Source organism: Haliscomenobacter sp., from assembly GCF_041740695.1.
Lineage (GTDB): Bacteria > Bacteroidota > Bacteroidia > Chitinophagales > Saprospiraceae > Haliscomenobacter.
In genome coordinates this window covers 1-57,364 of record NZ_JBGSLK010000127.1, presented here as the reverse complement: position 1 = coordinate 57,364, position 57,364 = coordinate 1, and the positions used below count along the sequence as shown (strand labels likewise).

At 48.3% G+C, this 57,364-nt stretch carries 53 protein-coding genes (1 of these 53 cut by a window edge); 25 read left to right on the top strand and 28 right to left on the bottom strand.

Features of this window, described 5'->3' with window-relative positions:
- The 5 genes from ACEW9O_RS25770 to ACEW9O_RS25750 form a co-directional block, all read right to left on the bottom strand.
- Window positions 1-823: the 5' portion of an L-serine ammonia-lyase gene (locus ACEW9O_RS25770; RefSeq protein WP_373553105.1), read on the bottom strand. 608 nt of this gene lie to the left of the window's left edge; the window shows 823 of its 1,431 coding nt (coding positions 1-823); its start codon is at window positions 821-823; its stop codon lies beyond the left edge, outside the window.
- Between the two features lie 11 nt (window positions 824-834).
- Window positions 835-2,106 (bottom strand): hypothetical protein, encoded by a 1,272-nt coding sequence (locus tag ACEW9O_RS25765; protein ID WP_373553104.1) that lies wholly within the window; start codon window positions 2,104-2,106, stop codon window positions 835-837.
- Between the two features lie 200 nt (window positions 2,107-2,306).
- Window positions 2,307-2,714 (bottom strand): GxxExxY protein, encoded by a 408-nt coding sequence (locus ACEW9O_RS25760; protein WP_373553103.1) that lies wholly within the window; start codon window positions 2,712-2,714, stop codon window positions 2,307-2,309.
- A gap of 46 nt (window positions 2,715-2,760) precedes the next feature.
- Window positions 2,761-3,465 (bottom strand): ComF family protein, encoded by a 705-nt coding sequence (locus ACEW9O_RS25755; RefSeq protein WP_373553102.1) that lies wholly within the window; start codon window positions 3,463-3,465, stop codon window positions 2,761-2,763.
- A gap of 231 nt (window positions 3,466-3,696) precedes the next feature.
- Window positions 3,697-4,833, bottom strand: coding sequence for a S1C family serine protease (locus tag ACEW9O_RS25750; RefSeq protein ID WP_373553101.1), 1,137 nt, complete (start codon window positions 4,831-4,833; stop codon window positions 3,697-3,699).
- Between the two features lie 352 nt (window positions 4,834-5,185).
- On the opposite strand from ACEW9O_RS25750, the gene ACEW9O_RS25745 reads away from it, so the two are divergent.
- Both ACEW9O_RS25745 and ACEW9O_RS25740 read left to right on the top strand, forming a co-directional pair.
- Complete coding sequence (locus ACEW9O_RS25745; protein ID WP_373553100.1) at window positions 5,186-5,788, top strand: hypothetical protein; 603 nt, start codon at window positions 5,186-5,188, stop codon at window positions 5,786-5,788.
- A 132-nt stretch (window positions 5,789-5,920) separates the two neighbouring features.
- The gene (locus tag ACEW9O_RS25740) at window positions 5,921-6,529 is read left to right on the top strand and encodes a Uma2 family endonuclease (RefSeq protein WP_373553099.1); all 609 of its coding nucleotides are present in this window, start codon (window positions 5,921-5,923) and stop codon (window positions 6,527-6,529) included.
- An 18-nt stretch (window positions 6,530-6,547) separates the two neighbouring features.
- Here ACEW9O_RS25740 and ACEW9O_RS25735 read toward each other — a convergent pair whose 3' ends face one another.
- From ACEW9O_RS25735 to ACEW9O_RS25710, 6 genes are all read right to left on the bottom strand, one after another.
- On the bottom strand, window positions 6,548-8,275 hold the full coding sequence (locus ACEW9O_RS25735) for a M3 family oligoendopeptidase (RefSeq protein ID WP_373553098.1): 1,728 nt from the start codon (window positions 8,273-8,275) through the stop codon (window positions 6,548-6,550).
- 133 nt (window positions 8,276-8,408) lie between these two features.
- Window positions 8,409-8,897: a DUF5606 domain-containing protein gene (locus ACEW9O_RS25730; protein WP_373553097.1), complete on the bottom strand. Its 489-nt coding sequence runs from the start codon at window positions 8,895-8,897 to the stop codon at window positions 8,409-8,411.
- A 268-nt stretch (window positions 8,898-9,165) separates the two neighbouring features.
- Window positions 9,166-9,666 (bottom strand): cytochrome c, encoded by a 501-nt coding sequence (locus ACEW9O_RS25725; RefSeq protein WP_373553096.1) that lies wholly within the window; start codon window positions 9,664-9,666, stop codon window positions 9,166-9,168.
- Window positions 9,650-10,021 carry a hypothetical protein gene (locus ACEW9O_RS25720; RefSeq protein ID WP_373553095.1) on the bottom strand — a complete coding sequence of 124 codons (372 nt, stop codon included), beginning with the start codon at window positions 10,019-10,021 and terminating at the stop codon, window positions 9,650-9,652. Before ACEW9O_RS25720 ends, ACEW9O_RS25725 begins: the two co-directional genes overlap by 17 nt.
- On the bottom strand, window positions 10,018-10,584 hold the full coding sequence (locus ACEW9O_RS25715; protein ID WP_373553094.1) for an RNA polymerase sigma factor: 567 nt from the start codon (window positions 10,582-10,584) through the stop codon (window positions 10,018-10,020). Before ACEW9O_RS25715 ends, ACEW9O_RS25720 begins: the two co-directional genes overlap by 4 nt.
- Window positions 10,585-10,972: 388 nt before the next feature.
- Window positions 10,973-11,443 carry a RidA family protein gene (locus ACEW9O_RS25710; RefSeq protein ID WP_373553093.1) on the bottom strand — a complete coding sequence of 157 codons (471 nt, stop codon included), beginning with the start codon at window positions 11,441-11,443 and terminating at the stop codon, window positions 10,973-10,975.
- Window positions 11,444-11,627: 184 nt separating this feature from the next.
- Here ACEW9O_RS25710 and ACEW9O_RS25705 point away from each other — a divergent pair, with 184 nt between their 5' ends.
- Window positions 11,628-12,569, top strand: coding sequence for a DUF4382 domain-containing protein (locus tag ACEW9O_RS25705; RefSeq protein WP_373553092.1), 942 nt, complete (start codon window positions 11,628-11,630; stop codon window positions 12,567-12,569).
- A 180-nt stretch (window positions 12,570-12,749) separates the two neighbouring features.
- Here ACEW9O_RS25705 and ACEW9O_RS25700 read toward each other — a convergent pair whose 3' ends face one another.
- From ACEW9O_RS25700 to ACEW9O_RS25685, 4 genes are all read right to left on the bottom strand, one after another.
- Window positions 12,750-15,422 (bottom strand): GNAT family N-acetyltransferase, encoded by a 2,673-nt coding sequence (locus tag ACEW9O_RS25700; RefSeq protein WP_373553091.1) that lies wholly within the window; start codon window positions 15,420-15,422, stop codon window positions 12,750-12,752.
- Window positions 15,423-15,438: 16 nt separating this feature from the next.
- On the bottom strand, window positions 15,439-16,407 hold the full coding sequence (gene pfkA, locus ACEW9O_RS25695; protein ID WP_373553090.1) for a 6-phosphofructokinase: 969 nt from the start codon (window positions 16,405-16,407) through the stop codon (window positions 15,439-15,441).
- A gap of 105 nt (window positions 16,408-16,512) precedes the next feature.
- Complete coding sequence (locus ACEW9O_RS25690) at window positions 16,513-17,289, bottom strand: hypothetical protein (RefSeq protein WP_373553089.1); 777 nt, start codon at window positions 17,287-17,289, stop codon at window positions 16,513-16,515.
- 235 nt (window positions 17,290-17,524) lie between these two features.
- Window positions 17,525-18,793, bottom strand: a complete 1,269-nt coding sequence (locus tag ACEW9O_RS25685) for an adenylosuccinate synthase (protein WP_373553088.1) — start codon at window positions 18,791-18,793, stop codon at window positions 17,525-17,527.
- A gap of 209 nt (window positions 18,794-19,002) precedes the next feature.
- On the opposite strand from ACEW9O_RS25685, the gene ACEW9O_RS25680 reads away from it, so the two are divergent.
- From ACEW9O_RS25680 to ACEW9O_RS25660, 5 genes are all read left to right on the top strand, one after another.
- The gene (locus ACEW9O_RS25680; protein WP_373553087.1) at window positions 19,003-19,572 is read left to right on the top strand and encodes a Crp/Fnr family transcriptional regulator; all 570 of its coding nucleotides are present in this window, start codon (window positions 19,003-19,005) and stop codon (window positions 19,570-19,572) included.
- Between the two features lie 68 nt (window positions 19,573-19,640).
- Complete coding sequence (locus tag ACEW9O_RS25675; RefSeq protein WP_373553086.1) at window positions 19,641-20,270, top strand: hypothetical protein; 630 nt, start codon at window positions 19,641-19,643, stop codon at window positions 20,268-20,270.
- A gap of 352 nt (window positions 20,271-20,622) precedes the next feature.
- Window positions 20,623-21,162 (top strand): hypothetical protein, encoded by a 540-nt coding sequence (locus tag ACEW9O_RS25670; RefSeq protein WP_373553085.1) that lies wholly within the window; start codon window positions 20,623-20,625, stop codon window positions 21,160-21,162.
- Window positions 21,163-21,185: 23 nt separating this feature from the next.
- Complete coding sequence (locus ACEW9O_RS25665; RefSeq protein WP_373553084.1) at window positions 21,186-21,617, top strand: hypothetical protein; 432 nt, start codon at window positions 21,186-21,188, stop codon at window positions 21,615-21,617.
- A 19-nt stretch (window positions 21,618-21,636) separates the two neighbouring features.
- Entirely contained in the window at window positions 21,637-22,389 is a 753-nt protein-coding gene (locus ACEW9O_RS25660; protein WP_373553083.1) for a uracil-DNA glycosylase family protein, read from the top strand.
- A gap of 8 nt (window positions 22,390-22,397) precedes the next feature.
- Here the strand turns inward: ACEW9O_RS25660 and ACEW9O_RS25655 are convergent, their stop codons facing one another.
- The 3 genes from ACEW9O_RS25655 to ACEW9O_RS25645 all read right to left on the bottom strand — a co-directional run bounded on the left by ACEW9O_RS25655 (window position 22,398) and on the right by ACEW9O_RS25645 (window position 28,416).
- Window positions 22,398-23,813 (bottom strand): hypothetical protein, encoded by a 1,416-nt coding sequence (locus ACEW9O_RS25655; RefSeq protein ID WP_373553082.1) that lies wholly within the window; start codon window positions 23,811-23,813, stop codon window positions 22,398-22,400.
- Between the two features lie 420 nt (window positions 23,814-24,233).
- Window positions 24,234-26,261: a PKD domain-containing protein gene (locus tag ACEW9O_RS25650; RefSeq protein WP_373553081.1), complete on the bottom strand. Its 2,028-nt coding sequence runs from the start codon at window positions 26,259-26,261 to the stop codon at window positions 24,234-24,236.
- 391 nt (window positions 26,262-26,652) lie between these two features.
- Window positions 26,653-28,416 (bottom strand): hypothetical protein, encoded by a 1,764-nt coding sequence (locus tag ACEW9O_RS25645; RefSeq protein ID WP_373553080.1) that lies wholly within the window; start codon window positions 28,414-28,416, stop codon window positions 26,653-26,655.
- A gap of 53 nt (window positions 28,417-28,469) precedes the next feature.
- Between ACEW9O_RS25645 and ACEW9O_RS25640 the strand changes: the two genes are divergently transcribed.
- Window positions 28,470-29,834, top strand: a complete 1,365-nt coding sequence (locus tag ACEW9O_RS25640) for a peroxiredoxin family protein (protein WP_373553079.1) — start codon at window positions 28,470-28,472, stop codon at window positions 29,832-29,834.
- A gap of 81 nt (window positions 29,835-29,915) precedes the next feature.
- Here ACEW9O_RS25640 and ACEW9O_RS25635 read toward each other — a convergent pair whose 3' ends face one another.
- The 5 genes from ACEW9O_RS25635 to aspS all read right to left on the bottom strand — a co-directional run bounded on the left by ACEW9O_RS25635 (window position 29,916) and on the right by aspS (window position 35,977).
- A complete protein-coding gene (locus ACEW9O_RS25635) occupies window positions 29,916-31,046 on the bottom strand; it encodes an AAA family ATPase (RefSeq protein WP_373553078.1) in 1,131 nt (376 codons plus the stop codon).
- On the bottom strand, window positions 30,955-31,647 hold the full coding sequence (locus ACEW9O_RS25630; protein ID WP_373553077.1) for an RNA ligase family protein: 693 nt from the start codon (window positions 31,645-31,647) through the stop codon (window positions 30,955-30,957). Before ACEW9O_RS25630 ends, ACEW9O_RS25635 begins: the two co-directional genes overlap by 92 nt.
- 155 nt (window positions 31,648-31,802) lie before the next feature.
- The gene (locus ACEW9O_RS25625; protein ID WP_373553076.1) at window positions 31,803-32,942 is read right to left on the bottom strand and encodes a DUF2911 domain-containing protein; all 1,140 of its coding nucleotides are present in this window, start codon (window positions 32,940-32,942) and stop codon (window positions 31,803-31,805) included.
- Between the two features lie 244 nt (window positions 32,943-33,186).
- Window positions 33,187-34,017 (bottom strand): tetratricopeptide repeat protein, encoded by an 831-nt coding sequence (locus ACEW9O_RS25620; protein ID WP_373553075.1) that lies wholly within the window; start codon window positions 34,015-34,017, stop codon window positions 33,187-33,189.
- Window positions 34,018-34,213: 196 nt separating this feature from the next.
- Window positions 34,214-35,977: an aspartate--tRNA ligase gene (gene aspS / locus ACEW9O_RS25615; RefSeq protein ID WP_373553074.1), complete on the bottom strand. Its 1,764-nt coding sequence runs from the start codon at window positions 35,975-35,977 to the stop codon at window positions 34,214-34,216.
- A gap of 586 nt (window positions 35,978-36,563) precedes the next feature.
- Here aspS and hemA point away from each other — a divergent pair.
- Both hemA and ACEW9O_RS25605 read left to right on the top strand, forming a co-directional pair.
- A complete protein-coding gene (gene hemA, locus ACEW9O_RS25610; RefSeq protein WP_373553073.1) occupies window positions 36,564-37,796 on the top strand; it encodes a glutamyl-tRNA reductase in 1,233 nt (410 codons plus the stop codon).
- A 103-nt stretch (window positions 37,797-37,899) separates the two neighbouring features.
- The gene (locus tag ACEW9O_RS25605) at window positions 37,900-38,511 is read left to right on the top strand and encodes a DUF4294 domain-containing protein (RefSeq protein WP_373553072.1); all 612 of its coding nucleotides are present in this window, start codon (window positions 37,900-37,902) and stop codon (window positions 38,509-38,511) included.
- Window positions 38,512-38,565: 54 nt separating this feature from the next.
- Here ACEW9O_RS25605 and trmB read toward each other — a convergent pair whose 3' ends face one another.
- Complete coding sequence (gene trmB, locus ACEW9O_RS25600) at window positions 38,566-39,258, bottom strand: tRNA (guanosine(46)-N7)-methyltransferase TrmB (protein ID WP_373553071.1); 693 nt, start codon at window positions 39,256-39,258, stop codon at window positions 38,566-38,568.
- 46 nt (window positions 39,259-39,304) lie between these two features.
- On the opposite strand from trmB, the gene ACEW9O_RS25595 reads away from it, so the two are divergent.
- From ACEW9O_RS25595 to ACEW9O_RS25570, 6 genes are all read left to right on the top strand, one after another.
- Window positions 39,305-39,901, top strand: a complete 597-nt coding sequence (locus tag ACEW9O_RS25595) for a DUF1080 domain-containing protein (RefSeq protein ID WP_373553070.1) — start codon at window positions 39,305-39,307, stop codon at window positions 39,899-39,901.
- Between the two features lie 279 nt (window positions 39,902-40,180).
- Window positions 40,181-41,599 (top strand): hypothetical protein, encoded by a 1,419-nt coding sequence (locus ACEW9O_RS25590; protein WP_373553069.1) that lies wholly within the window; start codon window positions 40,181-40,183, stop codon window positions 41,597-41,599.
- An 86-nt stretch (window positions 41,600-41,685) separates the two neighbouring features.
- Window positions 41,686-42,147 carry a hypothetical protein gene (locus ACEW9O_RS25585; RefSeq protein WP_373553068.1) on the top strand — a complete coding sequence of 154 codons (462 nt, stop codon included), beginning with the start codon at window positions 41,686-41,688 and terminating at the stop codon, window positions 42,145-42,147.
- Between the two features lie 21 nt (window positions 42,148-42,168).
- Complete coding sequence (locus ACEW9O_RS25580) at window positions 42,169-42,699, top strand: hypothetical protein (protein WP_373553067.1); 531 nt, start codon at window positions 42,169-42,171, stop codon at window positions 42,697-42,699.
- Window positions 42,699-43,151 carry a D-aminoacyl-tRNA deacylase gene (gene dtd / locus ACEW9O_RS25575; protein ID WP_373553066.1) on the top strand — a complete coding sequence of 151 codons (453 nt, stop codon included), beginning with the start codon at window positions 42,699-42,701 and terminating at the stop codon, window positions 43,149-43,151. Before ACEW9O_RS25580 ends, dtd begins: the two co-directional genes overlap by 1 nt.
- Before the next feature lie 58 nt (window positions 43,152-43,209).
- On the top strand, window positions 43,210-43,548 hold the full coding sequence (locus ACEW9O_RS25570; protein WP_373553065.1) for a nucleotide pyrophosphohydrolase: 339 nt from the start codon (window positions 43,210-43,212) through the stop codon (window positions 43,546-43,548).
- 84 nt (window positions 43,549-43,632) lie between these two features.
- Here ACEW9O_RS25570 and ACEW9O_RS25565 read toward each other — a convergent pair whose 3' ends face one another.
- Complete coding sequence (locus tag ACEW9O_RS25565) at window positions 43,633-44,607, bottom strand: SIS domain-containing protein (protein ID WP_373553064.1); 975 nt, start codon at window positions 44,605-44,607, stop codon at window positions 43,633-43,635.
- Window positions 44,608-44,906: 299 nt separating this feature from the next.
- On the opposite strand from ACEW9O_RS25565, the gene recQ reads away from it, so the two are divergent.
- Together recQ and aroQ are read left to right on the top strand one after the other, a co-directional pair.
- On the top strand, window positions 44,907-47,105 hold the full coding sequence (recQ, locus tag ACEW9O_RS25560) for a DNA helicase RecQ (RefSeq protein WP_373553063.1): 2,199 nt from the start codon (window positions 44,907-44,909) through the stop codon (window positions 47,103-47,105).
- Window positions 47,106-47,226: 121 nt separating this feature from the next.
- The gene (aroQ, locus tag ACEW9O_RS25555) at window positions 47,227-47,649 is read left to right on the top strand and encodes a type II 3-dehydroquinate dehydratase (RefSeq protein ID WP_373553062.1); all 423 of its coding nucleotides are present in this window, start codon (window positions 47,227-47,229) and stop codon (window positions 47,647-47,649) included.
- On the opposite strand, the gene ACEW9O_RS25550 is transcribed toward aroQ, so the two are convergent.
- Together ACEW9O_RS25550 and rnpA are read right to left on the bottom strand one after the other, a co-directional pair.
- Window positions 47,650-48,165, bottom strand: coding sequence for a hypothetical protein (locus ACEW9O_RS25550; RefSeq protein WP_373553061.1), 516 nt, complete (start codon window positions 48,163-48,165; stop codon window positions 47,650-47,652).
- An 83-nt stretch (window positions 48,166-48,248) separates the two neighbouring features.
- Complete coding sequence (rnpA, locus tag ACEW9O_RS25545; protein ID WP_373553060.1) at window positions 48,249-48,671, bottom strand: ribonuclease P protein component; 423 nt, start codon at window positions 48,669-48,671, stop codon at window positions 48,249-48,251.
- Between the two features lie 136 nt (window positions 48,672-48,807).
- Here rnpA and radC point away from each other — a divergent pair, with 136 nt between their 5' ends.
- A complete protein-coding gene (gene radC, locus ACEW9O_RS25540; RefSeq protein WP_373553059.1) occupies window positions 48,808-49,512 on the top strand; it encodes a DNA repair protein RadC in 705 nt (234 codons plus the stop codon).
- A 149-nt stretch (window positions 49,513-49,661) separates the two neighbouring features.
- Entirely contained in the window at window positions 49,662-50,522 is an 861-nt protein-coding gene (locus tag ACEW9O_RS25535; RefSeq protein ID WP_373553058.1) for a nuclear transport factor 2 family protein, read from the top strand.
- Window positions 50,523-50,672: 150 nt separating this feature from the next.
- Here ACEW9O_RS25535 and carB read toward each other — a convergent pair whose 3' ends face one another.
- Window positions 50,673-53,492 (bottom strand): carbamoyl-phosphate synthase large subunit, encoded by a 2,820-nt coding sequence (carB, locus tag ACEW9O_RS25530; protein WP_373553057.1) that lies wholly within the window; start codon window positions 53,490-53,492, stop codon window positions 50,673-50,675.
- 156 nt (window positions 53,493-53,648) lie between these two features.
- Here carB and ACEW9O_RS25525 point away from each other — a divergent pair, with 156 nt between their 5' ends.
- From ACEW9O_RS25525 to ACEW9O_RS25510, 4 genes are all read left to right on the top strand, one after another.
- Window positions 53,649-54,398 (top strand): DUF4129 domain-containing protein, encoded by a 750-nt coding sequence (locus ACEW9O_RS25525; protein ID WP_373553056.1) that lies wholly within the window; start codon window positions 53,649-53,651, stop codon window positions 54,396-54,398.
- Window positions 54,395-55,678, top strand: a complete 1,284-nt coding sequence (locus ACEW9O_RS25520; RefSeq protein WP_373553055.1) for a DUF4350 domain-containing protein — start codon at window positions 54,395-54,397, stop codon at window positions 55,676-55,678. Before ACEW9O_RS25525 ends, ACEW9O_RS25520 begins: the two co-directional genes overlap by 4 nt.
- A complete protein-coding gene (locus tag ACEW9O_RS25515) occupies window positions 55,679-56,755 on the top strand; it encodes an AAA family ATPase (protein ID WP_373553054.1) in 1,077 nt (358 codons plus the stop codon).
- A gap of 272 nt (window positions 56,756-57,027) precedes the next feature.
- Window positions 57,028-57,264: a hypothetical protein gene (locus ACEW9O_RS25510; protein ID WP_373553053.1), complete on the top strand. Its 237-nt coding sequence runs from the start codon at window positions 57,028-57,030 to the stop codon at window positions 57,262-57,264.
- Window positions 57,265-57,364: the final 100 nt, after the last annotated feature.

Sequence of the window (57,364 nt, the reverse complement as noted above, 5' to 3'; positions counted from 1 at the left end):
CTGAAAAACCGATGCGGCTAAACTTGATGCATTGGGTCCATTCCTGAGCCGAGGTATATTCGCCGTCAGCGAGTAGCTTTTGGTTGATGTTGAAGGCGCGGCGGGCAACATCCAGGCCACCAGGCAACATGCCCTCGGTATGGCAACCACGGTAAATGGCGTCCAGCATGACCGACCAGATTTTCAGGAGTCGCTCGTCGATTTCGGCTTTACTCAGGAAGTTTTTTTCATTCTCATAAACGATGTCCGAAATCTTACACTTGCGCTGTTTGCACCACTGCGCGAGGTCGGCACCACTGGTGATGACGTAGGGGATGTCATTTTCCTCGCGCAGGGGTGTATTTTCTTCTCCTTCTTTGACCACAAAACCACCACCGATCGAATAATAAGTGCTTTGGTGGATGCTCTCGCCCTGGGCATTAAGCGCATTTAGTTGCATGCCATTGGCGTGATAGGGCAGCATCTGATAGCCGCGAAAGTGAATGGCCTGCTCGGGATCAAAAGAGATGAGATGGGTTCCATCCAAATGGAGTTGCTTGCGCTCTTGAATTTGTTCGGGGAGCGTTTTTACTTCCACGACGGGCACCGTCACGGGGTCCTTTCCACTGAGGCCCATCAGAATGGCGATATCGGTTCCGTGTCCCCTGCCCGTTAGGGCCAAAGAGCCGTAGAGCAAAACCTCTAATTGCTGGGTTTTTTCAAGCTGGGATTGCTCCTTTAATTCTTTCACGAAGCGCTCAGCGGCCCGCCAAGGGCCAAGGGTATGGGAACTAGAAGGCCCCACGCCAATTTTGAGCATGTCAAAAACACTGATGAATTCCATCCTAAATCGAATTATCTGTTGAGGCTGACTTTTAATTTTTCAATATAATCGTTCAAGGTAGCACTAAACATTGGAACCAGGGTAGTGGGGAGCCGGGTTTCTAAGGCGGCCATCAAGGCTTTGGCGTCATCGGTTTTTCCTACCTCAATCAATTGGAAAATGGCATTGGCGTAGCCGATGCGGTAAAAATTGAGTTGGTTCACGAGGTCGGGGCTATTGTTGATGGCGGTTTGCTGTTGGGGCAAACTGCTGATGGTATAATTGCGGAGGTAATCTGCGGCACTTTTTTGGTTTTTGGTATCGCAGGGTTGGAGTTTTTGCACCAATACCCCAAACTCGAGGTGATTGTCCAGGTACAACAAATCGTCTTTGGAAAAACCTACGGTAAAATAGACATCGTTGGCGAATTGGTTGCCGATAATGAATTGTAAGAGAACATATTCGCTGCGCAATAAAAAGTCGCCGTTGATCAATTCAGGGATATCCCACTCGAAGGTTTTGATGTTGCCACATTCGCCGTTAGTGATTTTAGCGGAAACAGGCCCCGTCTTCCAGCTCACCAAATTGGGAATGGCGTCAATGTTGATGCCTTCGCGCAACACTTCATTGCTTGCTCGTGCCGCCAGGTAGAGGCAGTACCAATCGGTATTGAGCAGGTTGACATCGACAATTTGGACGTCAGAGCGCAGGTTTTCCACTGTTTGCAGGTAAAACAAGGGGTAAGAAAAGTTGTCACCCGAGGAAAACAGGATGGCATCTTTGGTGCAGGAATTGAGCAGATTACGTCCGAGTTCCAGGCTTGGCTCCAGGTAAGCGCCTTTACTTTTGCCTTGCCGAAAAGCCCAGCGGGCCGAGTCGGGCAGGTTTTGGGCGAGGTAGCCCATGGCCAGGCTTCCCCACACGGAACCCAATTTTGAATAGGGATCCAGGGCCAGTTTTTCACCCTTGTAGCGGGGTGACAAACGGATGCATTGCTCCAGGTGCTGGCTGATTTCGGCTACACTTTTGCGGTTGCTAGTGGCTATCCAGGTTGCTGCAGTGGCGTTGACCCGATCCAGGGCATTGGCCAGGTAGTAGTGGATTTCGGGGTTATTGGGCTGGCTGAGCAGGGCTTGTTTGAGTTGCTGGGCGGTTTGTGCCATGTTTTGGGCGGCGTACTCTTTTTTAAATTCTGCTTTGGCGGAGGCGAGAAGGGTGGATGCGCTTTGGGCAAAAATGGCTGCGTTGGTGGCGAACCAGCACAGGACAGTCAAACTGATGTAGGAGAAAAATTTGGTTTTCATCGGGTTGAAAATTTGTGTAAATATGGTGGAATTTGGGGGGAAGTGGTAGTCTAAAGTAGAGGATTTTTTGGGCGGCTGCGCCGCTTGTTTTTTCACCACCTAAGAAACCTAAGACACCTAAGGGGCACTTAAGAGATAACGCTTTTTTCCCTTAGGTGAATCTTAAGTGCCTTGGGTTTCTTAGGTGGTGAAAAAATAAATCACCGAAGTTCCCGATAATACTCATTAACAAAGGATTTCTTTCCATTTTTCACAATGTTGATGCAATTGAAATTAATGAGAAGTCCTTTCGGCATTTCCAACAACTTCATGTAGGTCAACACCTGAGCATCGTGAACGGGTAATATTGCTTCAACGGACTTGAGCTCAATGATGATACAATTTTCTACAATAAAGTCAGGCCTTAACTCTGCATCAAGAGTCATTCCTCCGTAAGTGATGGGAATAGTTAGCTGGGATACATAGGTTACTTTCCGTAAATCTAGTTCATGAGCCAGGCATTTGTGATAAACACTTTCTAAAAGGCCTGGACCTAATGCCTTATGAACATTAATGAATGCTCCAGTCAAAGTATATTCTAAATCGCAGATGAATTGCTTCGTCAGCATTGGATTCGATTTTGCTAATTTTTAAAATTTGATTCAACTTCGATCGTTACTGCCCCGCTATCGCCAGCGTAGCCATGCTCAACTTCAAGCCCGGCACCTCCAAGAGCTGCAAAGCCGCCGCCTCCAAGGTCGCCCCGGTCGTCAGTACATCATCCACCAGCAAAACATGCTTCCCTTCCAGGTGCTCTGCTTTCCGCACCTGAAAAGCTGTACTCACATTGTCAAAACGCCCCATGCGCGACTTTTTGGTTTGGGTACTGGTGTAGGCTACCCTGCGGAGGTATTGCTCTCCATAGGTTATACCCATTCCTTGCGACAAACCCGCCGCAATACAAGCACTTTGATTGTAGCCCCGCTGCCGCTGGCGCCGGGGATGTAATGGAATTGGGATGATCAAGTCTACGGATTCAAATGAGGGGGCGGTACGCAATTTTTCCCCAAACATGATCCCCAATCGAATACCCACCTCTTGATTGCCGCCGTATTTCAGTTGGTGGATCAGCGTCTGTACCCGTCCACTTTTGACAAAATGCAGCATGGCGGCACCCGATCGTAAGGGCACCCTCCCCCAAAAACGTTCGGTAAAGGCATTGTCAATTTCCAGATGCTGGTCGGTGTAAGGCAATTCGCAATGGCATTGCAAACAGATCAGGCTTTCCCGAGGTAGGGCATTTTCTTCACAGGCAGGACAAAGGCGAGGGTAGAGCAGACCAATGAGGTCGTCGATCCATTCAAGAGCGGTACTAAACATGATGATGGCTTTCGCGGTGGAATAATGTGGTTTTCGCGAAAGGAGGTGTAAGAGTAGTTATTGATATGAAGGCAGGACAAAAATAGGATTTTTTATCAAAAAAACAAAAAACGTCTGCCCCGAAAACCGTGACAGACGCCTCAAAACAAAACGAAAAACCAACTTTAAACAAGTCTTTTGAAAAGATTAAACAGGATTCCAAGAGACTTGTTTAAATCGGTTTGTTAAACTTTATTGATTTTTCTGCTCGCGCAGCTTCACTGGCACTGTAATGGACTTGTTCTTGCGCAAGACCTTCAAATTTACGGTGTCACCCACTTTGGCGCGGCCCACCACTTCTTGTAGTTGAGGAATAGATTTTACCTCGCGGCCATCGATGCCCACGATCACGTCATTGATCTGTAGGCCAGCATACTGAGCCGAGCCCCCTTCTTCCAATCCTTCAATCACTACGCCTTGAGAGATGTCTACATTTAGTTCTTTGGCGAATTCACTATCCAATTCTTGAATACTTACACCGAGATAAGGGCGCTTGTAATCGCCAAAGCTGATGATGTCATCCACTACGCGGCGTACCAGATTCACCGGAATGGCGAAGCTATAGCCCTGGAAGGAGCCCGTGCGGGTAGCAATGGCGGTATTGATGCCAATCAGTTTGCCTTGAGCATCCACGAGTGCACCTCCACTGTTGCCAGGGTTCACGGCAGCGTCGGTTTGGATGAAGGACTCAATGGCTGCACCTTTGCCCAGTAGGTCGATGTTGCGGCCTTTGGCACTGATGATGCCTGCGGTAACGGTAGAGGTTAGCTCGAAGGGGTTACCTACGGCCAGAGCCCATTCGCCAATGCGTGCTTCATCGGAGTTGCCAACTTCGGTGGGGATCAGTCCAGTGGCGTCAATTTTGATGACGGCCAGATCGGTTCTTTTATCGGTACCCACCAGCGTCGCTTTGAATTTGCGGTTGTCGGAAAGGGTGACTTCCAATTCGCTGGCACCTTCCACCACGTGGTTGTTGGTGATGATGTAACCGTTTTCGGAATAAATGACCCCGGAACCGGAACCTTCCGCAGGTCCACCACCTCCCCGGCCGCCAAAGGGAAAGAAGAAGAATTCTTCCTGGTTGGAACGGGCGGTACGGGCAATTTTAGCGGTGATGTTCACCACCGAGGGTGTTGCTTTTTGAGCTGCCTGAACAAAATCGAAGGGCACTGCGCCCGACCAGGCGGGTGAACTGACGGGTCGGGTGTAAGATACGGCTTCGGTTGTAAGGGTTTCAGCATCGTTCTCGCGATTGAGAAAATGGCTGCCAGTCAGGGTGATCACTCCACCCAAGACTCCGGAGAATACTAAAGCAATCCACTGCTTCATGGCTGTTAATGTTTTTTTACAAAGAGTATGTCTGAATCAATTAGGTTGCAAAATGGACAAACGAGTTCCATCGTTCAAGTTACAGAGAAGTAACCACCGTGTAAAGGCAATGGTTAAGCTTTTTTTTTGGTTTAACCAGATTTTAACATCCTAAACCGCCAAAAAGGCGCTTATCTTTGATCGCGAAATTTTCATTTAGGGGCGATAAAAAAATAAGTGTTTCATTTTGCCAAAGGATTAGATAAGTAAACGGTTCATTTTAAGTTTCTTATCTAATCCTTTGGCTCAGAGAAAATGAAAACTTATTTTTGCCCCACTACTTAAGAATTTTTACCAAAAAAGCGCTAAAAAGTTGGTAGGCATTCACAATGGGATGGAAGGTAATAACCCGAACAAGATAGATTACCACGGGGAACTGAAACCGGAAAATGAGTTGGAACTTGCCTTGCTTGAAGATCCAGCATTTTTGGAGGGTTTGAATTGGGGCTTGCCTAGGTACGGGCATCCCGAGGGTGAGGTGTATCGCCACATCGCCGAAGTACTGGGCAATATTGATAAAATTAAATTGAACCCTGAGTCGCGGCGCATCCTGCGCGTCATCGCTTTTGCCCACGATACCTTTAAACACGCCGAACACAAAGGTAGCCCCCGCGACTGGACGCGGCACCACAGCGTACTCGCCGCCCAATTCCTGGAAAAATACACCGACAATAAAATCATCCTCGACATCACCGAACTCCACGACGAAGCCTACTACTCCTGGCGAATGGAACACCTGTACCACCAGTTCGACGAAGGCCAGGCGCGGCTGAAAAGCCTGCTCAACCGCATTGACGACAACATTCAATTGTACTACCTTTTCTTTAAGTGTGATACCCGTACGGGAGACAAAACCCAGGCTCCGGTGAAGTGGTTTGAGCAAACGATACGGAACATTCAGGTGGTGGAATTTTGAGGGGAGCTATCTTTTGATTTGGCAGAGGCACTGCCGTTGACTTTCACACGTAACCGCACTAAATTAGAATTTATCAAAACCCTTGTGCAACCCCAGCAAAACCCCTAACTTGTACACTACAAAACTGTAAACATGTCAACCCTTGCTACCGCGCCCATTACCAGTCTCTCCCAGCTTGATCCTCAAGGGCTTTACACTTATTCTGACTACCTCAGCTGGCAGTTTCAGGAGCGCGTAGAATTAATCCGTGGTCGCTTGTTTCCGATGAGCCCTGCCCCAAATACGCTTCATCAAAGGGTCTCGCGTGAATTGAGTTTGCGCATATTTACGTATTTTAACCAATCCACTTGCCAGGCATTTAGTGCTCCATTTGATGTTCGTTTGCCCGTCAGCCTCAAAAAAGGCCAATTGACTACTGTGGTTCAGCCCGACCTATGTGTGATCTGTGATCCAAATAAAATTGACGAGCAAGGCTGCAATGGTGCCCCAGATTTGATTGTTGAAATCTTGTCTCCTGGCAACACCAAGCGGGAAATGCGCGAAAAATACCAGGTGTATGAAGAATCTGGCGTGCGGGAATATTGGCTGGTTCATCCACTGGATCGCGAAGTCCGGGTCTACATCCTCAATCAAGATGGGAAATTTACTGGCTTGGCACCCGTCATTGAAGACGATTTGCTGCATTCAACAGTATTCCCTGAATTGGAGATTGATTTAGCCCTCGTTTTTGCTACAAAATAAAAATCGAAGGGACGCTTATTACCCCCGAAACAACTTCTCCATCTCCCCCCTCACAAAAGTCCCCAAATCCCGCACATACTCCTGCGAAAAATCAAAACGAATCCCCGCTTCAGCATAAATCTCCCGAATCGAGCGCGTATTGCCCAGGCGCATGGCGCGCGTAAAGGCCGCAACGGCCTGTTCCGGGTTTTCGCGGTACTGCCGCCACAGGGCGATGGCACCTAATTGTGCGAAGCCGTATTCGATGTAATAAAAGGGCACTTCAAACAAGTGGAGCTGTTTGTGCCAGAGGTTTTCGATGTATTGTTCGAGGCTGGAGTAATCCAATACTCCAGGGGTGAAAGCGTGGAAACTTTCGGTCCATTTGGCCCGGCGCTCTTCCTGGGTGTGATTGGGGTGGGTATACAACCAGTGCTGGAACTGATCGATGGTGGCGATCCAGGGCAAAACCTTGAGCACGTGCTCCAATTGGGTGATTTTGGCGCGGCGCAGGTCGGCTTCGTTAGGGAAAAAGAGGTGCCAGTGATCCATTGTGAGCAATTCCATGGTCATGGCGGCCAGTTCGGCTACTTCAAATGTAAATTTCCGATCAAATAATAAGGGATAATCGCGGGTGAGGAAAAAATGAATGGCGTGGCCACTTTCGTGCATGAAGGTGCGCAAGTCGCCTAGCGAGTTGGTCGCATTCATAAACACAAAGGGCATCCGCGTGGCCTGCAAGGGCATGTTGTACCCACCTGGGCGTTTGCCGGGGCGGGAAGCCAAGTCCAGGAAGCCATTTTGCTGAATCAAACGAATGATTTGGGCGTATTCCGGATTCACCTGCTCCAGGCACTGAATGCCCTTGTGCAGCAATTCGTTGGTATCCTTGAAGGGGTGCAAAGGCGCTTGCCCGGCCGTATCCGCATTCAAATCCCAGGGCCGCAAATGGGTGACCTTCAGGTTTTGTTTGCGGGTGAGGTACAGTTCATTCAAAATCGGCAAAACCTCGGCTTTCACCGCCTGGTGAAAATCGTGACAATCGGCGGGCGTGTAATCAAAACGACCCAATTCCTGAAAAGCGTAATCCCGGTAATTGTTCATCCCGGCGTTGCAGGCAATGGCATGGCGTTTTTGCAGCAACTCATCAAACAATTGGTCCAATTGGCTGGTGTCCTGCAGGATGCGCCGATTGATTTTGTGGTAAATGTTGCGGCGACGCTGGCGATTGGGTTCTTCCAAAATGGTATTGGCTTGCTGGAGGGTCATTTGTTTGCCATCCATACCAATCATCATTTGAGAAAAAATGCGGGCGTATTCCTTGGTTTTGAGTTGTACATCGGTGTTGAGGGCGACATTCTCTTCCTGAAACAGGTCCACCGAAGCCTGGATGTTGCGCAAATAAATCTCGTACCGCTGCGCATCCAACTGGTTCAAATAGGGCGACTCTACCAGTTTTTTGTTCAAGGCTTGATCAAGTGGATCTAATTTGGGTAAAATTTCCTGGATAACGTATTGGTAACGTTGGTTGGCTGCTTGATTTTGGTTGTCTGCCGAGAGTTGGATGTAAGCCCAACTAATGGTTTCTCCCAACTGAGCTTCAAGGTCACTGCGCTCAGTGATCCATGTACTCAAGTCCTGGACCGAATGGATCGGTCGCTGGAGCAATTTGGTGAATGTAGGTTCTACATCCTCCCAGGTTTGTGGAAGTGCCGGTACAGAATAGTCCGTACAGGCGCTGGTTTTGGTCGCCGGTAGATTACGCATAGTATAGGTCGCCTAAAAAAGTTGTACAGTTGAGCAGTTGAAGGGTTAAAAAGTATAACCGAGTATAAAAAGTTGAGTAGGCGACTCCAAAAAGTGCGTATCTCTTCAACTTTTCAACCCTTCAACTTTTCAACTATTCTTCAACTTTTTCCGCGTCTCCTTCCGTTTCCACCACTTCAGCTTCGTCTGCTGCAGTTTCTTCGGTTTCATCTTCTTCGGTTTCTTCATCTTCTTCCATCGTGGTAAAACCCAGTTCGTGCAAGTGCAAGAACCATTTGATGGCTTTTTTGATGTCGCCCGTGTTCACCCGATCGCGGTCATAATCGGGAAGGATCTGCGCGAAATAAGTATGTAGCTTATCGCCAGTTTCAGTCACAGCAGGCATGGGCACTGATTCCAGTTTGTCCAGCATGCTTTGGAAAACAATTTTCAATTCTGAAGTTTCACCATCATTCGTATAAATGCCAATGGATTCCAATGGTGTAAACTGATGTTGCCGTACAGATGCGAAACGTCTTTTACCGTTGGCCAGGTCTTCTACAATCAACCCGTTGTTGCGATTGGCAACCATCTTAAACAGCCCCGGTAAGCCGCTCACCGCTACTAAACCCTTAATTTTCATGTTGTACAATTTCTGTTTTTCAATTGAACGCGCAAATGTACAAACAATTATGATAACCCATATAGCTCACGCATTCATTCGTGAGATACCCGGGTGGGTTTTGCAAACCACGAATCCGTTCGTGGAGAATTGGCTAGAATAATAGTGAAATGTGTATGGAAAGCCTCTTTGTAATGCAAATGTAAAAAAAAAATTATAAACCAAAGCTTTTTTGGTGTGCGGTTGTTTTATTTGGGTGAACGGTCGATTTATTTTTTCAATAAAACAATCAACGTGCAGCGTATTGTTCTTCTACATAGGTTAAAATGGCGTCAATGTCTTCATCTTTGAGGCTACTGGAGGGAGTCATGATTACGGGTTTCCATTTGTTCCACAGCTCCTGAGCACGGGGGTGGCCCGCATCGATCAAAGCTTGCGAATTGCGAATCCACTGGTACAGGTCGGTACGTGGGTAAGCCGCCCAACGTTCTTGCACCCCTCCCAAGGCTGGCCCGGTCAGGTTCGATTGCATGTCGCGATTGTGGCAGGAGGCGCAGTTATTTTTGAACAGGTCTTTGCCTTTTTGCGCCGTCGGACTCAGGATGGGCAACGCAGTTTGTACCACTTGCATTCCATCATTTTTACTGCCAAACAACCTGGAATAGTTTTGCCAGAGCAGCAAAATCAATACAATCATTAGTAAAAAGCCAGCCCGGGTAAGTTTAGAAATGGCGGCCAGCATTTCGGCATTCAGGTTTTCCTGGCTTTCTTCCTCAATTTGCTTTTTCATGGTTCGGTTTGGTTTTAGTTTTGGGTAAATGAAATAGTTTTTTCAAAGAATCGATGCTATCTGTTGCTCCTTTGAGTTGTTGTTGCAAAGGGGTATTGAGTTTGGGCAAGGGCAAATCGATTGACTTGTTTTGAGGGGGGGACAAAATAAACAGCGCAACCACCACCAGCAAAACCGTTGCCGCCAGGTTCAACCAATGCAGATTGCTATTCAGCCGGCGGGCCAAAAAACGCAGTTTTTGTGGGGCCGTTTCCCGCTCGATTTTTGCCCATAAATTGGGCGGCGGCGCGGCTTGGTGCTCGGCCAGCTTTTTTTGCAACAACCCTTCAAAGGATTTGGGATCTCTTGGTTTCATCTGGCGTTCATTTTTTTGAGTTGTTCCAAACGGTTTTTCAGCGCAATCTTTGCGCGCAGGTATTGCGAGCGCGATGTGCCTTCACTGATGTCGAGCATCGTGGCAATTTCCGCATGGGAATACCCTTCGATGGCGTACAAATTGAGCACGGTGCGGTATCCCTGCGGCAGGTGATTGAGTACCGTAATCAGCTCAGAAGCGCTGAGCGCTCCGATGATGTCTTCGTCGGTGTACAGGTTTTCCGGGGGTTCTACGTAAGGCAGGAACTTGAGGCTTTTTTTGCGCAAGCGACTCAGCGCAGTATTGACCATAATTTTACACATCCAGGCTTCGAGGCTCCCTTCGCCGCGAAAGGCAGATAATTCCCGAAAAATTTTGATAAAACCTTCCTGGAGCATATCGTTGGCTTCGCCTTCATCGCGCCCATACCGCAGGCATACGGCGTACAAGCGGGGGCTGTAGCGTTCATAAAAACGAAACTGAGCACGGCTATCGCCTGTAATGCATGATTGCAGCAGGTCATCGGGTTCTAAGGCCATAAGGGTGTTGCTTGCTTTCGCCATGGTTCGGGTATAAAGTTAACCATATGGCGCAGGAAGTGGGGGGAAACGTTGCACGGGTGTGCATTTATTTGCACTAAATAGGTGCTTCTTTAATCAGGCTGAGGCGAGTTGATAATAAGGAAACTAAGCAATCTTACGCTCAACGACCAGCGGCAGAGCCGCCAAACGTCTGTAGATTTTGTCCGCAGTATTGAGTCAAAGGTGCAGCGCACCGCAACAAATTAGGCTTGTTGTTTCGGTGCGCTGTACCTTTAATTTTACGATACCCTGGTTTCTACAGACGTTTTGGCGGCGCTGCCGCTGGTCGTAGCCGAACATTGGTTGGTTATCAATTTGCCTCAATTTTAATAAAATTGGAAATGACGACACGGCTGCGTAGGATATCACCTCACTCAAGCTCAAAAATCCCCTCAACCTCCACCGCCACATTCCCCGGCAATGAGCCCATGCCCACGGCACTCCGCACGCCCTTGCCATACTCATCCCCCCACAAATCGACAAACAAAGTGCTACAGCCATTGATCACCACCGGGTGCATGGTGTACTCAGGGGTGCTGTTCACCATGCCCAGCAATTTGACCACTCGTTTGATGCGATCTAGATTGCCCAGGTGTTTTTTCAGAGAAGTCAACATGGCCAGGCCACATTGGCGGGCGGCAATTTGGCCTTCACTTTCGTCGAGGTCTTGCCCCAATTTTCCACTGATGAAGCTGCCATCGCTTTGTACGGACACGTGGCCGGACACATACACCAGTTTATCCACCGTGAGGCAACTGTGGTAAATGCCTTTTGAGCCAGGAAGGGTGGGTAAAACGAGTCCTAATTCGGCCAATTTTTTTTCGATATTGCTGTTTTCCATGTCGTTAGGAAATTTTTTTTGCTTTTTTTAAAAAAACGCAAGCAAGATACTAAACCTGGTAAAAATAAAGCACTTACAGATTAGATTTAATCCAAATTAGCACAGCCAAGGAATGTTAAGGGGCAATAGATGGAATTTTGAGGGCGTTTAAGGGGCTGTTTATTACCTCAAAAAACCAATAACCATGAACACAAAATTCACCGCATTGCTGTGCGCAGCAATGTTCGCAATTACTATGTTTTCTTGCGAAAAAAATGATCTCGATGATTCAAAAGGCACTGCCCGCATCGAAATAACCGATGCCCCCATCGACGATGCCAACGTCAAATCCACCTTCGTCACCATTGCGGATGTAAAATTGGATGGACAATCCGTAGAAGGTTTTTCCAAAGTTACCATCGACCTTTTGGCTTATCAAAAAGGCAACACTAAAGTACTCGGTATTGCGGAGCTTGATGCCAAAACCTACAGCAACATCACCCTGGTACTGGACTACGAAAAAGACCAAAATGGTGCCGCACCGGGTTGCTATGTACAAGAAGACAATGGCAGCAGGCACGCGCTGACCTCCACCACCAGCGAAATCACCCTCAACTACAACTACCTCATTCAGGCTGGTCAACAAACCGATCTGGTCGTAGATTTTGATCTGCGCAAGGCGATCAAAAGATCAGACAACGTTACCGATAAGTACGATTTTGTCACTGCTACTGAGTTGAATACCGCATTGCGTGTAGCTGCCAAATCCAAAGCAAGTGTGATCAAAGGAAAAGTCCAGGACGTCATTTCTTTGAGCGACAAAATCGTGGTGTATGCTTACAAAAAAGGGGAGTTCAACCGCAATGTGGAAATTGATGGCCAGGGCGCAAGCGACATCGAATTCAGCAAGGCTGTAGGCAGCGCCACTGTAGATGCCAGCGGCAATTATGAGCTGCATTTCCTGGAAGCAGGGGAATATGAACTGGTTGTTGCGGGCTACACCAAAAACAACAGCACCGGGCAAATGAGCTTGAAAGGCACCTTGACCGCCAATTCTACCAATAGCCTCAACCTTGGCTTGCTGAACCTTAGCCCCGGCGTCGCACTGACGGTGGATGTCTTGGTAACGGCCTTGTTGCCGCTGTAATAAAAACTGAGGTGGCCCTTTAGTGTCTTAGGTTTCTTAGGTGGTGGAAAAGAGAAAACCTGCGTAGCAGGGGATTATTTCACCACCTAAGAAACATAAGACACTAAAGGGCCACCTCAGTAATATGCAGCTTTGATTATATTAGTGGAGGCCTCTTTCAAAAGCAGGAGCGCTAAAAATTCACAGTTCCAATTCGACTTCATACACCTCCATATCACTCTTGTCAAAGGCAAATCCCCGTTTTTCAAACAACCTAATCATCGACTTATTTTGCGACAACACCGAGGCCACAATTTTTTCAATCTTCCGATCCCGCGCGATGTCCAAAATATAGTCAGTCATGATGTTCCCCAGCCCACGGCCCTGAAAATGATCCGCAATCAGGATAGAATACTCCGCCGTTTCGCGCCAGGCATCTTCAATGATCCGCACCGAACCCAGCAATTCCCGACCAGCTCCACGACTGATTTCCGCCACAATCGCCATTTCCCGATCGTAATCAATATGAGTAAAGCGGATCATCCAGGCATGGTTGATTTTGGGGACGTAGCCAAAAAAACGCATGTACAAAGAATCATTGGAGACGCCCTGTAACATTCGGGCCATAGCAGGTTCATCCTCTGGGCGAATTGGCCGCAAGGTGACTACTTCACCCGTTTTGAGGCTAACCGTTTTGCTGTATTTTTTACCTGGATAAGGCGAAATGACCAAATGACGGTATTCGGGCCCAACCACTTCCGGGGAGCTTTCTTCCAAAACCACCGTTGCATCTACCACAATTCCCCCCTTTGTATCCGCCAGCAGCGGGTTCATTTCGATCTCCTTGAGCTCCGGAAAATCCATCACCAGGTAGGCAAATTTGCAGAGCAAAAAGTTGAGTTCAGCCAAATTACTACCCGGCTGTCCGCGATAACCTTTCAATAGTGGATACATCCGGGTGCCCTCAATGAGGCGTTGCGCCAGAGCCATATTTAAGGGCGGCAAACCCATTTGGGTATCTTTAAACACCTCCACCGCAATGCCGCCGCGCCCAAACACGATCACTGGGCCAAAAACCGGGTCTTTTTTCGCCCCCATGATGATTTCAAAAGGGCGGTAAACCATTTTTTCCACCATTACCCCCTCGGCTTTGGTACCAGGCTTGGATTGCTCCAGGTTGTGCAAGGTATTGCGATAGGCCAGGCGTAGGGCATTTTCGTCTTGCAGGTGCAGGTGTACGCCACCCACTTCGGTTTTGTGGCCGATTTCGGAAGAAACCAACTTCAGGGCTACTGGATAACCCAACTGCTCGCCTGCCTCGGCAGCTTCTTCAATGCTTTGACAAAACAAACTCCGATTGACTGGAATTTGGTAAGTAGCCAAAAGTGCTTTGGCTTCGTGGTCGAGCAATACGGTGCGTTTTTGCTGGCGGACGTTTTGGATGATGGCCCGGGCCTTGGTTGTGTCTGGCTCAAAATCTTTTGGGATTGCCGAAGGTGTTTCGTACAAAAGTTCCAAATCCCGCATGTACCGATGGATGCGTAAGAAGGCATCTACGGCACTTTCTGGAAACCGGTAATTGGGAATCCGGCCTGCTTCCAGAATTTTGCGTGCAGCGCGTACTTCCCCTTCACCCATCCAGGCGCTGAGTAAGGGCTTGTTGGAGTTTCGGCTGGCTTTGACCAGCGCTTCCGCCATGGCCAAGGCTTGTGCTTCATTGTTTGGGGAAAAAATGGCCAATACCCCGTGGACACCCTCATCGCGCAGGCAAGTCTGTACCGCCAAGGCGTACTGCTCGGGATCGGGCTGGCTGGGTAAATCAACGGGATTACATATTTCTTGAGTGGATGGCAAAATTCCGGTTAAGGCCTGGATGCTGCGATCCGACAATGTGGCCAATTGCCCCCGATTGTGGATCAGGTGATCGGTAGCCAATACGCTAGGGCCGCCGCCGTTGCTAACGATGGCGAGGTTGTTGCCCCTTGGGCGGGGTTGCATGGCCAGTGCCTGAGCCAGATTGAACAATTGTGCGATGGTGGTCACCCGAATGACCCCGGCACGGCGGAAAGCGGCATCAAAAGCGGCATCGTTGCCCGTGAGGGTGGCAGTATGGGAAAAAGCAGCTTTTACGCCTTCTTCACTGCGCCCGGCTTTGAGTACGATGATCGGTTTGTGGCGGGCAAAAGCCCGGGCGGCACTCATGAAACGGCGAGCATTTTGCAGGCTTTCCATGTAAATCAGGATGCAGGAGGTCTGCGAATCGGACCCGAAATAGTCAATCAGGTCCGCAAAACCAATGTCCGACATCTGACCCGGGCCGACAACATAGCTGAAGCCGACCCTTTGTTCTGTCGACCAGTCCAAAATGGAACTGAGCAGCGCACCACTCTGGGAAATCAGCGCCAGGTTGCCGGGCAGCGGCATTTTGGAGGAAAAACTGGCATTGAGCCGTTGATGGGGGGCAATAAAACCCATACTATTTGGCCCCAACAAACGCATGTGGTAGCGGCGACAAATCTGTTGGGCTTGTTGGCGGTATTGTTGCAGGGTTTCGGCAGGGTAGAGTTGGTCGGAGTCGACTAAAGCGATGCTGCCAACGCCCGCTTTGCCACATTCATTGAGCAATTCACCCCACTGATTGGGCGTGGTGGTGATCAGTGCTAGGTCAACCTTTGTAGGTAATTCAGCGATGGTTTTGAACGAAGCAGGGCCACCCACCGCAAGTCCGCTGGGAGCAACTGTGTAGATGGGGCCTTTGAAGCCAGCTTGAGCAAGGTTGTGTACCAGGCGGTAACCCGGATTTTCTACGTCAATGAAGTCACCAATGATGGCTAGCGATTGTGGCTTAAAAAGCTTGTCCAGCTTCTGCTTCATGGCTTATACATTTACGCTAACTCAACAAGTCGACCATTTCTACCAGATTGCTGTCCATTTCTTGGTGTTTGATGCACTGCCCGAATGGAGTATACACAATTTCGTTGTTCACAATCCCAATCATCACATTGGATTTGCCTTCGATCAGGGCCTTAGTAGCAGCTGCCCCCATCCGACTGGCGCGGACCCGCTCCATACAGCTTGGGCGGCCACCGCGTTGGATGTGCCCGAGGATGGAAACCTTGATTTCGTAGTGATTGAGTCTGGCTTTGACCATTTCGGCAATTTTTTGGGCTCCACCTGCCTCGTCACCTTCAGCAACAATCACTATGCTGGAGTTCTTTTTGTTTTTCCAGCCCCATTCCAATTTTTCAATCAGGCCTTCAATATCAGTATGGGTTTCGGGTACGAGAATCGCCTCGGCACCTGTCGCAATCCCGGCTGCCATGGCAATGAATCCGGCATCACGGCCCATTACTTCAATGAAAAACAAACGATCGTGGGCGCTGGCGGTATCACGAATTTTATCGATCGCCTCCATCGCCGTATTGATTGCGGTATCGTAACCAATGGTGTAATCGGTACCCATTAGGTCGTTGTCGATGGTGCCCGGGCAACCTACAAACTTGATGTCTGGATATTCCTGCATAAAAATATGTGCCCCAGTAAAGGTACCATCCCCGCCAATGGCAACGATGCCGTCAATGCCAAATTTAGAGAGGTTTTCATACGCTTTAAGACGGCCTTCAGGAGTACGGAATTCTGCACAACGCGCCGAATACAGGATTGTCCCACCTTGTTGAATGATGTTGCTGACCGAATGGTGGTCCATGTCGTAAATGTCGCCATCAATAAAGCCCTGATAACCACGCCGGATACCAGCGGCAGCCAGGCCTTCGTGTAAGGCAGTGCGTACTACCGCGCGGATACAGGCGTTCATGCCCGGAGAGTCTCCACCAGAAGTGAATACGGCAATCTTTTTCATGTTGTTTGGGTTGTTGGGGCAGCCCTATGTGGCTGCCCATTGTATTTGGTTGCCCACGCAGGGGCGGTTGCCCACGCAGAGGCGGTTGCCCACGCAGGGGCAACCCTACACGAAACGCCGCCGCACCAACTTGATGAAAGACTGCGCGATTTCACTGCGATCGTCATCACCCCAGTTGAATTGTGTGGCAACACCCATGAGGTAACTTTTGGCGCTGTCCAGGCTCGGGAAATTATTCAGCGCCCGCAAGACTTCATCCAATTTGCTCATATCCCGGCCAAACAACTCGTTCATGTACAAGAGCCGGTCGTTGATGGACATGCCCTTGGTCAGGTCGGGGATGGGCATCTCGCTCAATTTTTCAGACAATTCCGTTGCCTTTTTGAAAGAGAAGAGCGCTTCTATGCGGCTATTGCTACTGCCTGTTGAAGGGGTAGGGATTACAGGTGGTGGCGGTGGTGGCGGCGTTACAGGAATAGGTTCCGGTTTTACCTCTACCACTGGAGGTTTGGGTGCTTCAACGGGTGGAATGTATACTCTGGGCTCCTCGCGTATTTCTACCACGGGAGCTGTTTCTACCACAGGCGGCGCTACGTTGATCACGGGTGGCACGTAGGTTTTGGGCGCTTCGTAGATTGGTTTGACTGGCTCTGGCTCTGGTTTGGGCTCCGGTTTGCTGACTGGAATTTCTACCAGCGGAGCACTTACGGTGAGTTTACCAGTCTCTCCCACATCGTCCAAAAAACTTTGGTACAACTGACGCAGGTAACTCAACATCAGGTCGCGCTCAATCGGTGTGGGTTGAGGCGATCCATCCATTTCCATACTCTTGAAGAGTGAATTGATCTTACGAACGAGAATTCGGGCTTGTTGCAAATCCATTGCTGCTAATTCATTTTGGGTTACAAAATACGGAAATGTTTGTTACGGATGTTGAAAAACGTCAATTGGGGGGTGGGTAATATGTCAGTGGGAAAGTATCTTTTGGGTTGAGGGAGGTTGAGAGGGTTGAGAAGGTTGAGGCTACCGCGAGTAATTTTGACGAAGTCCTTGTCTAAGTCGCTCGCGGTAGCCTAAACCTCCCTAAACCTTCTCAACCTCCCTAAACCTTCTCAACTCACTTCAAAATCAAACTCGCCCGCTCCGGTCCCACCGAAATGATGGTAACTGGTACCCCCAAGTAACGCTCCAGCGCTTCCAGGTAAGTACGGGCAGTATCGGGCAATGCCGAATATTCGATGCCAGCCGGAAGCGATTGTTGCCAACCAGCGAAGGCTTCATATACGGGCTCAACTTCTTCATCACAAAGATCGAAGGGCAACTGATCGGTCAATTGGCCATTGATTTTGTAATGTGTGGCAGCGTAGATGGTTTCAAAAATATTGAGTACGTCTAGTTTGGTCACGTTCAGTTGGGTAACCCCATTGAGCATGATGGTATACTTGAGCTGGGGCAGATCGATCCAGCCGCAACGACGAGGCCGGCCAGTGGTGGCACCAAATTCGGCACCTTCCTTGCGCAGCAATTCACCCGTTTCATCGTGCAACTCGGTGGGGAATGGTCCTGAACCCACGCGGGTGCAATAAGCTTTGGTGATGCCGATTACCTCCTTGATGGTCGAAGGCGCTACCCCCAAACCCGTACAAACCCCGGCGGTGATGGTATTGGAAGAAGTGACAAAAGGGTAGGTCCCGAAGTCGATGTCGAGCATGGAGCCCTGGGCACCTTCAGCCAGGATCCGTTTGCCTTCCGCCAGAGCCTGATTGATGAAGTATTCACAATCCACCAGGTTCAGGGAACGCAGCATTTGCAGGCTGTCCATCCATTTTTTTTCTTCGACTTCGAGGTCGAATTCTACTGCAGGATATTGCCCCAGCAGCATCAGATGCTTCTGCTTGAGGGTTTCGTATTTTTCCAAAAAATTGGGAGACATGACGTCACCTACCCTCAGGCCATTGCGCCCGGTTTTGTCCATGTAGGTTGGGCCAATTCCGCGCAGAGTAGAACCAATTTTGGCTTTGCCCTTCGCGTTTTCGGAAGCAGCGTCCAAATAGCGGTGGGTGGGCAAAATCAAATGAGCCTTGCGGGCAACGAACAGGCGGCTGTGATAATCCACACCAACTTCAACCAGTTTTTCGATTTCCTTTTCCAGCGTGATGGGGTCCAACACCACTCCATTGCCAATCAGGTTGATCAGCTCATCGCGGAAAATACCGGAAGGGATGGTGTGCAGGACAAATTTTTTGCCATCAAACTTGAGGGTGTGCCCGGCATTGGGGCCTCCCTGGAAACGGGCGACAATGTTGTATTTTGGGGCCAGGTAGTCCACAATTTTACCCTTTCCTTCATCGCCCCACTGGAGGCCCAAGAGTACATCGATTCCCATAAGGTTGTGTATAAATTATAAAAACCTAACTGACCAGCGGTCGGTTAGGTTTTTATTGATTAGTGCTTAGGCTTTAGGCCCATTTTGTGCTGAATAAGTTTTTACGGCGCAATGTAGAGAGAAAAGTTGAATTGAAATAGTGAAAGGGGGAAAACTTGCGGGGTGAAACCGGGATAGTGTGTATTTTTAAGGCTAAATACCACTCAGGCATGATTGCGGAAATTTTGAAACAAACGGGAAACTTTAATGAAGAGCAGGCACAATTGTTTGAATCCAAAATTGTGTACCGCAAACTGAGCAAGGATGAAATAGTCTTGCCCGAGGGAGCAGTCTGCACTTCTGTATTTTACAACCTGAGTGGTGCCCTTTATCAATTCAATTACAAAGCGGACAACGAATTAAACGTGATCGACCTGCACCTGGATCAGGAATGGTTTTTGAATGCCAGCAGTTTTTTTAACCAAAAACCTTCGGATTCTTGCATCAAAGCTTTTACAGATTGTTCGATTTTTGAATTGTCTGTGTTTCGTTTGCATGAACTCATTGCGTTATCGCCAGTCTTCTTACAACTGGGTAAAGTGCTGGACCAAGCCACGGGCAGGGTTCGTTTTTTTGACAACCTGATGACTCCGCTTCAGAAATACCAATACGTGTTGGACCAGCGCCCCGGTTTGATCCAACAATTTCCGCTCAAGATCATTGCTGCTTACCTGAAAATTACGCCTGAAACCCTGAGCAGGGTGCGCGATAAATTGTCCAAAGGCAAAGGTCGTTCTTGATTTTGATCAAGTGTAGTTAGGCTGTAGTTGGCTTACCTTTGAGCTACAGCTTCTTAAAACCACAAATTATGGACTTTCAATTCAAACGGACTTCAGGCATCAGCCTGATTATCGGCTCTTTATTGCTCATTGCGACGATGGTTTTGCACCCCAGCGGCGGTAGTGTGGAGCACATTTTGCACGTGTACAATGTCATTGTGGGCTCCCATTCCTTGGCCATTTTGTGTTTGCCTTTTATTGGGTTTGGGTTTTATGGCATCTCGGTTGCTTTGCATACGGATAGCAGAGTGTCGACACTGGCGTTTATGATGGCTGCTTTGGGCCTGGTCGCAGCCTTGGTCGCTGCAACGATCAATGGCCTGACTTTGCCTATGTTTTTATCCCATTCAACGGAGGCGATTAAGGCTCAACCAGAGGTGGTTCAATCCATCGTCAGATACGGTGCTGCCATCAATCAACCGATGGATTATGTGTTTATTGGTTCTATCCTTCTGGCCATGGGCATTTGGTCAGTGCTGATCCTGCGGACAGCGGTTTTTCCGAAATGGACGGGCTATTGGGGGATTTTGCTCTTGTTATTGGTGCTGATCGGGCTGGTCATGAGGTTTAATTTTATTGATTTGACCGGGTTTCGGATTTTCATTTTTGGGTTGGTGAGCTGGATTGTGAGTATGGGGGTGTTGATGATGCGGAGGTAGGTAGGGGAGACTCAGAGCGGCATATTTTTTAGCACAAAGAAAAAAACAAGGGGCACGGAGGGCACAAAGACCGTCAACGTCTAACTTGGTGTCCTTTGTGCTCCTTGGTGTTTCCTTTATGAAAATAGTGTCGCTTTGGGCTTAGTTCTATTGATGGGATTGGTGAATTGGGATGAGTTTGGGTGATTATATAGATACGATATCGACCTTTTATCGATAAACTAAAAACTAACTTAATTAGATTTCTAAGAATTATTAGTTGAGCAAAGAAAATTAACAACATTTAGTCAAAAAACTTGCCTTTTTGGCCTAAAAAATATATGTTTGAATTCTTTTTTAAACCCTACAAAAAATGAATACTGCAACGCTGCCCTCGGCTCCTAAACCAGCACCAAAAATTCCTGAGACTCAACCTCAGAAACCTCGTCGCAACCATTGGTGGCTTATTTTTTTTGCTTTTGCTGGTATTTATGCAGCATTCAATGTAGAAGATTTTGATTTTTTGGTTGAGAAAGATGGCGGATACGATCTTTCCCCCCAGCGAAAGAAAAAATACCAAAAGGAATCTGAAGAGCTAGATAATGCTGAACAATATGTAATTTATGCCTTGAAACCAGGCTATTACCCATGTTATAACTGTGGAGAAAGTAGCTTGATTTATTTGAATGCAGGCGAGGTCTGGAAATACGGAGTAACTAAAATTGGCCAAAATCGAAGGTATTCAATCGGTGAAATTCCCGAAAATCTACAATACAAGAGAGAATACATCGGGGACTATGGAACTTGCTTAAAACTGGAAAAGTACAAAATATATCATTATGCATTATTGCCAGAGAACTTAAGCAGAGCTATCCCCCTGATCCGTCCACCTGGAAACAAGGTTGATCTTTAAAAAAAATGATTTAAATTGCAACTATGAATGCACAAGCAACGCAACAACCTTCTCCAATTTATACGACCAGTGCGATTTGGCATGAAGTGCCGGATGCAAAGGCTTACCAGGTTTTGCAGCTTTCGGAGTTTTTGAACACCAAAATTGACCTCAAATCCTTTGGGGATGGACTAGCTCGCATTTGGTTTGTTGCCATCATTATGCAACCAGAAGATAAGATACACAGCAATAAAATCGTGTTTCATCGTAAAACCAATGTATTGGAAGTTTACTGGAGGATGGACTACGAGCGGGTGATGGCGGCGACTATTCCCGAGTTTAAAGCTTATTTGGCTGCGTTTTTTGTTGAGGTGTTAAAAGATGCGCTGGAAAAGAAGAAGGTGAAGGGGTTTGATGTGGATGGATTTATTGTCTCTATCGGAAAAGTTCTGAAAGAGTGGATTCATCTTGTTTAAATGTGAAATTTTATTATAAATGACTAAAGAAGAGATTTATAAGCAGCTAGTTGAAAGAAGAAAAGCCTGTTTTTTTTGTAGAGAATTCGGGATGAAAAATCAGGCGGAATTTCCACATTATGACACGCAGGAAATTGGTAATCTTACGACTTGGTCAAATAACCTACGCTCTAAAATACTGATTGTTGGTCAAGACTTTTACCATCAAAATGGCTTTTTGGCTCAACATGGACAGGTTCAATTTGGTGAAGAATTAAGTGGCACAGATGATAAAAAGGGTTATTCTACCAAAACTAATTATTATTTGAAAACACTTATTGATCATCTACTTGAGGAATTTAGACTTAGCCCTCCTAGAAATGATGGTAAAAATTCAAATAATCCTTTATTCTTGACTAATGCTGTTTTATGTTTGAAATCAGGTAATGCAAGCAGTAAGATTGAGGAAAAGTGTTATAGTAACTGTGCAACGAAGTTTCTCGATCCACTCATTAATATGCTCAAACCTGAACTAAAAGTAATTATAACACTAGGAAAACCTGCAGCCTTATCCGTCCTTAGTATTTTTGAAAAAAAGGCAGCAAATCTGGTTAACTTAAGAACTCATAGCATGAATGAGTTGCTGGCGAAAAGCTACATAAAAGTTAGTGATTCAGAACCAGCTATTTTTATGCTTTATCATCCTTCTAGATTCCATTTAAATAGGTCATTTGTTGATCATGTTAACGATTGGCTGAAGGTTAAAGATTACATCATAAATATTTCTACCTAAATCACCCCTCACTTCGCCACCCACACATTCCACAACTCCTTCACGCTCGGCCCCAGGCACCGACTCCGCTCCATCGCCGGGATTTTCGACTGGCAGGTTTTCACCATGTCAAAAGCAAAAGGCTCCAGGCGGCAACGGTAATTGTCGAGGTAAATGATGTTGGCTTTGGTGTTTTCGGCCAGACAGAGGTATTCGGCGAAAGCGTCGGTATTGTCGGAGGTGGTGCTCAGGAACGTGAGTACATTGACAGCGATGCCTTTGGCCGCCAACTCGCTGGCCCACTCACAAATGTCCATGCCACCCTCGCGGCAGGTATTGGCCCCATCACTGATGAGGAAAATACTCTTGCTGCGTGTGGGGTCATCCGAAAATAGCTCCGGGCAACGCAACAACATGGTCAGCAGGGGTGTAGTGCCATCGGGAATGAGAAAGCGCAATTTGCTGCGCAGATCCACCCGGTTGATGCCCCCCGAAGCAAACCACAAATCGGGCGGACTATCACATACGCCTCCAATCGTACCAATCCCCAATTCAATACTGGTATCAATTTCAGGCAGGATTTTCAGGCACAAATCCTTCATTGCCGTAAAACGATCCGCCCCATAACACACCACTTTTTCCATCACCATCGAGCCGGAAATGTCCAGCAAAAAAACCATCTCGTCGTAATTGTTCAGCTTCAGGTCGCTGATGATGGTTTTGTGCATGTTGACGAAAGTGGGTTTGTATTCCCGGCGTTGAACCTGGTTGGAATCGGCTTCGGGCAAAATGGAACTGACCTTCAGGGTATCCGCCAATTGCAGGTAATTGTGCAGCGCCACTGTATTTTCGGGGTCTGCTTTGACGGCCGCTTCAAAGGCCACAAAGGCTTTTTCCATGTCCCGCCGATGCACGTGGTAATGCAAGGGTTGGTAATTGCGCCGATGGGCATTGCGCCCCTGATTCAGCAAAATCGCCTTGCCCAAGGCGTTGTAATACACACTCAGCAGCGATTTTTGTGGGATTTTCTGTTGCATCGCCACAGCATCACGTAACAAGGGCAACGCCTCACCATAGCGATCGGCATAACTGAAACTCATGCCCAGAAAAAAGGTCGCCATCGCCAGTTTTTGTTGGCGCTCCTGGTCGTTAGGGGCGACGAGCTGACGGGCTTTCTCCAATACTTTTTTGGCCTCGCTGGCATTGCCCAAACGCCCCAAGCATAACCCATGCGCCAGCGCAAAACTGAAATTTTCCGGAAAAAGGTGAAAAGCGCGTTGAAAATTGCCACTGGCCTGGCGGTATTTGCCTTCGGCATATTGGAGTGAGCCTTGGTAATGTAGGCGGTAGGCTTGTTTGTCGGGGGGGAGAAAGGAAGGGTTGATTGGTTCTGCCTTTTCGCGCAACGTGAGCCCCGCTAGGGGCGCGATATGGGTAGAAGACAACAGCCTCGAAGTTTTCCCGAGTCCCGTAGGGACGTGATGTGGGTATCTGGAAGGGGATAATACCCATATCGCGTCCCTGACGGGACTCGGGAAACTTCGGGAATCACCATTTGCTACCCAAATTTCGCCCCTAGCGGGGCTTCTAGCTTTACCCTGCTCCGTATCCATCACCCCAAAACTGCCTAAAAATAGCAATACCAAGGAGTAAAACTGTGTAGTTCTCTTCATAAGTAAGTCGGTGTTGAAAAAACAATAGCCTAAGAAGGTGTTTGAGTTTATATCGCGAAAGCGAGAAGGAGGCTATTTGAAGTCAAATGAGGCACGAAAAGCGGAGTTTAGCAGCGCTAAATGAGCATTTTCGGAACGAAATTTGGCTTCAAATAGGCCCTTCGGAGCTCGCGATATAAATTCAAACACCTTCTAAATCTTAAAACTCAAATACCCCGCCAAATAATACCTCGGCTCCTGGGTCAAGCGCAACACATTGCGCAAACCCAACGCTGGGCCCCGGCGCACCAAGCCCAATTGAATATCGGCAAATACGCTAAAATCCCAGCGCGTAAGATCACCGCGATCTAAAGTTTTTTGCTCCCGGCTGAAACTCAATTCCTGGAATACATCACCCTTTTGGCAATTGCCAGTGGCGTCAATTTTACAAAAAGAAGTACGCCGCCCAATGGTGTACGAACTGGCCGTAAACTGCTCGGTTTGCACCGAAGCCACCACCCCAACACCTATACCCATCCAGTCGCTCAGGTTTTTGCGCAACTGCAAGGGCACCGCCGACAGGGTCTGGAATTCCTGGTGCCCAGGGCCATTGGCCCGCACCAGTGAATCCACCACGACATCAATGACTCGCCCACCCAACTGCGTGGTTGTTTGGCGGGTAGATTGGTGTAAAATAAAACCATCTGCTGGAAAATCCAACCTTCCGGTGGTAGCGGGGAAAATTTCCACCTGCAAGTAGGGCTTGTAGGGTTTGAATGGTGAAAGGGTCAACCCGGCGAAGGTGCTGTTCAAGCCTGGTTTGTCCAAAAAAACATTTTGCCCCAACATAGCCCCCAGCGACCAGCCTGGTTTAAAATGAGTGCGGGCATGGTTGGTCACAATCGGCGGATTGCGGTCAAAAACAATACTCGCTTGACTATCAAAGGGATATTTTTTCATTTTTCGCCCCGCCTCGATGCGGTATTTGACAAAACCCTTGGTAGAATCGCGGTCGCTTATCCCATCTTGTTTGGTACCGGGCAAGTAGATGTTGCGAAAAGTAAAAATCAGTTTATCCTCCTTGATCGTTGTATCCAAACAACTCAGGGCAGCGGCGGCAGCATCTGGACAAACCAGACAGGGTGGGTACATGTCCAGCACCCTAAGTCCAGTTGCTTCCATACCCCGGGGTACTCCGGTGGTAATTTGAATGGTACTGGCTGGGCCTTCGCCATTGTTTTGGAAATTCACTTTGTAAGTCAAACCCTTGCCTTTGACGCCACGGAAGCTCATCTTTTTGCGCGATACGGCGATGTTGTTGGGGTCGTGTGAAGCCAGGATTTCCATTTCCAAGGTAACTTTGGAGGTGCTGCCGTTGTCGCCCAAGTATAGAGCGTCCACCGTGATGATGGCATTCGTATCGGCTAGCATCGCAGGGGTAGCTTGCAGGGAAACGAACAGGTTGCGTTTTTCACCGCGCTTCAGGTTGCTAAAACGCCAGGTTTTTTGCTGGCTGTAGGTGTTCAGACTTTCTTGCACCAATTGGTTGGGCAGCGCTGGAAGCATCCAATTGGCCCAGGCGCGCTCATCCACGCTGGCCCAAAGATTTTGGCTTTGGTAGCGGGCGGGTGAAAAACTGATGTCGGGGCCACTGCCATCCGTTTCACCATAATGGGTCCGGCTTTGCAAAAAGGAAAAATGCGGCTGACGGTATTCTCTTTGGTTGAAAAAAAGGTGCAACTCGCCAGATGTGTTGGCCTCATCGAGATTGGCGTAGGTCAGCACAAATACCAATTCTTCGTCGGGTCGGGGATTGCGGATGGCGCGCAGGTTCAGTATTTTTTCTTTTGGCGTCACCGGAAACCCGGGCGAATTGCTGGCCAGGTAGCTGGCTTGATCGTTGACTTCGTTGCGCTTGGGACGGGTTTTGGGCGATTTGCCTTTGTCGTATTTCCCGGTAGCCCAGAGTTGCGCTTCAAAGGCACCATTGCGGGTGTAAGTATGGCTGGGCGATTTGTCGAAACTATAAGCCCCATCGCCAAATTCCCAATAGTACTCGTAATAAGGGAGCGGGGCACCTGGAATGGCTTGCTGGCTGGGTAAAATGGGAGCGAAAAGGTAAGTGCCTCCTTGTTGTTGGACACTGAAATCGGCACTGGGTTCAGGGGTGACGGGTTGCGCCCATAGGCAGATGGGTAGAACCAATAGTCCAAAAAGCAGGTGGGTGGATGGTTTTCTCATGGAATAAGGTATTTGGTGTTGTTGATACAAGCACAGGTACTCACTAGGCAATTCTCAAAAATAAGCTTTTCCGACCGAGCATGAAACAAAATGAGCAAGGCCCATTTTAATAGCTCACATTACGCAGTTAGTAAGCAGCTTCGCTGCTTTTTTTTAACACGACGGCACAACGTAACGACGACACGACGATTAGCTACCGCTACAACCCAACGCCAAGCGTTGGGACACTCAGCGCACAGCGCTGAGAACGTCTTGTCGTCGTTTCGTTGGCCGTCGTGTTAAAAAGATTTGGTGAAGCCGAATCCAATCCATTCTTTGTGTTTAAGCAGTTACTAAGTCTTTTGATACAAAGGCAAGTATTGTGGGTGAATAAGAATCGATATTGCTGCTCCTAAAACAAGCTCACATAACCAAAATGCACCTTTGGCCCAGCAAAGTCAATCGCAGTTCCCGTACGTGCCCCAAAAGCCAGGCTCAGCCCAAACAAACCCGCTCGGGTTTCAAAAGTAATGCCCGCTCCAAAACCAAAAGCACGGTAATCCTCCTGCACAATCGTGGTCCGATTAGCAACCCAGGCATAATCTCCAAAGGTGTACAAAAAAGAATTGCGGCTCAGCAGTAGGCGGTATTCCGCCGAACCCACCGCATAATGGGTCGCAAAAATGAATTCTTCATCAAAACCCCGCAACAGCCGATTGCCCCCGATGCGGAATTGCTCATTTTGGTAAATGGCCTGGTTGGTGATCGTCCAGCCGGTGCTGGCTTTGAGCTTGAGGGTGGTGTTTTTGCCAACAGGCAAATAAGTTTCGGTTTCGCTCAGCAGGCGGTATTGAAAACTGCGCAGTTGCAGGGTGTCGTAGAGGAAGCCCAAGCCGAGCTCGTTGATGCGGCTATTGGGTAAGATTTTTTTAGTTCCTGCCCCTCCACGTCCTAAAATCGCCCACCCACGCCGAGGGTTGAAGCGGTAATCCAAGGCTTGTTGCTGAAATTCCAAGCCAAAGGAAGATTGACTCACATCCAGGGTGGGAGGAAGCATTCGGGAATCGAGCAACTGCACTTCATTCAACTGCAACAAACGGGAGCTGCGCTGATTCCAAAATACCTTGAAATAATTCCCCCCTTCAAACAAGTACTGCACCCCAAAATCCAAATCCAGGTCTAAAAAGGCCGTATCCCGGCGGTACAAATGCAATTTGAAATCGGTGCCAATGGGTAGATTGGCCAAAAAAGGATAATTGAACTGCACATCCAGCCGAGGGCTGGTGGGGCGCAATTGTTCAAAACGTGCATAAAGCCGCTCCCCACGTCCAAACTGATTTTGCAACTCCCCCTCAAAGCTCCCCGTCACCAATAGCCTTTTGACCTGCTGGCTATTGGGCAATACCCCGATGATGAAGTCAAAACGACTGGCTTTTTGACGGGTCAAATCCAACACCACCAAGGCGCGTGAGCCAATGAATTCCACCTCCGGGTCGGATTTTAATTGCAAAAAAGGCAATTCCTGAATGCGCTCCCGGATGCGTTCCACCCGCGATTGATCGTAAACTTGTTTGCGCTGAAATCCCAGGTAAGATTGCAAATAAGTGGGGGCGATATTAGCATCACCTCGAATGAGTAGAGTGTCAAAGTAAATCAAATCTCCCTTGTCCAAACGCATTTGAGCATCGAACCAACCGGGGCGTACCTGCACACTGTCGAGTCGGATTTGGGCAAAGGGGTAACCTTGGCTAGTGGCTTGGCGCAGCAGCGCTTTTTGGGCTTGCTCCAGTTTTGTTAGGTCAAATCCGCCTTTTTTTTTCAGCAAATCATTTGCTACACTGCGCCACCAATCTGCTGGAATGCCCCGAGGGATCAGTTGCCCCCACCGATAGGGCAGGCCCAAATGCAGCCAGGCCAGCGCACTGGAGTCGCGATAAGTGACACTGTCTACCGAGGCTTCCAGGTACGCACGTTGCTGTAGATCGAGCACCAGGCGTTGGAGGCTGCTTCGTAGGGAAAGGCTATCCGTGTAGGTGTAAGCGCTCAGATTGAAGTCGACAGGTAAGGGGGCGTCACTTTGCAGATTTAGCTTTTTTTGCGCCCATAGCATTTGGCTCACGTCGCAAAGGCAACATAAAAGCAAAATCAAACGCAGTGAGCCCAAAACTTTAAACATTCTTTAAGACCTTGATTAAGCGTTAACTGTTAAATTTGCATCAAATTTAAGCGATGAAGTCTTTTCAATACATCTTTTTGATGCTCAGCTTGCTGGCGGCAAGTTTTGTAGCACAAGCACAGGAGAAAGTAAAAATCCGTTGTGAACTCAACGGTTGTCAGGGTTCCCTGGCTTTGTTTACCTTCGACGGGGTTACTTTCCAGGAAGCACAACGCGTGATGGCTACCCCTACTAACGGAAATGTCTACGAGTTCAGTCTCAATAAATCGGAGCCTAAATTTTATTATGTCGGCCCCTTTGCCAATAACGCGCGTCCGATTTTGTTGGGTAGTGAAACGGGGGTCGTGATCAAAGGGGATTGTGGAAACATCCGGCAGGCTTCTGTGATTGGTTCTGCCATCAACATGGACTACGAAAAGGTGAAGGTTCGCATCACCAACCACAACACCCAACACGGCATGGGCCTGCGCGAATGGGCTATGGCAAAAGATGATGCCGCCAAAAAAGCGGGAGTAGAAGGGTTAAAAGCAATAGACGATAAAAAACTCGCGCTGCTGGATTCTTTGAAAAAAGCCAATCCGCTTTTGGCCAGAGTAGTAGCCATCAATACTTATGTGTCGTACCCCAACAACTCGACCGGATACAATGACGAGTTGTCTTATTTTGCCAACGAGTTTTTCCATTTTGTAGACTTCAAAGATGCGGGCTACAACGGCATGCCCTGGGTATACGAAAACTTCAGCGCTTATGCTCAAACCCTGGGTGGGGTAGGTATACCTCCCACCGAAATCAAAAAATACCTGGACCAGATGTTGGCCAAATTCCCAGAAGGAAGTGGTGCCCAACAAATGGCCATGGCGGGTGTAATGGCGGGTTTGCAAAAACGAAAAAGTGCAGGCTATATGGAGTACGCGCAGCGCTTCATCAAAACTTATGCTGAAAAATCACCAAAAGCGGTCGCTGCGGTACAAGAGGAGTTGAATCGGGCCATGCGCTTGATGACGGGCGCGGTGGCACCCGATTTCGCCCAGGCTACCCCCGAAGGTAAAGACCTCAAACTAAGTGACATGCGCGGCAAATATGTCCTGATCGACTTTTGGGCAAGTTGGTGTGGCCCTTGCCGCCAGGAAAACCCCAATGTGGTGCGCATGTACGAGCAATACAAAGACAAAGGTTTTGACATCCTCAGCGTCAGTCTCGACAGTGCCCGCGACCGCTGGTTGCAAGCGATTGAGGCTGACAAGTTGACCTGGAAGCACGTCAGCGATCTCAAAGGTTGGAGCAATGAGGTCGCGCAGATGTACGAAGTATCGGGCATCCCCAAAACCTTCCTGATTGATCCACAAGGGAAAATCATCGCGACGGATTTGCGGGGGCCGAGTTTGGAGGCGAAGTTGAAGGAGTTGTTGGAGCGGTAGCAGTGATTAAGAAAAAGATGGAGGTTCCTATTGCTCAGGGAGGAGTGGTAGGAACCTTTGTGTTTTGGGGCTATTTTGATCCTAGCCTCGCACCCACCTCACCTCATGCCCTTCACCCACCAGCGGCATATCCAATTGGCCAATCATCCTTGCCAAAATGCTACTCTTGATGTCCTCTTTCCGCCGACTAAAAATATTCTCCTGGCTTGTTTCCAGGTAAACGATGCTGAAACGGGGATTGTACACCCGCAGCGCATTGTGCAGGCGGGCGCGTAGTTCCGAAGTCAGGTTGGTGCTGTTCCATACAAAGGATTTTTTGCGGCGGCAAAATTCCTTGGCGCGTTCGTACGCCAATTGGGCCACTTTGCCCTGCCCGTCGCGGTCGTCGGGGCGGATTTTGAGCTCGCGCCGAATTTCATCCAGGCTTACGATGGGGAGATGGGCGTAGTTTTTGGCGTAAAAAGTGTCCTTTCCACTGCCCGCTATCCCCGACAAGATGACCACTTCAAAAGTTGTATCGTCAAAAATCTCCACCGGATAAGTTTCTTCCGACCAAAAGTAGCGGTAGCGGCTATGCGCGTTGAACCAGGTGGCTTCCTGTTCAAAACAATGGTTGTCGAGGCAAAGCTCACGAAACAAGTCGGCCCGGTACAACAATTCATCACAAGTAGCACTGATGCGGCCCAGGACATCGGCTTTGGCCAACAGGTAAGTCAGTTCATTGCGCACCCGCCAACTGGCTAGAATGGCAGCGCGGATGGGGTCGGATTTGTCCATGATCCAGAGAGGGAGACCGTGTTGGCGTACCAATGCACACACCTCTTCTCGAAACCCAATCTCACAATCCCAGAGGATTTCCCGGGCTACTTTTTCTCCAATCTTAGCGTGCCGAGGCGAACTGATTTTGCCATTTTCAATTACTGTACACTGCGGTTTAGCCACATCGTGCAACAAAGCCGCGTGGAACAACAAACTTTGCTCACGCTCCGCTAATTCCTGGAAAGCAGGCAGTGCCAGCAGGGCTTCGATCACCATGCGGGTATGCGTCCACACGTCGCCTTCGGCATGGTGCTCCGGTTCCTGGGGGCAAGTGCGCATGGGGGCGACCCAGTCGAAAGACTCAATCAGCGCCCAATTCACCTGTTGTTGCTGAAAAATCTGGCCGTTCAAACCAAAGTTGGGCCCTTTGCCAGTTGCGCGTCCAGTGTTCATCGGTTTGTACATGGTTTTTGCGAACGTACTTCAGCACGTTGGTGGAAAAATCGGATTCGGGAAAAGTGGCGGCATTGCGGCAAACGACGCCTTCACTCTCCCCGCCAAAATGGCTACCTCGTGCTTGTTGTTCGGCAATGATGTTTGCCAATTGTGTCTTGGAAAAACTGCCCCGTTCCAAAACAGGCACTGTCGGTAGATCGAGCAATTGTGCATACCACTCCACTTCATCCCAGGCTAGCCATTGGCCATTGTCGCGTAAGGCAAAAATGTAGAAATAGCTGTCCAGCCGTTCGTAGGTAATGCTGTGGATGGCATAGAGGTTTTCGCCAAAAATATGCAAGTCGCCCAGGGATTGCCCCACCCGCTCCCAAATTTCCCAAATGGGTTTGGCCCAGGGATTTTGGTTCACAGCGCCGTGGGAGCGCGCGTAGATGCCATTGACTTTGAGGCAGGTGTTTTCTCCATCCAGTTTTTCGGTAATGACGATCTCGTTGGTCAGGAGGGCCTGCCATTCGTCTTGAATGCGATCGTCGTTGACGGCACCTTCGGAAAAGGGGAAGTGATAGGTGCGCGGGTATTTTTCGGATGGTGTTTCCATGGGATGCCGTTTGTTGTGGGGAGGAACGACGGATGGATGGAAAAGGTTCCCATCGTAGGGGTAGTCCTACGTGGCTGCCCCCTACAGGTTGCCCATATTACTGCCCTGCAATTGTAATAGGGGCAACCACTGAGGGTTGCCCCTACGACGGGAATTTAATTCATATCCTTGTTTTCCTTGAGCTTGGCAATCGCCCCTTCCATTTGTGTCTTCTGCTGGGCATTCGACGCTTTGGGCAAGGCCAGATTGGCGTATTTCAAGGCATTTTTATAGTCACCCACTGCCGAGTAACCGCGTGCCAGCCCAAAAAGCGTCATGTACTCCTCTGGAAAACGCTGGTTGTTGAGTTTGAAAATTTCCAGGGCCTCCTGATTTTTTTTGCTCGCTTGCAAGCCACGGGCATACATGTGGATGTCCTGCATACCTGCGGTAGGTTCTTTGATGGCCTCCTTCATGATGGTGGCGGCTTCGTCATTGCGCCCCATTACCGTCAGGATTTGGGCCTTGTTGGACAAAGTTTGGAAATTGCGTAGGCCGATGTATTTTTTGCTGATGGCAGCCTCGGCCCAGGCCAGGCCTTCTTCCAGGGCTACCTTGTTTTGGGCACAAAATTGTGAAGCGCTGATAAAGCTGTTGTAATCAAAACCAGGTTCATTTTCCAACTCCTGCCGGATTTTAGCCAGGTAGTAGTCATTGACCTTGGGGACAGTCACTTTGAAGGGCACTGCCAGTTTTTCCCAACGCATTCTTACGGTACAACCATTTGGCATACGATCATCGAACTCGTAAGTCAACCATTCGGTGTAGGCGTGGGCCTGTGGTTTTACGCTTACCCGCAGGGCGTCTTCACTTTGCTTGTAAAAGTAGCTGCCCCAGGCCGTATGGTTTTTGGAAAAAATGATCACCCACTCGTCTTTGCCGGGGATCATGTGTAGGCCATACTTGCCTGCGGGCAATGCTTTGCCTTCGATCATAACATCGTGGGATACCGCAAAAACGGTGTTCTCATTGGCGCCAGCGCGCCAGGGCATTAAGTTTTTTTCATCACTCAGGCCAAAATCGAGGTTACTGAGGCCATAGGGCACCAATTCGCCCCAGATTTTGCCCGTGCGGTCTTCGCCATTGGCACCGTGTACATCGGGACTGCCCCACATCACGACAGCTCTGACGAGGCCGATGTTTTGTACGACTTCACATTTCTGGTTGTCACCACTGGGTGGAAGCGTGATTTGGGCCTTCAAAAGGGTAACACTAGTAACAGTCAAAAAAAGAAGGGTGATTAAATGTTTGCACATATCATATGTATTTTAGGTAAAAAATGACGGCGTATTTGAGCCCTGGTGACTCAAATTCTTCATGCAGCAAGTTTTGTGGAGACGATTTTAGAATAACCCTCAGCGGAGTTATTTTAGAGCAGCTTAACTTAGAACTTCTAGACAACTTTTGTGGCCTTAGCGCCGTGTATTCATCCAACTATTTGGCAAAAATAAACATTTTTCTCAAAAATAAAACTTTTCAAATCTTTAACTTTTTAAACTCTTAATGCCGTTCCAAGGCGTAATACTGCCTTAAGGTGATGATTGTCCAAGCACGGAGCACTTGTTCTACATGCGCTTCTTGTCTGGCAGCGATGGCGACGACGAGGTTTTCGTCTTCTTTTTGGAACAGGTCTCCGCTGTAAAACTCTTGTAATTTGTCGTTGTACACCTGTTTTTGCACCCGTGCTGATTTGGACCAGATTTCAAAACCCAAATGTGCTTCAACACACAGGCGTTCCAGCGTTTGGATGTCCTTTTTCGTCGGGCTTTCCAACCAACAAGAGAAGGTAAAATAGAGGGAGCGCTGCTGAATGCCCAGTTCGGCATGTACCGGATAGCGGCGGCGTTTGGCCACATTGTAGCCAATGACTTGTCGGTCAAAAACCACGATGTCCAAAAAATGGCGGTCAGAATCGGGGTGGGGGATGCTGGTGATTTGCGCCCGAGCTGGGTCAAGTGGTTTGGCCCAGATCAGTTCAAAGATGCCACTGTGATTGAGTTGTAGAGAAATTAGCGCGTCGCGTGGGTTGCTGGGGCCAAATTTTGACCATACTGACTTGGCCAATCGCTCTTTTCCCAGGGCTACTGCGGTAATCCCCAAAGTCCACCAGGTGTCCGCGAGACTGGCATCGAGGGAAAGGGCTTTTTTGGCATAATGCAGCGCTGGTTTCCACTCTGCCCGTTTTTTATAAATCTCCGCCAACTGTACATATGCTTCTACTACCTCGGGAGCCAGCTTAATGCAGCGCTTGTACAACTTCACTGCGTTGTACACATCGCCGCGGGCATCGTATTCGCGGGCTTGGGCGAGCAAGAGGGCATGATCGGACATGGTTGTTGTTCTAGAGATCTTTCTGCTGCAATAATAGGAAATAAGTAACAGCAAGGGATAAGGAACGGAAATAAAATAAAGTAAACTTTTGACTGGCTTTTTTCCGATTTTGATAAACAGAAAGTCCTTGAGCAAAAAAACAATGCCCAAGGACTCATTAAAACGTCAGCTTTAATTAGCTTATTTTTGACTACTACTAAGGCTTCACAGTCGTTGCTAAATTCAATTCCTTCAACTGTGCATCCGCAATCCCCGAAGGTGCATCAATCATCATATCTCTTCCTTGATTGTTCTTCGGGAAAGCGATAAAGTCGCGGATTGAGTTTTGGCCATTCATCACCGAGCAGAGGCGGTCAAAACCGAAGGCGATACCCCCGTGGGGTGGTGCTCCAAACTCAAACGCACCCAGTAAGAAGCCAAACTGTGCTTCAGCTTCTTCGTCGCTAAAGCCCAAAAGGCTGAAGTTTTTCATTTGTAAGTCGCGGTCGAAGATCCGAATCGAACCACCGCCAATTTCGACGCCGTTTAGTACCAAATCGTAGGCATCAGCCCGCAAACCTTTCAGGATATTGCGGTCGTCGGAGGCCATTTTGGCCACGTCGTCGGGTTTAGGCGAGGTGAAGGGGTGGTGCATGGCGTAAAAACGCTCGGTGTCTTCGTCCCATTCCAGTAGTGGGAAGTCCAGTACCCAGAGTGGTTTGAAGTCGCCAGCTTTCATCAAGCCCATGCGGCGACCCATTTCCAAGCGCAATTCACCCAGTTGTTTGCGGGCTTTTTCTTCTTCGCCAGACATGATGAGCATCAAGTCCCCGGGTTGAGCATCTAGGTGTTTGGCCCAATCGCGGAGTTGATCTTCCGTGAAAAACTTATCTACCGAAGATTTTAAGGTTCCGTCGGCATTGTAGCGGACGTAAACCAAACCTTTGGCACCAATTTGTGGACGTTTCACCCAATCGGTCAGTTCATCCACCTGCTTGCGGGTGTAATCAGCCTGGCCTGTAGCATTGATACCGACAATCAACTCGGCGCTGTCAAATACCACAAAACCTTTCCCTTTGGCCAGATCGGTCAGGTCGGCGAAAGGCATGCCGAAGCGCAAGTCGGGTTTATCTGAACCATACAGGCGTAGGGCATCGTCGTAGGACATCCTTGGGAAATCGCCCAATTCCAGTCCCAGTGTATGCAAAAACAAGTGGCGGGTCAGCGCCTCGAAGGTATTCAAAATGTCTTCGCGGGTGACAAAAGCCATCTCGCAGTCGATTTGCGTGAACTCCGGCTGGCGATCAGCACGCAAGTCTTCATCCCGGAAACACTTCACGATCTGGAAGTAGCGGTCAAATCCGGCTACCATCAAAATTTGCTTGAAGGTTTGTGGAGATTGGGGCAAAGCGTAGAACTGCCCTGGGTTCATGCGGCTAGGCACCACAAAGTCGCGGGCACCTTCTGGTGTACTTTTGATCAAAAAAGGTGTTTCGACCTCAATGAAGTTTTGATCAGACAAAAACTTGCGTACTTCCAGCGCCAATTTGGAGCGGAAGATCAGGTTATTTTGCACTGGGCTGCGCCGCAAATCCAGGTAGCGGTATTTCATGCGGATATCGTCGCCGCCGTCGGTTTCGTCTTCAATGGTAAAAGGAGGCACTTTAGAAGCATTGAGTACCCGGAAGGCCTGAGCTACAATTTCAATGTCTCCGGTAGCCCGATTGGGGTTTTTATTGCTGCGTTCACGCACGGTACCTTCAATCTCGATGACGAATTCCCGGCCCAATTTTCGGGCTTGTTCGCACAACTCCGCGTTTTCTTCCATGCTGAACACCAACTGGGTAATGCCGTAACGGTCTCGCAGATCCAAAAAGGTCATGGCACCAAAATCACGGGTGGTTTGCACCCATCCACTCAATTTTACAGTCTTACTGACATCGGCGATACGCAGGTCGCCGCAGGTATGCGTACGGTACATAAAAAATGTTTTAGTGGCGCAAAAGTAAGCCTTTAGGAACGGAAAAGAAATAAAAGCGCAGATTTGACTCGGCTATTTTTTGATTTGGCCAGGCGCGAGGAAGGCGCATAGCGGGCCTACGCAACTGACGAGTAACGCAGCAAAATCAAAAAAGAGCCCAAGCGAAATGCGATTTTATTTCTTTTCCGTTCCTTTCCGTCATAAGAAGGTCAAAATACTTTTGGAAATGGCAAATTTGAAATTGTTTTGACACAAAATCGAATCCGACCTTAAATTTATTGCGTTTATATCAGCGAAAAGAGATGACTTTTGTCAGCGCGAGCGAAAAATCAGCGTCGTTCTTTTGTAGGGAAAATGTCAAGGAATTCAAGGTCTCTGAAATGCAATTTAGATTTTGTCCAAATAATCGAATCGCCTAATGTTGTTACAGAACCGTGACATTATTTCCCAAGCGGCAATCTATTTTTGCATCGTTCATTCAATAGACACCGTAAGACCGGATAAAAAGTCATTCATCCCAAACCCTTGCGAGAATTAACCGCTTAGTAATTCAACAGTGTCATTTCTTTTTTAAGCAAACAAGGTTATGTTAGACAATTACAAAATCCTTACGGTCACCCACAAGCGTGTAAATTTACACAGCATCAGCGAGTTTGTGGTCAAAACCTCCGACCCCTCGGCGTTGAAGATGCGCCTACAGGGCCTTAAGGATCAGTTTGGTTTGGATGAGCTATTGTACTTGTCTACTTGCAATCGGGTAATGTACTTCTTTCACACCGAGCGTAAATTGGACTTGGTTTTTGCCGTAGAGTTTTTCAAACAAGTCAATCCACAACTTAAGGATGAAGTTCTAGGCACCCTGGACGATACTGTCCAGATCCTGGAAGGTATGGATGCGCTGGAGCATTACTTTACCGTTTCTGCTTCGATGGATTCGATGGTGATTGGCGAGCGCCAGATTTTGGGTCAACTCCGCGATGCCTACGACCAATGCAAAGAATGGGGCCTCATCGGTGACAACTTGCGTATGGCCATGGATCAGGCCGTAGCAGTGGCCAAATCAATCTACTCCAATACCCGCATCGGCGATAAGCCTGTTTCGATCGCATCACTGGCCATCCAAAAAATGATGCGTTACCACCTGCCCAAGGAGGCGCGGATTCTGATTGTGGGAGCTGGCCAGACCAATACATTGATCGCCAAGTTTTTGGACAAACACCACTTCAGCGAAGTAACGGTGTTCAACCGTACCGTTTCCAAGGCGGAAGAAATTGCTGCTATTTTTCCCCACGGTCGTGCTTTTGACCTGGATGCGCTGCACAACTACAGCGAAGGTTTTGATGCGCTAATCGTATGTACTTCGGCTACCGAACCTGTGATTACTCCCGAGCTCTACCCACAATTGCTGAATGGGGAAGCCGGTGCTAAAGTTCTAATCGACTTATCCATTCCTCATAATATTGCTCCTGAAGTAGTGAGCAACTACGACAATCACTACATCGAAATTGAAGGTCTGCGTGCCTTGGCTAAAGAAAACCTCGCTTTCCGCGAATGCGAGGTGCAAAAAGCCAAAGCAATGCTGGAAGATTTCATCGAAGAACTGCCCAAAGTATTCCAACAACGCCGTTTGGAAATCGCCATGCGTCAGGTTCCCGTTGAAATCAAAGCCGTAAAAGATCGGGCACTGAACGAAGTATTCCACAAAGAAGTGGCACAGTTGGATACCAATACCCGTGATTTGCTAGAGCGCATGCTGGAGTACATGGAGAAAAAATGCATTGGCATTCCGATGAAAGCAGCTAAAGAAGTGATTTTTTAGTTCTGAGCCACCAATAAAGTATCTTACATTCTGAACAATATTTCCTATCTCCTTTGCATTGAACTTGCAAAGGAGATTCCTGTTTTAATATAGAATGGTAACCATGAAATATTTCTTCACCCTGCTGCTGTGTTTGTTGGCCTTCGCTTGGAGCTTTGCCCAGGAAAGCAACAAAGGAAAAGTGACCATCAAAGGCCAAACTTATGACTACATCATTGACGATGCCGGCGATACCTTAATTATGGCAGGTTTGGGAGAAGTATCCATCACTTCGCTGCGTTCCTTTGAATCCGAAGAGGATTATAAAAAATACCGCAAATACCGCCGTTATGCTTATTCCGTCTATCCTTATGCGGTAGAAGCCGTGCGCATTTTTCGCGAAGTGGACGCAGTGACCAATGACATCAAAAAAGGCCAAAAGCGCAAATACATCAAAACCCTGCAAGAAGACCTGGAGGAAAAATTTGAACAACCCCTCAAAAAACTCACCCGTACCCAAGGGATGCTGCTGATTAAAATGATTGAACGTGAACTGGATACGCCGATGTATGAGTTGGTAAAAGGCCTGCGCGGCAGTTGGACGGCAACGTATTGGAGCGTCCTAGGCGGTTTTTATGGGCACCACCTCAAGGAGGGGTACGTGCGGGGCGAAGATCCGATGCTGGATATTGTGTTGGATGATTTGAGTTTGACGTATGGGCAAAAAAAACAGTAGGGGCAACCCTATGTGGTAGCCCATTATCGTAGGGGCGATCACACAGGATCGCCCCTACGATAACCGAAACCGCACATATTTTATCGTTTTCTTTTCGGCCAAATGCATCCGTTCATAATACGTTTTGATTTCCAACTCTGGCAGCGGCAGCTCCTTCGCATAAATGTCATCATCGGTGTACAACAAGGTGGCTTGCGGGTAATCCCTGATCACCATCAAGGTAAACTCATACAAGGTAGGATCATCCGTTTTGAGGTGCACAATACCGCCAGCAGGCATCATTTTGCGGTAACGATCCAAAAAGGCCGGTGAAGTCAGGCGTCGATTGGTCTTGCTGTTGCGCAAAAAAGGATCGGGAAACGTGATCCAGATCTCATCCACCTCCCCTTCGGCAAAGAAATACATGATTTGTTCGATGCGCGTGCGTAGGAAGGCTACGTTCTGCAGTTGTTTTTGCAGGGCGGCCAGCGCTCCTTTCCAAATGCGCGCGCCTTTGATGTCTACCCCGATGAAATTCCGTTCAGGATACATTTCACCTAAGGCCACTGAATATTCTCCCCGGCCACAAGCCAGTTCGAGGGTAAGTGGGGCATCATTCTTGAAATGACCAGCTTTCCACTGGCCTTTTAAGTCCACAATTTGCCCATGTTCACCCGCCAATTGGGGATTTCCCGAATCGAAGTTTTCATAAACATTCGGGAATGACAACAATTCTGCAAATTTCTGTAGCTTATTCCGCTTGCTCATAACGGGTATTGTTCTATTTTGGGGTGCAAAACTAAAACATTAGCACATGAAAATCTCACATACCCTTTTTTTTCTCCTGTTCGTCATGGGTGTAGGGCAATTGAACGCCCAGGAAGCCAAAATGAAAAAGATTTTTAACGGCAAAAACCTCAAAGGTTGGGTCGTTCCAGCTCCAGAATCTTGCTGGACGGTATCAAAAGGGGTCTTGTTGGTCAAAAGTGAACCCACCAAAAAAGGCGCGATTCTCTGGACTGAAAAGTCCTATCAGAATTTTGTCCTGCAAGCTGATTTTTTGATGGGTGACGGCACCGTCGATTCAGGTTTTTTTCTGCGCTCGGAAAATGATCAGGTTCAGATTGGCATTTCCGGTTCGCTCAAAAGAGACATGACGGGCTCGCCTTACATTCCCAAACTGCGCTATCCGGTTGAAGCCACCGGAGTCAAAGATATACTCAAGCTCAAGGATTGGAATACCCTTAAAATCAAGGTAATGGGCAATACCTACACCGCCTATCTCAATGGCAAAGAAGTGATGACTTACACCTCGGAAGGGATGACTGCTTCCGGCCCCATCGGCATCCAATTGCACCCTGGCAACGAAATGTCGATCAGCTATCGGAAGATTGTGTTGGCAGAATTGTAAAATTCCTGCCCTTGGTAACGTTTAAAAATAATTTCAGCTTTTTGGCTGTCAAATTTGTCGCTGCACTTCGTTAAAAAGCCTCGCCGATGCGCTGCATCGCCTACGTTTTTTGCCTTGTTCGGCACCAAATTTGACTACCCAAAATTGCTGTACTTATTTTTTAACGTTACAAATGCGGACAATTTCCACGGAAATTGTAGCCGAAATCCAACTACAATTGTTATTTTTAGATAGCAGACTTTACGCACCTTCTGTTCATAAAGTCTAAAACCATCGGTTATGAAGTATTTGCTGCTCATTTGCGCCTTATTGGCAACGCTAAAAATATCGGCTCAACAAGTAGTTGTATCAGAGGAATTGCCTTTGCGCAATGATGTGTCGTATGATGTGATCGGGGAGCTCAAGGGCCGAGTGCTTTTGTTCCGCAACCGCATGGACAAGTTTGAAATCCAGGCTTTTGACGAAAACATGCGCAGCAGTTGGAGCAAGGAGATTGAGTTGGAAAAACGCCAGCCTTCCGTGATTGGGGTCAACAACTTGCGCGACAGCTTTACAGTCGTTTACCACCATCGCGACAAGGGCAATACCATTCTTCGGGCTGATCATTTCGACCCCTCTGCCAACAAACGCCAGACTTTGTTGCTAAAGGATTACGGCTTTACTTTTTTTACGCCCAATTTCCGCTGGGAGCGCAGCGAAGACCGCAGCAAGATTTTGGTTTACCACATCGACCGCAGCACCTTCAACGTACTGGTTTTTGACAATGCTTCCTTTAAAGTATTGTGGGAAAAAAGTTTTCAGGTCGAAGATTTTACCGAAGGAGTTGACGTCCTACACATGTTGGTGAGCAACGATGGCGAAATGTACATGGTGCTCGAAAAGGACAATGTGCTCAGCCGCAGGGAAAAACACCGCTTTGATTTATTTGTAAACGATGCCAATAGCCCCAATCTCAATCAGATTGCCCTGTTTATGCAGGACAAGGTGACTTACGATGTCAAATTCATCATCGACAACCGTAACAAACGTTTCTGTGCAGGTGGCCTTTACTTCGAACGCAATATTGAACGCGCCGAAGGGTATTTCCACCTTAGCATACCACGTAGCGATTTATTGACCCACCGCTTGCGCTTTCATCCTTTTGACGACAACTTTGTTTCAGACCTGGAAGGAAAGGAAATCCGCCAGAATCGAGGTTTGGTTGAAGTGGGTATCAATGAAATTGTGTTGCGCCAGGATGGTGGCATGCTCATCATTGGTGAAGAGAACCGCAATTCTACCCGTTTCGCTACCAACGTACCCCGGATGGGCTTCGACAACGTAAACCGCAGCACCATCGATTATTACTACAATGATATTTTTGCCATTTCTATACACCCCGATGGGGAAGAACATTGGAAAAAGGTGTTGTACAAAAAGCAATATTCGCAGGATGACGACGGGGCTTATTCTTCTTTTTTCTTGTTTAAAACGCCGTCCAATGTGCGCTTGATTTTTAATGATGAAATCAAATTTGAAAATACGGTCAGCGAATACGTGGTGAAAGGCACTGGAGACAACGAACGGCACAGTTTATTGAGCACCGAATTGCTCAAACTGCGCCTGCGTTTCCGGGATGCCATCCAGATTGCTGGTGATAAGATGGTGGTGCCCAGTGAAAGGCGAGGCCAGCTGCGGGTGGCAAAAATTAGTCTATAAGTAAACTTAATTCTCTGATCGATCGTTTTTTCAGAGCATGGTTAATTTTTATATTTTTGCCCTAACAAATAAAAATGGCATACAAAATGAAAAAATCTTTGTTGATAGCCAGTCTCGTGCTTGGTTTTGTGAGTATGATTGGTTCAAGTGTAAAAGCCCAGGATGCCAAAAGCCTCTGGACAACTTTGGCCAAAGTGACCTTTAAGAAGCAATACGACGAAATGTTGGGCTTCAAAGTGGATGTGCCTATTTTTAGTCCAGAGATCAAGTCTCTCGAAGGGAAATCCGTCGAAATCAAAGGCTACATCATTCCAGTGGAAGGCTACCGGGGACAAAAAGAATTCGTCTTTTCCGCCTTCCCTTACAACATGTGTTTCTTCTGTGGGGGTGCTGGACCAGAAACGGTCATGGAAGTTATTTCCAAAGAACCCATCAAATACACTACCGAAGCCATTACCATCAAAGGTAAACTGGACTTGAACGCCAACGACATCAACCGCCTCATGTACGGGCTGAAAGATGCAGAGTTGATAAAAAGCGCCAAGTAGGGTATCATAACCGGATTTGGTATGAAAAATGTACTCTTCCTGCTCCTGGGTTTGAGCTTCAGCGCAATGAGCCAAGCCCAGGCTAGCCTTGATTTTCCCCAAAACTGGTTAGGCCATTGGGAAGGAGAATTGAGCTGGTATGCTGGGCCCAACGCCCCTAAAAAGGTAAAGATGCAGCTCAAAATCCAAGCTGCCGACACCCTCGGGCACTATACCTGGCAATTGATCTATGGCGAACAATCCGAAGACAATCGCCCCTACATTCTCAAGCCTGTGGATGCCGCCAAAGGGCATTGGGTAATTGATGAACGCAATGGCATCGCATTGGATCAATTCTTAGTCGGACCAGTTTTTGGTGGTGCTTTTAGTGTCCAAGGAAGTACCATTGTCAACAATTACCGCCTGGAAGAAGATAGCCTCATTGTTGAGTTCTTTAGTATGCCGACCAAGCCAGTACGGCAAAGTGGTGAAGGCACCACAGAATCACCCCACGTGGACAGTTACGCCGTACGCAGTTACCAAAAAGCCATCCTGAAACGCAAAAAGGAATAATGCGCCTCGTCATCCAAAGAGTCAGCGAAGCCTCGGTTACCATTGAGGGAAAAATAAAGTCAGCCATTGAAACGGGGCTCTTGATCCTCGTGGGGATCGAAGATGCCGATACCGCCGAAGACATCGAATGGCTGTGCAACAAAGTGATCAATCTGCGCATTTTCCCCGATGAAAACGACGTGATGAACCGCTCAGTATTGGAAGCCCAGGGTGGCCTTTTGGTGGTCAGCCAATTTACCCTGCACGCCAGCACCAAAAAAGGCAATCGCCCCTCCTACATCCGGGCCTCTAAACCCGATTTTGCCATCCCCGTGTACGAGGCTTTTGTACAAAAACTCGAAGCATTGGCAGGCATTCCCGTAGGCACGGGCGAATTTGGGGCCGATATGAAAGTCCGCCTGCTCAACGACGGCCCCGTCACCATCCTCATCGACAGCAAAAACAAGGAATAATGCAGTCAGAGCATGTTTGAAATTTGCCTTATTTTCACCTAAAATAAAAAAATTAAACATGCTCTTAAGCGAAGCCCAAAAAACCGTAGATGAGTGGATCAACACCATCGGCATCCGCTATTACCAGGAATTGACCAATACCGCCATCCTGATGGAGGAGGTGGGCGAAGTAGCCCGCCTAATGGCGCGGATGTACGGCGAGCAGTCTTTCAAAAACCCGGCGGATGCTTTGACCGCCAAGGAGGATTTGGCGGATGAAATGGCGGATGTGTTGTTTGTACTCATTTGTTTGGCCAATCAAACCGGGGTGGATTTGACGGAAGCGATGCGGAAAAATTTGGAAAAAAAGACCGTGCGGGACGCGCAGCGGCATGCGGACAATGAAAAATTGCGGTGATGGGCAACCGTACGGGCAACCCTCTGTGGTTGCCCCTTTACGACTACCCACCATTTTGGGTTGGTCGGCCACATAGGGCCGACCCTACATGATGCCTTCGCGGATTAAATCGTGTAAATGTACCACCCCCACATACCGTTCATCCTCATTCACCACCAACAACTGTGAAATGCTGTGATTGCGCATGATCTCCAGCGCATGAACGGCCATGGTGTGCTCGGACACACTTTTGGGCTGCACGGTCATGATGTCTTTGGCCTGTACATCGGTCCAATTGTCCATCCGTTCCAACATGCGCCGTAAGTCGCCATCCGTCACGATGCCCAATACTTTTTCCTGCTCATCTACTACTGCAGTGGCGCCCAGTCTTTTTGAGGTGATTTCCAGAATGGTTCGTTTAAGGTTGGTATCAGGGCTAACTTTAGGGCAGGCATTATGCGGGTAGAGGTCGCTGACCCTTAGATAGAGCTGTTTACCCAATGAACCTCCAGGGTGAAATTGCGCAAAATCACGGGGCGAAAAACCCCGCAGCGCGCACAAGGAAGTAGCCAGGGCATCACCCATGGCCATTTGAGCGGTTGTACTGGCCGTTGGGGCCAGGTTATTGGGGTCTGCTTCTTTGTCGATTGGCGTATGTAAAATGTAGCGGGCTTGTTTGGCCAGGTAGGATGCTTTATTGCTCACCATGCCAATGAGCATGCTACCCATGTTTTTGACCAGGGGCACCAATACTTTGATTTCTGGTGTTTCACCACTTTTTGACAAACAAATCACCACGTCATGTGTCTGCACCATACCCAAATCCCCGTGGATAGCATCCGCAGCGTGCAAAAAAATAGCAGGGGTTCCGGTCGAGTTCAGCGTAGCGACTATCTTTTGGGCTACAATGGCACTTTTGCCAATTCCCGTCAGGATCACCCGACCAGGCGAATGGTAGATGGCTTCCACTGTGGCGATAAAGCCCTCGTCCAAGCTATTTTTCAGGTCTTGCAGGGTTGCAACCTCAATATCTATGGTCTCGCGGGCAGTACTCAAAATAATGTTTTCGGCAGCCTTCATCCTGATGTTCCTGTACTTGTTGCCTTTTTCAAAGCTTTTAGATAATTGGTTAAAATTCAATTGCTTTTGTGAAATAATTGATTATCTTCGCGTGCTTTTTTCCTACCCCTCCATGGTGGCTGGAAAAAACCAGACAATTGCACTAAAAAAACCAGTTAGGTATATGTTTTATCCTAATTTCTGGTTATATTTAGTTTTTAGAAATTCACAAAAACTACCGAAGTGCATCCACCACAGTATTACTGAACGGTGGCGCTGCGCAAAAGTAAGCTAAAACAAAAGATCAAAGCACGAGAGCCATGACAGTGACGCAAGAAACATTGCAAGAGGCTTTGCAGAAATATTTCGGCTTTGACGGGTTCAAAGGCAACCAGGAAGCAATCATTAATAACTTACTCAGCGGCGAAGATACTTTTGTGATCATGCCCACCGGAGGAGGTAAATCATTGTGCTATCAACTGCCCGCCCTCATGGCCGAGGGAACCGCCATCGTCATTTCACCCCTCATCGCCCTGATGAAGAACCAGGTGGATTCCATTCGCGGTTATAGCCAAAGCGACGATGTAGCCCATTTTTTGAACTCCTCGCTGACCAAAGCGCAAATGAAGCTGGTAAAGCAGGCCATCAACGACGGCAATACCAAGTTGCTTTACATTGCACCCGAGACACTCACCAAAGACGAGAACATTGAATTCTTCCGCACCGTCAACGTTTCTTTCGTAGCGGTGGATGAAGCGCACTGTATCTCGGAATGGGGGCACGATTTCCGCCCGGAATACCGTCGGATTCGTTCGATGCTCGACGGGATCGGCCAGGAAGTGCCGATCATTGCCCTGACGGCTACGGCTACGCCCAAGGTTCAGTCCGATGTTTTGAAAAACCTGGGTTTGCGTAACGAGCATGCTTTCATGTCTTCCTTCAACCGCGAAAACCTCTATTACGAGGTACGCCCCAAAGGAAAACCTGAGCAAGCCATGCGCCAGATCATCCAGGTGATCAAAAGTTTGTCTGGCCAATCCGGCATCATCTACGTGCAAAGCCGTAAGGCCGCCGAAGACATTGCCAAGGTACTTCAGGTCAATGACATCAAAGCGGCGCCTTATCACGCTGGCTTGGATGCCAAAACCCGTACCAAGACCCAGGACGATTTCCTGATGGAAGAAGTAGACGTCATCGTGGCTACCATCGCATTTGGGATGGGCATCGACAAACCCGATGTACGTTTTGTGATCCACTTCGACATGCCCAAAAGCATCGAGAATTACTATCAGGAGACCGGACGTGCCGGACGAGATGGCTTGGAAGGGCGTTGTATCGCATTTTATGCCTATAAGGATATGCTCAAGTTGGAGAAATTCCTGCGCGACAAGCCAGTGGCCGAGCGCGAGATGGGCTCTCAACTGATGCAAGAGGTAATGGCCTACGCGGAAACTACCGCCTGCCGTCGTCAGTTCTTGCTGCATTATTTTGGTGAAGATTATGGTCGAAACAATTGTGGCCTCTGTGACAATTGTCGCTATCCCAAAGAAAAGATTGAGGTCACCAAAGAGATGCAGGATGCACTCAAGGTGGTAGATGAACTGGATGAAAACTTTACCATCAAAACCCTGCTCGATTTTGTAAACGGCACGGAAACCAAAGAAATCAAAGACTACCTGTTTACCAAAAAACCTTCCTTTGGGGTAGGTAAAGGTAAAGATGTGAATTTCTGGGAATCGGTGTATCGCCATGCGCTGTTGCAGGATCTTTTGTACAAAGACATCGAAAGTTACGGTCTGCTCAAACTGACCGATAAGGGGCGGGATTTCTTGAAAAAGACTTACCCCATCCAAATTCCACTCAACCACGATTACGAGAAAGAGCAAATCGACATCAACAATGAAGAAACGAACCGTACTTCGGTACTGGACGAAACATTGGTCGGATTGCTGAAAGACCTGAGGCGCAAAGAAGCCAAGCGCCACAACGTACCGCCCTATGTGATTTTCCAGGATCCTTCCCTGGAGGATATGGCCACCCAGTACCCGATCTCGATGGACGATATGGTCCACATTTCTGGCGTCAGTCGCGGGAAAGCGGTGCGTTATGGCAAAGCCTTCATCGAACTGATCAAAAAGTACGTTGAAGAAAACGAAATTGATCGCCCTACCGATTTTGTGGTCAAACAAGTGGCCAACAAATCCAAAATCAAGGTCAACATCATCCAAAGCATCGACCGTAAAGTGCCCCTGGAAGACATCGCCGAGTCCAACGACATTACGATGGATGAAATCCTGGAGGAACTCTACGCCATCGTGCTCTCGGGTACCAAAGTCAACATCGACTACTACCTGGATGATACCATGGACGAAGCCATTCGGGACGATATCTACGATTATTTCATGAGTACCGATACAGACGACGCCAAAGTGGCCTACAAAGCCCTCAAAGACGACGACATTACCATGGACGAAATCTTGATGGTGCGGGTGAAATTTTTGTCGGAACTAGCAAACTAAAGTAAAGATGAAAGATGAGAGATGAAAGAGGCTACCGCAGGGACATGGACGAGGTCATTGTCAAAAACGCTGCGGTAGCATCTCTTATCTCTTATCTCTTATCTTTCATCTCTCATCTCTCATGAAGCTGCTCATCCTCAACGGACCCAACCTCAATCTCCTCGGCGTACGCGAACCAGAAGTGTACGGGAGCCAGACTTTTCAGGATTATTTTGAAACTTTGGTATCTACCTTTCCCGATGTGGACTTGCATTATTTCCAGAGCAACCATGAAGGTGTACTCATTGACAAAATCCACGAGGTAGGTTTTTCTTTCGACGGCATCATCATCAATGCTGGGGCTTACACCCACACCTCAGTGGCGATTGCCGATGCCATCAGTGCAGTCAAGACGCCCGTGGTAGAGGTACACATTTCCAACATCCATGCACGGGAAGCATTTCGCCACCATTCCTATTTGGCCTCACGTTGTGTGGGCAGTATCGTGGGGCTAGGCTTGAATGGGTATCGATTGGGGATTGAATATTTTTTACTCAAAAAATAATTACCGCTCCGAAGGCCGCGTATCCATGATGCGCAAGCGTTTGCGTTTACCAAATTCCACAGTTCTATACTTAAAAATGCGGGGCAAGAGAAAGCCCGTAGCATAAGTGCTGCCCGTCAGAATGGCATCGCCCCATTCATAATTGGTGGTCGGATTTTTATCTGTTAAAGTCCCCACCAAGGCAATAGCTGACCAGCTTAGGCCAAACAACCGCAGGGAGTTTCCAATTCCCTTTGCCCAATTTTGATCGTAACGCAGCGCCACGATGTTTTTCAGCGGCATGGCAATTTTGGGGAAAATCACCAGCGAGTCTTTAAAATTCAAATCCACAATTTCCGAAGTATACCAGCCTTGCCCATCGCGCAATTGATAAGTGATCACCGCACCAATGGGGATGTGAATGTTTTTGGCTTTACCATAGCGCTCCAGGGCCAGGAATTTTTGGCTAAAAGCGGGAGCAAAAATTCCAGTGGTTAAAACGAGGCTCAAAAGAATATAGCGTAAAATTGTATTCATTGGTAGTGAATGATCAGGTGAAAAATAACGCCTTAATAGTGGGGCAAAATGAGCACTTATTTTTTTGTCGCCCTTAAAGAGCTTTAATCCTCCTTTGGCGTTGGTTGAGGCGGCAGCTCGCGCAATATTTTTGACAAGCGACGCAAACCCCGGTTCATGTTGTTTTCAATTTCAGGATATTCCAGCATGTCTTTGGCTACATAAATCACCATCAGCGCATAAACTTGTTGGGTAGGGTCAAGATTGCGGTAAAGGATCTGCTTGTGGAGCCGGTAGGTTTCACGAATTTGGCGGCGCAAGCGATTGCGATCTACGGCTTTTTTGAACTTCTTTTTAGGGACACTTACCGTGAATTGTACAGGAAAATCAGCACTCCCAGCTTCCATAGGTAGCCATACAAAGCGCAAGGGATATTGGCCAAAAGACTGCCCCTCCTTAAACATCCGCCCAATTGCCGACCAGCTTTTGAGCTTTTCTTCCCGCCTAAACCGCAAATCTTTTTCCACTTTTCAAAAATATCTTCTATTTTAGCTCAAACATAAGAAACGGAACGGAGATTATTGACCTTCCGCTCATTTGCCTTATACATTTACATAGCCTTTGGATTGTTTTGATTTGCTCATCGTTGTAAAATTGATTTTTATGTATGTCGATCCAAAGGAAAAAATCAGCATCAAAAGCTGGGCGGAAGAGGACCGTCCACGCGAAAAACTGCTCTTCAAAGGAAAAAAACAACTGACCGACGCGGAATTGTTGGCCATCATTCTGGGTTCTGGCAACCGAGATGAATCGGCCTTGGGTTTGGCGCAAAGGATTTTGCAGGCTTACAACGCCGATTTGAATGAATTGGGGCGTTGCAGCATCAAAGAACTCACTGACCGCTTTAACGGGGTCGGAGAAGCCAAAGCCATTTCCATCATTGCTGCCCTGGAGTTGGGGCAGCGCCGACAATTGTTGCCCCTGCAAAAACGCCCCCAGATCAGCAGCAGTAAGGATGCTTACCTGGCGCTGGGGCCGCTCTTGCTCGATTTGAGCACGGAGGAATTCTGGATTTTGCTGCTCAATCAAGCCAATCGGATGGTTGGGCGAGAAAAAGTCAGCGCGGGCGGTTTGTCCAGCACAGTGGTTGACGCCAGGGTGATTTTTAAAAAAGCCCTGGAATACAATGCCGCCAGTCTGATCTTATGTCACAATCACCCTTCGGGAAGTTTGCGCCCCAGCCAGCCCGATCTGGATTTGACCCAACGCCTGAGCAAGGCTGGCCTGCAATTGGATATTTTGGTACAAGACCATTTGATCGTTGGTGAATCGGGCTATTACAGCTTTGCTGATGAAGGACTGATGTAATGGTTGAGAAGGTTTAGGGAAGTTGAGGAAGGTTGAGGCTACCGCAGGAATCCGGTCACCGAGCGTAGTCGAGGTGTAAGGATTGCTGCGGCAGCCTCAACCTCCCTCGACCTTCTCAACCTCCCTCAACTCTAATAAAACCATACAACATGAAATTTTTGCCTTTTGTATTGCTTTTCAGCGCGTGCTGTACTGTTGGTAGTGCCCAAACGGATGAGAGCACGGCGGTGATCAACGTGATCAAACAACTTTTTGACGGTATGCGCGCCAACGACAGCGTACGCATCAAAGCCATTTCCCACCCCGAAGCACAATTGCGCACTACCACGGTCGATCGGGAAGGTAAACCGCGCATGGTCAGCGAATCTTTCAGCCGATTCATCTCTTCGGTAGGCAAACCCTCGCCCAAAATGCTGGACGAACGCATCTGGAGCTACGATGTGAGGATTGATCAAAACCTCGCTGCGGTTTGGACAGAGTATACCTTTTATGTGGGCGATCAAATGAGCCACTGTGGAGTCAATGCTTTCCAGTTGATGAAAACCACTGAAGGTTGGAAAATCATTGGCATCACCGACACCCGCCGCAAAGACAATTGTATCACCACTGCGCCGGATAGCCAAAAGGAGATTGTTGAGGTGATCGATGCCTGGCATCTGGCAGCCGCCAAGGCCGATGAGGATCAGTTTTTTGGTGCAATGAGCGCCGATGGGGTCTTTCTGGGCACGGATGCCAGCGAACGTTGGCAACGCGAAGCCATGCGTAAAGACATGCAAAAGGCTTTTGATAAAGAAAGCGCCTGGGATTTTAAGGCCAAAAACCGCAGCATTGCCGTATCTCCCGATGGACGCTACGCCTGGTGGGATGAGTTGTTGGATACCTGGATGGGCGTGTGCCGAGGCTCGGGAGTGTTGGAGCGCAGTGGTGTGGAATGGAAAATCAAGCAGTACAATTTGGCGCTGATGGTGCCCAATGATAAGATCAAGAAAGTGATGAAGTTGATTAAATAAAGCACCGCTACTTAGGTGATTCCTTGGGTGTCTTAGGTTTCTTAGGTGGTGAAAGAATACCCTGCTTCGCAGGTTTTTTTCTTTTTAACCACCTAAGAAACCTAAGACACCTTAGATTCACTATAGATTCTGTGGTGCTTAGCCGCCCATTTATCGCGTCAAGTACACCGACCGATTCCGATCCAACTCCCTGAAGAACGGATCACTCAAATCGCGGATGTACCGAATCTCCTCGCCCGTTGACTTCATCTCTGGTCCCAACTGCTTGTCCACGTTCGGGAATTTTTCAAAGCTGAACACGGGTACTTTGATCGCATAACCACTTGGCTGTGGTTTGATGTCAAAATCTTTCAGTTTGTGGGTGCCCAGCATCACCAAGGTGGCGTATTTCAAGTAAGGTACTTTATAGGCTTTGGCAATAAAGGGCGTAGTCCGCGAAGCCCGTGGATTGGCTTCAATCACATACACCTTATTGTCTTTGATGGCAAACTGGATGTTGATCAGGCCACGGATGTCGAGGGCACGCGCCAGTTTTTCGGCGTGTTCCACCATGGTGGCTACTGCATCTACCGAAAGGCTGTAGGTCGGCAGCACCGCCGAACTATCGCCAGAGTGAATCCCAGCCGGCTCGATGTGCTCCATGATGCCCATGATGTGGATGTCTTCACCGTCAAAAATGGCATCAATTTCGGCTTCTTTGGCGCGATCCAGGAAGTGGTCGATCAAGACCTTGTTTTCAGGCATGTGTTTGAAGATGGACAACACCTGGCGTTCCACTTCCTGATCGTTGATTACGATGCGCATGCTTTGGCCGCCCAATACGTAGCTTGGACGCACCAGCACGGGATAACCTACTTTATTGGCAATCCGAATGGCTTCATCCACATCTTCAGCCACGCCGTAGTCGGGATAAGGAATGTCCAGTTCTTTAAGCAGGTCGGAGAAAGCACCCCGGTCTTCGGCCAGGTCCATGTTGGCAAAACTGGTACCAATGATTTTGATGCCTTTTTTGTGCAGGGTTTCGGCCAGTTTGAGCGCCGTTTGGCCGCCCAACTGCACGATGACCCCTTCTGGTTTTTCCAACTCGATGATTTCTTCGAGGTGTTCCCAAAATACGGGCTCGAAGTACAGTTTGTCCGCCATGTCGAAGTCGGTCGAGACGGTTTCAGGGTTACAGTTGACCATGATGGCCTCGTAACCAGCCTCTTTGATGGCCAGCAGACCGTGTACACAGCAGTAGTCAAACTCGATGCCCTGTCCAATCCGGTTCGGCCCGGAGCCCAGTACGATCACCTTTTTCTTATCTGTAGTAGGGATACTCTCGTTTTCACTGTCAAAAGTGGAGTAGAAATAGGGTGTTTTGGCCTCAAATTCAGCGGCACAAGTATCCACCATTTTATAGGTCCGGCGGATGTTCAGTTTTTTGCGCATCTTGGTCACATCCTCCTCATTGACCCGCATGGTCCAGGCAATTTGGGCATCGGAGTAGCCGACTTCCTTTAGTTCGCGGAAAAAATCGGGGGGGAGATCATCCGGTACGTTGTATCTGATTAGTTGCTTTTCGTATTTGACCAGGCGTTTGATTTGTTTGAGGAACCAAGGGTCGATGTGCGTCAATTTTTGGATCGTTTGGAGGGGAACCCCCAGGCGAATTGCATCTTTGATGCGGAAAATCCGGTCATCGCTGGCCACTTCCAAGCGACCTAGTACATCCTCCACTCTTACCCATTCCTTGATGTCGCCACCCAGGCCCTTGCGGCCATTCTCCAAAGATTGGCAGGCTTTCTGGAGCGCTTCCAGGAAGTTGCGCCCGATGGCCATTACCTCACCTACCGATTTCATTTGTAGGCCCAGGGAATTGTCAGCACCGGGGAATTTATCGAAGTTCCAACGCGGCATTTTCACAATCACGTAATCGAGCGTAGGCTCAAAGAATGCCGAGGTGGTTTTGGTAATTTGATTTTTGAGTTCGTCCAGGTTGTATCCGATGGCCAGTTTTGCGGCGATTTTAGCGATGGGATAGCCCGTCGCTTTACTCGCCAAAGCTGAAGAACGTGACACCCGTGGGTTGATCTCAATGACGATCAACTTTTCGGTAACCGGATCTTGGGCAAACTGGATGTTGCAGCCCCCGGAAAAATTGCCCAGTGAGCGCATCGCCAGGATGGCTTGGTCGCGCATATCCTGGTAAGCCGTATCGGAAAGGGTCATGGCGGGGGCCACCGTGATGCTGTCGCCCGTGTGGATGCCCATGGGGTCGAAGTTTTCTACGGTACAAATGATGACCACACTGTCATTTTTGTCGCGCAACAACTCCAATTCAAATTCTTTCCAACCCAATACCGCTTTTTCCACCAATACCTCGTGGGTAGGGGAGGCATTCAAACCGCGGCGCAGGGCTGCGTCGAACTCTTCATCTTTGTGGACAAAGCCACCACCCGTTCCGCCCAGGGTATACGAAGGGCGAATCACCAAGGGGAAACCGATTTTTTGCGCAGCTTCTTTGCCTTCCAAAAAGGAGTTGGCAATAAAGGAAGGCGCTACGTCCAACCCGATGTCGATCATGTGCAGCCGGAAAGCCTCGCGGTTTTCGGTCAACTCGATGGCGGCGATGTCGACACCGATCATGCGCACCTCGTATTTTTCCCAAACCCCCAGCTTATCGGCTTCGATTGCAAGGTTCAGTGCAGTTTGTCCGCCCATGGTAGGCAATACGGCGTCAATCTTGCGTTCTTCCAAAATCTGCACAATGCTATCCACGGTCAGCGGCAACAAATAGACGTTGTCTGCCGTAACCGGATCGGTCATGATGGTTGCAGGGTTGGAGTTGATGAGGGTGACTTCGATTCCTTCTTCGCGCAGGGAGCGAGAAGCTTGAGAACCGGAATAATCGAATTCACAGGCTTGACCAATAATAATGGGCCCACTCCCGATGATCAGCACTGATTTGATGGAATTGTCCTTAGGCATGGCTTACTCGTTTCCAAATTGCCCGCAAAGGTAATCAATGCTAAAGGATTTAAGTACAGGAAGATAAAATTTCGTACAATAAATTTAAAGGTTTTACAGCCCGTGACCCGCAAATTTGTCGTTCAACTTAAAAGAATTGCTTATTTTTGAATCTATATGCGCTACCGAATCTGGTCAATCCTGGTTTTTTTATGGGCAAATGTTGCTGCGAATGCCATTTTTGCACAAGAAGGCTATGTCAACCCCCAACAAGAGAAATACCTTTCCGAGCCCATCCAACCTCAACGTTTTGATGAAGGTACCTGGCAAAAATCCATCGAAGGCCTGGATTACAGCATCAAAAAAAAGAAGCCACCAAAACCGCGGACACCCAAAGAAAATGTGAAATTTGAATGGCCTCAACTGGGACCTGCCGTAATGCTGGTACTCAAAGTTTTGGCGGGTTTAATGCTGGTGGTCATTTTAGCTTTGCTTCTGCGGCACTACCTGAACGCGCCTAAAAACCGAGCGGTTAAAAAAGCAATCATTGAAAATCTGAGCATCGAGGAAATAGAAGAAAACCTACAAGAAACGGAATTGTACCCCTACATCAACAAGGCCATTGGGCAAAATGATTATGCGTTAGCCGTGCGTTTGTATTACCTGGAAGTACTCAAACAATTGTCGACCCAAAGGGCCATCACCTGGCGTAAAAACAAAACCAATCGCCAGTATTTACAAGAAATGCACAGCTCGAAGCACTACGGCGAGTTTCGCGTGCTGACCTTGATTTTTGAGCGGGTACGTTACGGGGGGCAACAGTTGAACCAGGCGCAATTTGAGCAGATTGAACCAGGTTTTCAATCTTTTTTAAAAACGACACCCTCCACCATTTCCTCTCCACCCTCAGTTAATGTTGCCGTATGAGATCAAAATATTTCTTCTTCACTGCGGTTGTGGTTATTCTGCTCGGCTTATTGATTTATTTGATCAGCAGCAATGGGGGGCGTACCTACACCTGGAACGAGCATTACAAGGAACTGAGCAAGGGCCCTTATGGCCTGGCGGTGGTTTTTCAACTCCTCAAAACACAAGCGAAAACGGAAAAATTCACCTTGCTCAAAAAACGTGTCCAAAAGGCCTTGCCGACCGAACCCACTGAAAAATCCAACTATGTATTTGTCGGGGCCGGGCAATTCCTTGATTCCGCCGATGTCCAAACGTTGTTGACGTTTGTGTACAATGGCAACGATGCCTTTATTGCTACCCAGGTTTTACCTTTCAGACTGATGGCCAAATTGTATCCCAAAACTTGTAAGGAAGACAAATGGGAGAATTTGAATTATTACCAGGATAGGGGGGTGGAAGCCAATTTTTTGCACCCCGATTTACGCCAGAAAAAACCCTTTGATTTTACTTACCGCACAACTGACCCCGACAGCATCTACGATTGGCATTTCTTTGATCGGGGGTATTTTTGTGATGATCCGGATGGTTTTGTGGCCTTGGGGCAACTCAACGGGAGCAAGACGAATTTTGTGCGCATCCGCTACGGGATAGGCCATTTTTACCTGCACAGCAATCCCTTGTTTTTTACCAACCTGTTTATGATCAATCAGCGTGGCAAACAATATGCCGAAGCCGCACTAGGCCATTTACCCGCAGGCCCAGTGTATTGGGATTGTACCAGCAAGGTCAATCGAGCCGTGGCCGAAAACATGAACGCCGATGGCCAGGGCCGCCGCCGCCGCGATTTTAACCGTCCCAGCCCCTTGAGTTACATCTTGAGCCAGCCACCCCTAGCCTGGGCCTGGTATACGCTGTTGGGGACTACCCTGCTGTATTTTTTGGTCAGGATCAAACGCCGCCAGCGCATCATTCCGGTTTTACCCACCAACAAAAACAACTCCCTGGCTTTTATCCGCACCATTGGGCGTTTGTATTTTTTGCAAAACAACCATCGACAATTGGTGCTCCAAAAAATGAAACTCTTTTTGCAATTTGTGCGTGATCGGTATAAAATCCAAACCCGCGAATTGCAAGAAGAATTTGTCGATCAGCTCAGTGTAAAATCCGAAATCAAAGTGGAAAGGATCCAAAAAATCCTGGACTTGTACCGGGCCATCGACTTTTCACCAGAAATCCAGGAGCGAATCCTGGCGGATTTCCATCAACAAATTGAAAGCTTTTACAAAAACTGTAAATAAATGCTAGTGCCAGAAGAAATGAACCCAAACGCTGCGGAGCAGTCTTTTGATGCCCCTGAAGAAACGACGTATACTGAATCCCCACTTGTACCCGAAAGCACCACTGGACATTGGGGCCGTAACCGCCTGGATTTGAGCAAAGTCAATGCCGCCATCGATGAGGTGCGTACCGAATTGGGCAAGGTGATCGTCGGCCAACAGGAGCTGATCGACTTGCTGATTACCGCGCTGCTGGCGGATGGACACGTGCTGCTGGAAGGTGTACCTGGCATCGCCAAAACCCTCACGGCTAAACTGCTGGCTCAAACCCTGGATGTAGAATTCTCGCGCATCCAGTTTACCCCCGACCTGATGCCCAGCGACGTGATCGGCACCTCGGTGTTCAACCAAAAAACGGTGGATTTTTCCTTCAAAGCTGGCCCGGTCTTTGCCAACGTGGTGCTGATCGACGAGATCAACCGTGCCCCCGCCAAAACGCAGGCGGCCCTGTTTGAGGTGATGGAAGAAGCCCAGATTACGGTGGATGGCACGACTTACCAATTGGAATACCCCTTCTTTGTGATGGCGACCCAAAACCCCATCGAACAGGAAGGTACCTATAAATTACCCGAAGCCCAGTTGGATCGTTTTTTGATGAAAATCAACATCGATTACCCCAATCTGGAGGAGGAAAAGAGCATCCTGCGCCGCTTCCGCACGGGATCTAAAACGGACTTGCAAAAGGAGGTGAAAAAAGTGATGTCGCCCAAACTGGTCAAAGAATGCCGCGACCTGGTGGAGTCCGTGTTTATCGAAGACCACCTGCTGGACTACATCGCACACATCGTTACCCAAACGCGTACACACGGCGATTTGTACCTAGGTGCTTCGCCACGCGCTTCGCTGGCCATTTTGCGCAGTTCCAAAGCGATTGCGGCCATCAATGGGCGGGATTTTGTGACGCCAGAGGACATTCAGTACGTGGCTTATCCGGTACTGAATCACCGGATTATCTTGCAGCCGGAGCGGGAAATGGAAGGTTTTGCGACGAAGGATGTGATTAAGGATATTTTGGGGAAGATTGAGGTGCCGAGGTAGGGGGGGAATTAAGATCGGAGCTGAAAAAAGGCCGGTGGAGCGAAACGCTAGCTATATTTTACCATCAATGGGTTACGCATTTTGTGTTGTCCGGAATAGGGCTTTTAAGTATTGCGTACTACGTATTTTGTATTGTTGCTGGAGTCACGAAGCGGCACATTTGGTTTTGCCCCGACACGCAAAGCCGACCCTTCGGCAAAACCAAAAGAGCCACTTTTTATCCAACGCACCGACTTAAAAACGTAAATTAGCGAATTCATACAAAAGACGAAATGAGTAAAGAAAATTCAATTGACCAATTAAAGTTTTTCCTAAAAGAAATGTTCCAGTTCAATGCTAATGACCTGGACTTTGGGATTTACAGAATATACAATCTTAAACGAAAAGAGATTGAAAACTTCATTGACGGCAAAGACGAGCAATGCCTTGAACCTATCATCAATAAAACGCTTGAACTGGTTAGCAATATTGAAAAGGGTGTAATTCAAATTGTCGCACCTCATCATTAAGCTGCGGATTTCCTGAAAATATTAGTGATGAGATCGAATTTTTGGCTGCGTAAAGCGACCCTAAGTTTGATCATCTTATCGCAACCATCATCAGACCAGC

Bases quoted from the DNA above. Each gene is read 5' to 3' on its own strand.
- carB (WP_373553057.1), bottom strand. From the start codon at position 53,492: ATGCCTAAGGACAATTCCATCAAATCAGTGCTGATCATCGGGAGTGGG.
- ACEW9O_RS25565 (WP_373553064.1), bottom strand. From the start codon at position 44,607: ATGAAGGCTGCCGAAAACATTATTTTGAGTACTGCCCGCGAGACCATA.
- ACEW9O_RS25720 (WP_373553095.1), bottom strand. From the start codon at position 10,021: ATGAAACCAAGAGATCCCAAATCCTTTGAAGGGTTGTTGCAAAAAAAG.
- ACEW9O_RS25735 (WP_373553098.1), bottom strand. From the start codon at position 8,275: ATGCGTAATCTACCGGCGACCAAAACCAGCGCCTGTACGGACTATTCT.
- ACEW9O_RS25660 (WP_373553083.1), top strand. From the start codon at position 21,637: ATGACTAAAGAAGAGATTTATAAGCAGCTAGTTGAAAGAAGAAAAGCC.
- ACEW9O_RS25665 (WP_373553084.1), top strand. From the start codon at position 21,186: ATGAATGCACAAGCAACGCAACAACCTTCTCCAATTTATACGACCAGT.
- ACEW9O_RS25580 (WP_373553067.1), top strand. From the start codon at position 42,169: ATGAAAAATGTACTCTTCCTGCTCCTGGGTTTGAGCTTCAGCGCAATG.
- ACEW9O_RS25725 (WP_373553096.1), bottom strand. From the start codon at position 9,666: ATGAAAAAGCAAATTGAGGAAGAAAGCCAGGAAAACCTGAATGCCGAA.
- ACEW9O_RS25705 (WP_373553092.1), top strand. From the start codon at position 11,628: ATGAACACAAAATTCACCGCATTGCTGTGCGCAGCAATGTTCGCAATT.
- ACEW9O_RS25760 (WP_373553103.1), bottom strand. From the start codon at position 2,714: ATGCTGACGAAGCAATTCATCTGCGATTTAGAATATACTTTGACTGGA.
- ACEW9O_RS25710 (WP_373553093.1), bottom strand. From the start codon at position 11,443: ATGGAAAACAGCAATATCGAAAAAAAATTGGCCGAATTAGGACTCGTT.
- ACEW9O_RS25535 (WP_373553058.1), top strand. From the start codon at position 49,662: ATGAAATTTTTGCCTTTTGTATTGCTTTTCAGCGCGTGCTGTACTGTT.
- ACEW9O_RS25650 (WP_373553081.1), bottom strand. From the start codon at position 26,261: ATGAGAAAACCATCCACCCACCTGCTTTTTGGACTATTGGTTCTACCC.
- radC (WP_373553059.1), top strand. From the start codon at position 48,808: ATGTATGTCGATCCAAAGGAAAAAATCAGCATCAAAAGCTGGGCGGAA.
- ACEW9O_RS25645 (WP_373553080.1), bottom strand. From the start codon at position 28,416: ATGTTTAAAGTTTTGGGCTCACTGCGTTTGATTTTGCTTTTATGTTGC.
- ACEW9O_RS25715 (WP_373553094.1), bottom strand. From the start codon at position 10,584: ATGGCGAAAGCAAGCAACACCCTTATGGCCTTAGAACCCGATGACCTG.
- ACEW9O_RS25700 (WP_373553091.1), bottom strand. From the start codon at position 15,422: ATGAAGCAGAAGCTGGACAAGCTTTTTAAGCCACAATCGCTAGCCATC.
- ACEW9O_RS25685 (WP_373553088.1), bottom strand. From the start codon at position 18,793: ATGGGAATCGATGTACTCTTGGGCCTCCAGTGGGGCGATGAAGGAAAG.
- ACEW9O_RS25640 (WP_373553079.1), top strand. From the start codon at position 28,470: ATGAAGTCTTTTCAATACATCTTTTTGATGCTCAGCTTGCTGGCGGCA.
- ACEW9O_RS25510 (WP_373553053.1), top strand. From the start codon at position 57,028: ATGAGTAAAGAAAATTCAATTGACCAATTAAAGTTTTTCCTAAAAGAA.
- ACEW9O_RS25585 (WP_373553068.1), top strand. From the start codon at position 41,686: ATGAAAAAATCTTTGTTGATAGCCAGTCTCGTGCTTGGTTTTGTGAGT.
- ACEW9O_RS25625 (WP_373553076.1), bottom strand. From the start codon at position 32,942: ATGTGCAAACATTTAATCACCCTTCTTTTTTTGACTGTTACTAGTGTT.
- ACEW9O_RS25605 (WP_373553072.1), top strand. From the start codon at position 37,900: ATGAAATATTTCTTCACCCTGCTGCTGTGTTTGTTGGCCTTCGCTTGG.
- ACEW9O_RS25550 (WP_373553061.1), bottom strand. From the start codon at position 48,165: ATGAATACAATTTTACGCTATATTCTTTTGAGCCTCGTTTTAACCACT.
- ACEW9O_RS25635 (WP_373553078.1), bottom strand. From the start codon at position 31,046: ATGAACACTGGACGCGCAACTGGCAAAGGGCCCAACTTTGGTTTGAAC.
- ACEW9O_RS25525 (WP_373553056.1), top strand. From the start codon at position 53,649: ATGCGCTACCGAATCTGGTCAATCCTGGTTTTTTTATGGGCAAATGTT.
- ACEW9O_RS25675 (WP_373553086.1), top strand. From the start codon at position 19,641: ATGGACTTTCAATTCAAACGGACTTCAGGCATCAGCCTGATTATCGGC.
- ACEW9O_RS25755 (WP_373553102.1), bottom strand. From the start codon at position 3,465: ATGTTTAGTACCGCTCTTGAATGGATCGACGACCTCATTGGTCTGCTC.
- ACEW9O_RS25515 (WP_373553054.1), top strand. From the start codon at position 55,679: ATGCTAGTGCCAGAAGAAATGAACCCAAACGCTGCGGAGCAGTCTTTT.
- ACEW9O_RS25740 (WP_373553099.1), top strand. From the start codon at position 5,921: ATGTCAACCCTTGCTACCGCGCCCATTACCAGTCTCTCCCAGCTTGAT.
- recQ (WP_373553063.1), top strand. From the start codon at position 44,907: ATGACAGTGACGCAAGAAACATTGCAAGAGGCTTTGCAGAAATATTTC.
- ACEW9O_RS25690 (WP_373553089.1), bottom strand. From the start codon at position 17,289: ATGGATTTGCAACAAGCCCGAATTCTCGTTCGTAAGATCAATTCACTC.
- hemA (WP_373553073.1), top strand. From the start codon at position 36,564: ATGTTAGACAATTACAAAATCCTTACGGTCACCCACAAGCGTGTAAAT.
- trmB (WP_373553071.1), bottom strand. From the start codon at position 39,258: ATGAGCAAGCGGAATAAGCTACAGAAATTTGCAGAATTGTTGTCATTC.
- ACEW9O_RS25730 (WP_373553097.1), bottom strand. From the start codon at position 8,897: ATGAAAATTAAGGGTTTAGTAGCGGTGAGCGGCTTACCGGGGCTGTTT.
- ACEW9O_RS25765 (WP_373553104.1), bottom strand. From the start codon at position 2,106: ATGAAAACCAAATTTTTCTCCTACATCAGTTTGACTGTCCTGTGCTGG.
- dtd (WP_373553066.1), top strand. From the start codon at position 42,699: ATGCGCCTCGTCATCCAAAGAGTCAGCGAAGCCTCGGTTACCATTGAG.
- ACEW9O_RS25680 (WP_373553087.1), top strand. From the start codon at position 19,003: ATGATTGCGGAAATTTTGAAACAAACGGGAAACTTTAATGAAGAGCAG.
- ACEW9O_RS25670 (WP_373553085.1), top strand. From the start codon at position 20,623: ATGAATACTGCAACGCTGCCCTCGGCTCCTAAACCAGCACCAAAAATT.
- ACEW9O_RS25620 (WP_373553075.1), bottom strand. From the start codon at position 34,017: ATGTCCGATCATGCCCTCTTGCTCGCCCAAGCCCGCGAATACGATGCC.
- ACEW9O_RS25570 (WP_373553065.1), top strand. From the start codon at position 43,210: ATGCTCTTAAGCGAAGCCCAAAAAACCGTAGATGAGTGGATCAACACC.
- aroQ (WP_373553062.1), top strand. From the start codon at position 47,227: ATGAAGCTGCTCATCCTCAACGGACCCAACCTCAATCTCCTCGGCGTA.
- ACEW9O_RS25590 (WP_373553069.1), top strand. From the start codon at position 40,181: ATGAAGTATTTGCTGCTCATTTGCGCCTTATTGGCAACGCTAAAAATA.
- aspS (WP_373553074.1), bottom strand. From the start codon at position 35,977: ATGTACCGTACGCATACCTGCGGCGACCTGCGTATCGCCGATGTCAGT.
- ACEW9O_RS25630 (WP_373553077.1), bottom strand. From the start codon at position 31,647: ATGGAAACACCATCCGAAAAATACCCGCGCACCTATCACTTCCCCTTT.
- ACEW9O_RS25750 (WP_373553101.1), bottom strand. From the start codon at position 4,833: ATGAAGCAGTGGATTGCTTTAGTATTCTCCGGAGTCTTGGGTGGAGTG.
- ACEW9O_RS25520 (WP_373553055.1), top strand. From the start codon at position 54,395: ATGAGATCAAAATATTTCTTCTTCACTGCGGTTGTGGTTATTCTGCTC.
- pfkA (WP_373553090.1), bottom strand. From the start codon at position 16,407: ATGAAAAAGATTGCCGTATTCACTTCTGGTGGAGACTCTCCGGGCATG.
- ACEW9O_RS25595 (WP_373553070.1), top strand. From the start codon at position 39,305: ATGAAAATCTCACATACCCTTTTTTTTCTCCTGTTCGTCATGGGTGTA.